Below are 57671 nucleotides of genomic sequence, written 5' to 3' on the forward strand. Positions count from 1 at the left end.
CTCGTTCAGCGTGTTCACCTTCAAGGCCGGCGAAGGCTTCACGTACCGCACCACGAAGGCGATCGTCCCGAGCGACACCTCCGCCCGGTCGTGCAGCCCCAGGGAGAAGACCTGGCCCTGGTTCGCCACCGAAGACGCCAGCTTCCCCGCCGCGCGCAGCGCATCCTTCGTCCGCACATCCCCCTGGTTGGTGACGAAGACGCCACCGCCCGCGGGCACGCGCAGCTCCACCTTGCCGCCCTCGCCCACCGCCAGCACGTGGCGCTTGCCCACCGCGGAATCGAAGACGTGGAAGAAGTTCTTCTTCGCCTCGCCGATGGTGACCGGCACCCCATCCTTGAAGTGCTGCACCTCGAGGATCTGATCGCCCCAGAGCATCGCCACCTGGAGCACCTTCGCCTCGGGCGTGGGCATCGCGTCCGGAGGCAACGGCTCCTGCAGGTGCGCCGCCGGCTGCGGCTTCTTCGCCTGCGGAGGCACTGGAGTCGCCGCCGGGGCCGTCGCCGGAGCCTTCGTCGGCAGAGGGACCGGCGTCGGCGTGGCCTTCAGCCGCAGCCCCGGAGGCGTCAGCGTGCGGCTCGACGGAGGCACGACGACTTCCGGAGCCGCGTGCATCGAAGGCACCGGCGCCGGCACCGGCGTGCGCTGCGTCACCGAACCCTGGAAGGCCGGTCCGCTCACCTGCGCACCCACCGGCACCTTGGGAGCAGGAGGCTCGGCCTCGCCAAAGAGCACCTCCACTCGAGAGGAGCCCACCGACAGCACATCTCCGGACGCCAGTGGCTTGGGCACCATCAACCGCTGCCCGCCGACCGCCGTTCCGGACTCGCTGCCGAGATCAATCGCGGTGACTCCGCCGTCCCTGTCCACCTTCAACATCACGTGAAGGTTGGAGACACTCGGGTCTGGAATCTTCACCGCCGCCTGTGCGCCCGAACCGACAATGATGCTCTCCGCGTCCGCGATGGTCTCCATCGTGGACCCGTCCGGTCCGGTGATACGCAACCTCAATCCGTTGTTCTTCGCCGCCGCCATGAGGATCGTTCCCTTCCCCTTCCACACCCAGAAAACGCGCGCCCCCTTCAGGCGCTAGAGGTTGTCCACCGACTTCTGCAACTCAGGGTTGAAGTTGTCCCGGACCTTGATGAGGCTTTGAAAGTCCGTCTTCTTCCGGTTGAGGACGTAGGAGCCTTCCGGCTTGGTGAGCTCGCCCTCCACCGTCACATCCGTGAAGTCGATGACGGTCTTCTTCCGATAGACCGTCTTGTCTTCCTCCTGGATGATCTTCACTTCGTCCTTCTCCTGAGCCACCGCAGGGCCCGCCCACAACGCCGCCGCCACCACCGCCGATGCCAGTCGCTTCATCTTCAGCCTCCGTTCACCCATCGGTTTCGACAGCGAGCCCTGGAAGAGGTTCCCGCAGGTTCTTGCAGGAGTCGATCCAAGCCCAATTCCCAGGATCGTAGGGAACTTGGCCCTCGCCTGCCACGTTGCCCGGCCCCCATCGGGAAAAATCTTCCCACTGCTTCCAGTCATTTGTCCCGTCCGAGGTGCTCAAGGTGCAGGCGAGGGAGCAGGCGCACCGGCCGGAGCCGTCTCGTTCGCGGGAGCTGCCTCCTCGGGCTCGGGCGCGTTGCCTTCCTGTTGCGCCGCGTCCTCCGACACCTTGTCCAGCAGCGAGTTGTCACCGCCCTGAGCCGGGGTGGCCGCCTTCTTCTCCTCGGCCGTGGGCTGGGGCGCGCCGTTCTTCTGCATCGCCTGGATGCCCTGCACCTTGGCCTCGATCATCTGCTTGTCCTGCGCCGAGGTGCTCTGCAATCCCTTGCAGCGTTCGAGGAAGCCGAGCGCCTTGTCCCAGCCAGCGCGGTCCGACGCATAGGCCCAGCCCGCGCCGCAGACGGCATCCGGTTGCTCCGGACGCAGGACGAGCACCTTCTCGTAGGCCTCACCCGCGACGATGCCCTTCTTCGGATCGCGGCCCTTCTGCCCATCGAGCGCGTAGGCGTAATAGAGGTGGCCCTCGTAGGCGGCGGGATCGAGCTCCACCGCCTTGGAGAAGGCCCGCTCGGCGCCCTGATAGTCCCGGTAGGACAGCGCCATGGCGCCGATGTTCAGGTAGCCCGGAGCGAACTTCTGATCGAGCGACACGGCCTTCTGGAACTGGGCCAGCGCGCGAGGACGATCGTTCAGCTTCAGGTAGATCATCCCCAGGTTGTTGTAGACGCCCGGATCGTTCTCCGCGAGCTTGCGAGCGTTGGCGCTCACCACCTCGGCCAACCGGTAGTTGCCCTGGTCGTAATAGATGAGGGCCAGGTTCTTGTAGGCCTCAGGGTTGTCCTTGCTGCGCGCGAGCACGCGACGCGCGGTGGCCTCGGCCTCGTCGAACCGGCCCGCCAGCCGGTAGGCCACGGTGAGGTTGTTGAGCAGCGCCACGTCATGCTCGTGGCCCGGAGCCTTCAACGCCTTCTCGTACAAGCTGATGGCGTCGTCGAACCGATCCTGCAGCCGGTACAGCCGGCCCAGGTTCAGCAGCGAGGGCTGGTGGTTCGCATCCACCGAGAGGACCTTCTCATAGGCCGCCTGGGCATCCGGGAGGCGGCCCTGGCGCTCGGCGATGAGGCCCAGGTTGAACTGGGCGTTGAGGCTCTGCGGAGCCCTCGCCACCACCTCCTCGAAGGCCTTGCGGGCCGCGTCGTAATCCCCGGCATCGAACGCCGCGAGCGCGGCCTGGAACCGCTCCTGCGCTCCGGAGTCCGTGGCCCCCGGCCCAGCGGCCGGCGTGGGCGACGCAGCCGGCGAGGCAGGCTGAGCCGCGACCTGCGTGGGCTGCTGCTTCGGCGCCGTCTCGGTGAGAGGCGTCGGCTTGATCTGCGAGCCCGTGGCACACGCGGTCGTGAAGGCGAGCGCGGCGGCTGCGAACGTGCGAGCGATCGTCATGGCGTTCTTCCCTGAGGATTCGATGGATGAAGTGCGCTTCACGGCCGGACCTCCCCCACCGTGGCGGCAGGCGAAGGCGTGGCCTGAGGAACAGCCCGCGGAGCCTGCTGTTGCTGCTGCGGCTCAGGCGTTGCCGGAGCGGGCGCCGGAGTGCCAGGAGCAGCAGGCTGGGCTCCCGCTGTGGCGGCGGCCGACATCCCCGGATCCTTGGCCACGTCCGAGGTGGCGAAGAACTCGCTGCCGCGGAAGGGCACCTGCCGCACCTGCGCGTAGGCTCCTGGACGGTACTTGTTCACCTGGTCCTGCGCCGCGAGCGTCCACTCGTTGTAGATGGACAGCTCGTAGGCCTTGTCGAGCGCCTTCTCCAGCGCCTCGGTGGACTTGTCCTCGAGCGGGAGCGCCAGATTCTCCAGCTCGCTGCGGTACATGGCGAGCTGATCCTCATCCAGCCCCTTGGGATCCGGAGACTCGAGGATGTTGCGAGCGAAGTCCGAGTACGCCAGCCCGATCCGCGTGAGCGCCGCGATACCCCACTCGCCCGAGCCGACGGCCAGCACCGCCGCGTACTCCTTCTCGAGCTTCTGCATCTCTCGCTGCTTGGCGGCCAGGTCGCGCCGGATGGTTGCCACGCGCGAGAAACGGATGTCCGTGTAGCGCTTCCACAGGAAGTCCAGCTCCAGGAACCGGGCGTGGGCGTAGGCATCCAGCAGGCTGACGTTCTTCTTGTCCTCCTCCGAGAGCCGGGCCCATCCGCGCACCATGTCGCCCTGGACGCGCTCCATCTCCTTGGCGTTCTTCAACTGCCGGTACGCCAGCAGCTCGTGGTACTTCGCCAGGTAGGCCTGGCCGGAGGCGATGCGCGAGTCCTGCCCGTACGTCGCCGCGAAGGAGGCAAACGCCCTCGCTGCCTCGGACCAGCGGGCATCCTTCTCGTGGACGAGCCCGATGTTGAAGGCGAGCTGCGGCACGTCCTTGCGATCCCGGAAGCGCGAGATGTACGCGCTGTAGGCGACGACAGCCTTCTGGGACTCGCCCACGCCCTCCCACCAGAGACCGGCGTTGAAGAGCGCGTCGGCCACCCAGCCCTCGGCCTCCGTCAGGAGCTGCTCACGCTCGGACCCGGGCTGCCCCTCCGGCTTCTTCGCCGGAGCCGCCGCAGTCTTCGCGCCCTTCTTCGCGACCTTGGCCTTCTTCGCGCCCGAGTCCTTCCCCGTGGCGGTGTCATAGGCGGCGACGAAGCCCTCATACGCCTCGGCGGCCTTCCGGAACTCGGCCATCTTCTCGTAGAAGCCCGCCAGCGTGAAGCGGACCTTCAGCGCGAAGGGGCTGTCCGGGTACTCCGCGAGGACACGTTCGCCGGCCTCGACGCCGCGATCCAGCTCCGCGGCCTCCTGGAAGATGATCATCGCGTAGGTGAGCGCCCGGTCCGCGTTCTCCGACTTGGGGAACTCGGTGACGAACTGCTGGAAGAGCTCGGCGGCCTTCTTCGGGTTCTTCTCCTGGCGGTAGACGACCTCATCCACGTACTTGTACTGGCTGCCCTCCACCACCTTGGCCACGCGCACAGCGAAGTCCGTGCCCGGCTTCGTCAGCTTCTTGTTGGACAGGAACTGACGAGACAGCTTGCTGAGTTCGAGCCACTCCTCGCGGCTCTCCAGCACGAACATCGTCAGGTCCGCCGCGTCCCGCGAGCGCCGCTCCTCCGGGTACTTGGCGATGATCTCGCCGAAGCGCCGCGCCGCGTCCACGAAGTGGTTCCGGTCATACAGGATGACGGCGGCCTGGTAGCGCAGGTCCACCTCGTCCGGATTGTCCGGGTAGAGCTTGTTGTAGACGTCGCAGGCGGCGACGAGGCGATCCTCGAAGCGGGTGAGCGGCTGCTCCTGCTGCTCCTTCGCGTTCTTCTTGACGATGCGCTTCTTCTCGACGTCGCCCTTGTACTTGTTCTCGTCGACCTTCTGGCCGTCCTTGAGGTTGCTCTGGGTGAGCTGGCCGCGCTCGATCTTCACCAGCTTGTCGTAGGCGAGCACCGCCGCGAACGAGGCGCTCTTGCGGTAGGACTCGTTGGAGACCTCCTTGGCCGAGTCCCGGTCCGGGATCTTGAACGCCACCACCGCGTCGTACTGAGCGGCAGCCGCCTCCCACTCCTCGAGCGTCCAGAGGATCTCCGCGTAGAAGAAGCGCAGGTTGAAGGCCGAGTCCGAGACGAACTCCGGATCCGCGCTGGACGCGAACGTGTCCACGTACTCCTTGTAGATGTCGCGGGCAAGCCGGTAGGTCTCCACCTGGCGCGTCTTCTGCGCCTCCTGGTGGTACTCGGTCACCATCACGCGCATGGCCTCTTCGGTGACGTTGAACGCGTTGCGCAGCACCGTCTTGCTGCCCGTGTTGGCCTGCCACCACGAGCCGCCCGGACGGTAAAGCTCCACCATCTTCTTCATCTCGGAGCGGACCTGCGTGCGCTGGCGCAGCCCCTCGTAGGCGCGGACGATGGCCTGCTGGTACTCGGGCGCGCCCGGGCCCATGGGCTTGTCGTCGATCAACCAGTGGAACATGAGGATCGCGCTGTCGAAGTGACCCGCGTCCGCCAGCCCCACCGCTGTCTTCGAGATCAGCCGCGACTGCCGCTTCGCAGGCGCCTTCTGCTTGAAGTAGGCAATCGCCTCCTTCGGCTGATCCAGCTGCACGTAGAAGACCGTCAGGTCGCTGAGCGCCTCCGTCTTGAGGTCGCCCAGCTCCTCGCCGCGGGTCTCCGCGAACTCCACCGCCTCCTGCAGCTTCTTGAGGCCAGCGTCGTACTCACCACTGTTGAAGTCGCACCAGGCCAGCTTGTAGATGGAGTAGGCGTAGATCTTCGGCACGCCCGTCTCGCGCGCCTTCTCGTAGTTCTTCCGCGCCGGGGCCAGCTTGTTGTTGTCGAAGTAGTAGTTGCCCAGCTGGATGTACGCGTCCGGCACGAACTGCGACTTCGGGAAGTCGCGGATCAGCTCCTCGTAGCGCTTCACCGCCTCGGGGCCGCGGTTGAGCTCCTGGAGGTTGTAGGCCTGCGAGAAGAGGACCTCATCCCGGAGCTCGTACTGCGGATAGTCGCGCAGGATGTCCTCGTAGAGGCTCATCGTCTCGGCGCGGTAGCGCTCGCTGTCGCGGTGATCCTCCTTGGGGGCATCGATCTTGTCGCCCCGGGCCACCGCCGCGTCGTACTTCTTCTCCTCGGCCAGGTACCGGTCCATCTCCAGCCGGTAGAGGTACTTGGACTTCTCCCAGTACAGCTCCGAGAGCCGGTAGAGCAGATCCGCCTTGCGCGAGGTACCGTCCTGGATCTTCGGGATCAGCCGCTTGAAGCCCTCGATGGCCTCGTCGCGCTTCTTGTCCGCCAGCGCGTCCTTCTTGCTGTCGGCGATGCGCGGCAGATCGGCGAACTTGGCGCTGGCGGGGCTCACCCGCGCCGGGCCATTGCGCCGCTCCTTCTCCTCGGGCTCGCCCGGGATGGCCGACGGCGCCTTGGCCGTGGCCTCCTTGGCCGTAGCCTCCTTGGAGGCGCCAGCCTTGGAACCCGCCTTGGCCTTTGCCGCCGCCGCTGGAGGCTTCTTCGCCGCCTTTCTAGGCGCCGCCGCCTCCCCCACCCCACTCGCGGTGAGCGCTACGCCCACCGCCAGCGCACCAAAACGAAGGAACGCCTTCATGCGAACTCCTGCCATCGAAGGGACGACCGAAGGTAGACGCGCACTCTTGGAATGAGAAGTGCTGCAACCGTGCCAAGACGACAGAATGCGCCCCAGAGGGCATTGGAGGGTTCAGCAGCTGAACACGAAAAAGGGGCGGCCACGGCGCGGAACAACGCGCGGACTCGCCCCCTTACTCCTGACTGCTCGAACGCCGATCAAGCCTACCGCGAGCCCAGCTCCTCACGATCCTCGTCGCGCCCCTGCTGGCTCCGCTGCTCCTGGCCAGGCTTCGCCGGACAGCCCCGCTTGAGCGTGTACTGGTAGTAGCCGATCTCGTCGATCCAGAACTCGCCCTGGAACTTCCAGTAGTTCCAGGCGGCGCCGGGCATGGCGGGCCGATAGAGCGACTGCCGCTTGAGCAGGGCCTTTTGATCCACGCCCGCCTGGAGCAGGTCCTTCTGATCGAGCGCAGTCTGCACGCGGATGATCTCGGCCTGGTCGGAGAAGGTGCGCAGGTTGTCGGAGGCCTCGCGGAGCCGACTCTTGGCCAGGGTGCCGCCCACCTGGAGCAGCGTGTTGCGGACATCCTCCAAGGAGGCCACCGTCTGCGTCGCCAGAGCGCTCCCCTTCCAGGACGACGAGCCGACGATGGCCCGCTTCTCCGAGTCCACGTTGGCCAGCACCCGCATCACCTCGCGGATGCGCTCGTTGTTGCGGATCCACAGGTACACCGGGCGAGGCAGCCGCCGGTTCTCCGAGGCGGACACCATGTTGAAGGTGGGGATCAAGTCCACGTCGTCGCCGGTGAAGGGCTGCAGCTGCTTCGCCATCGGCCCGTACACGTCGTCATACGCGGCCAGCGTCGTCTTCACCTCGTCGAAGAGGCAGCTGTAGTAGTAGACGGTCGCCTTGAGGATCCACGACTCGGGCTGGAAGGCGCCGGCGAACTGGGGCGCATGCAGTGCCTGGAGGCTGCCGAGCGCTCCGCCGAAGTCCTCGTTCTGGAAGCGGGAGAAGCCATTCTCGAAGAGGGCCTGATCCCAGTAGCGCGAGTAGCGCGGGACGGCCTCGTAGGCCTCGCTCGCTTCCTTATACTCCCCGCGCCCGTAGTGGAGGCGCCCGAGCCCCAGCATCGCCAGCTCGCGCGTCTCCTTGAACTCGAGCTGCCGCTCGGCCTTCTCGCCTTTCTGCTTCAAAACCGTCTGGAACGCGGCCAGGGCAGCCTTGTCCAGCGCATCCGCCTCGCCCGGGCGGCCCGGGAAGCGCGGATCAGCCAGCACGATGCCCAGCAGATACTGCGACTTGGCATAGACTCGGCTGTCGGGTGGCACCGCCTCCAGCAGCGAGCGCGCCTCCTCGAAGCGGCCACGGCGGTGGCTGATGGTGCCCACCAGGAAGTTGATGCGCGCGAGCACCTCGCGAGGCAGCGTCACCCACTGATCCCGCACCTCATCCGTGTAGGCCTGGTTGAGCAGGCTGGGGATCAGGTTCTGCTCATCCAACTGCTGCTGGATGTCGACAAGCCCCTCCACTCCCTTGAGGTACGAAGGGTGCTTCGGGCCGGCTTTGACGATGGCGGCATAGGTGACGAAGGCGGCCACTGGGAGGCCCTTCTTCGCGAAGGTCTGCGCCAGGTAGTACTCGGCCTTGCCCTTCGTCTCCGGATCCGAGGCCCGCTCGGAGGTCTCGAAGAAGAGCGGCGCGGCCGCGTCGAGATCACCCGCGTTGAAGGCGGAGAGCGCGCGGTTGTAGGCATTCACATCCTGGGCGGACGCCGCGAGCGGTGCCAGGACGACGGCGACGAGTGCGAGCAGTCGGGACATGACAGAGGTTTCCATCAGAAGAGGACCGAGAAGCCGGCGTAGAAGCTCACGTTGTTGAGGACGTCCGAGGAGGGCTCGGCCACCAGATCCCTCCCGAGGATGATGTCCTCGCGGTAGTTCTTCTTGGTCTTGGGGTCCACGCCGTCGAACTTCTGGAACTGGCAGCCACCGCTGAGGCCCAGGTTGGAGAACGGAGCATCACTGGCGCGCGCGGCCTCCATCGCCTCGAAGTCGGCCAGGTTGCAGCCGTCCACGCGATCCACCCGAGCGGTGTAGACGACGTCCTTCACCTCGAGGCGCACCGAGTACGAATCACCAAACTGGACGCGGAAGCCGCCGCCCACCGAGCCGAGGAACTTGGTCCCCGTGTAGCCGAAGCGCGCCGGGACGTCGTACGTCTGGCCATCCACCTCGTTGGCCACCTGCGGGCGGATCAGATGCCGCGTGCCGCCGAAGCCCGCGCCGCCGTTGATGATCAGGCTGAACTGCGCCAGGTGGTTGTCGTAGAAGGCGAATTTGCCGTAGAGCGGCGTCACCTCGACGCCGGCCTGCGCGCCCCACGTCAGCAGCAGCGACGAGGCCGCCTGAGCCTGCTCGCGAACCTTGTCGATCAGCTCCAGGTTGAAGTGGCTCTCGTTGGAGTGCCAGTTGTACTGGCCCGTCAGCTGGACGGCGAAGTTCTCCTGCAGGTGATACGTGTAGTTGAGCGCGCTGCCCGCGTGGTTGGTGAACCGGCCGTTCACCTGCACCGCCACCGGATAGAGCGCGAACTCATGCCGGCCCTCGTCCGCGAAGCGCTTCTTCTGGACGATGTGGACGGACACGTTCGGGTTGTAGAGCGGCGCGCCGTTCACCAGCCGCTGCTGCTCCGGCGTCGTCGTACTCAGCTCGTTGTCCACGTCCCCCATCGCCACGGGAGCATCCGAAGCGGGCTGCTGCGGAGCCGAGGCCTCGGCGGGAGGCGGAGCCTCATTCGAAGAAGGAGCCTGATTCTCGGACTCCTCTTCCTCCTCCTGCACCGGCTTGCGGGCCGCGGGAGTGGACTGCTCGGCGGGCACGGCCGAGCCCATCTCGTGCGGAGTCGTCGGCTGAGGCCGTGCCACCGGATCAGCCGGAGCAGCCACCGAGGGAGGAATGGAGCTCTCGGCTCCGGGCGCGGGCACCGTGGGCTTGGCTTGAGCCACCGCGGGCTCGGCACCAACAAGGGTCGACAGGAAGACCGCGAAGGACAGGATCGTTCGCATGGGTTCTAGAAGAGGAAGGTGTAGCCGATGTCGAACTGGACGAGATGAGTGAGGCCCGGGTGAGACGCGGGCGAGCCCGTTTCGCGGCCCGCCTCCCAGTCATCCCGAGACAGCTCCACGCGGTAGGCGTCGCGGAACACCCAGTCCCGCAGCTCGAACTTCACGCCGTGCCGCTCGAAGGCGAAGAACCGGAAGCCCACCGCGGCGCTCACCACCGGGGCCACCCGCGTCTCCTTCACCCAGAAGTTCTCGTTGGCCGTGGAGCGATCGAACGGATCCGAGCGGTCGTCGCAGATGCCCAGCCCCCGGTCCACCACCTGGCCGCACTGGATCAGCGACTGGCGCTTGAACGAGCCCACCCCGCCGCCGCCCCACAGGTAAGCCTGGAAGTGGGCGGGCACCTCGGCCATCAGCGACAGCTTCCCGTACACGGGCGCCCACCGCAGGCCGACGACACCGTGGGCGTTCATCCGCCACAGGTCCTCCAGCTCGTCGGTGATCTTCTTGTCGTCCCGGCCGAGGAAGCTCTCGGAGATGGAGCGCGCCAGGCCCGTCTGCCGGCTGAAGGAGTAGCCGGCGCGGCCCTCCACGGCGAAGGTGTCGAAGAGGTTGTAGGCCACACCGATGTCCAGCGTGTAGTGGGCCGTGAGGTACGTGAGCATGGAGACGCCCACGCTCGGAGAGAACTCGAGGTTGCCCGCGGGGCGGTAGAGCCGGTTGCGGACAACGGCTGGCTCCAGGAGTTGCTCCTGCCCGGCGGCGCTCAGGGCCGTCAGGGCCAGGATCATCGAGGAGAGCACGCGAAGTAAACGCACGGTCAACATAGGGTCCTGGTGCGGCCGTGGGGGCTGGCCGCGATGTAGCTGTGAGGATCAGCGCCCCCTTGGAAGCCGAGCGTCCCAGCGACGCGCGACCCCTTGTTGGCGCATCCAAGTGCACATCCGATGCCCGACGGGCAAGGTGCGCAGAACCCCCGACCGTGCATTTTTTTCACGGCTGAAGCCAGCACCGCTTGATGGATGACGTTTCGAGGCCCCTCCCCTCCAGGTTGTGGGCCTCCAGACTGCAAAAACGAGCGCCCCGCCCCCGAGCAACTGTTGGCTCGGGAACGGGGCGCTGGAGGGTGGGGATCACGGTGAAGCTCGATTCCCCCCTTACACCTGCTTACCTGGAGGCTACTTGCGGGCGGCGCCGCGCTTCACGTCGAGCCGCTGGGCGAAGTCCTTCCGCCAGTCCTTGGACAGGGCGACCTGCGGGTGCTTCGGCGTCTCGAGCTGGATCTGCATGGAGTTGTCACCGACCAGGAAGCCACCGGCGAACATGGTGCGCTCCTCCTTGCTCAGCGCGGCCAGCTCCGCGTCCGTCCCCAGGGTCAGGTTGAAGACCTGGCCCTCGGTGGGCATGCGCTCGATGGAGGTGATGGTGGTGGTTCCACCCTTCGCCTTGACCTGATCCTTCACCTTCAGCGCCACCGCAGGCACCACCTTGCCGGAGGCGGTGATGACCGGGTGCTGCTCGGTGAGGCGCACGTCGTGGCCCGCGCTGTCGCGCACGTGCACGAGCGGCTTGTCCTCGTTGCCGCGGGAGATGTCCATCACCGTCAGCGCCACGCCCTTGTCGTTGGCGATGACCTTGTCCCCCACCTTGAGCTGCTCGATCGCGCTGCTGCTGCCGTCCGCGCGCAGGATGCTCGTGCCCGCCGCCATGCAGCTGTTGCGGTAGAAGATCTTCTGGGTCACCAGCGCCTTCAGATCCGGGGTGGTGGCGGTGTAGCGGTTCTCGATCAGGCCGCCGCCGCAGTCGGCCTTGGCCTTGATCTGCATCCAGAGCGCGACGGGCTCGTTGAGGATCGTGTCCGTGGTGCAGTTGCCCGGACCGCTGGCCACGTTGGTGAAGTCCGCCAGGAACGAGAAGGCGGAGTAGCGCGAGCCGGTGACCAGGTTGTTCAGGAAGTCCGCCTCCACGTAGCAGACCTTGCCCGTGTTCACGAGCTGCAGGCGCAGCTTGGCCGACTCGAACTGGGTGATGCGGCAGTCGGTGGACTTCGCGCCCGCGTCATAGATGCCGTTGACCGGCAGGTAGATCCGCGACTGCGAGTAGGGCAGGCGCACCGGCCAGTACGCACCCGGATCCCGCGAGCCGTCCGCCTTGGCGCCGGCCAGGCCCGTGATCTGGCCAGTGGACGGGTAGGCCTGCAGCAGACCGTTGACGTAGCCCGAGATGGCGTAGTCGCAGTCGCTGCCACCGCGCTGCTGGCAGACCACGATGTCCGAGCCCGCGCCGCCCAGCAGCTGCGCCGGGTGGAATACGCTGATGCCCTGCGGGGCCGGCGTGGAGACCGTCTGCGCCTGCGTGTACGTGTACTGCTCGGCGCCCGTGCGGCTGTCCATGGCGATCATCAGCGACTCGAGGTTCAGGTGCCTGTCGCCACGCGCCGGAACGCTCGGGTAGATGAGGAGGTCGCCAACGAAGTTCGTGCCGCCGCTGTAGTCCTCACCCGCCGCGGAGTCGATGGGGATGTTGTCCGTCAGATCGCGGTTCGAGTCATAGGCAATGACATCGGTATAGACGTAGTCAGAGCCGCCCTCACAGGCCACCACCGGAGTGACTTCATAGGTAGTGCTGGAGCCGTCGCCCTTCTCGCCGCCCACATAGAGGAAGTGGGTGCACCACTGGCCCTGCTCCGTCGCCCCGGTCTGCTCGATACCCGAGGCCCGCCCGCCGGCCAGCGCCTTCTCCCGGGCCACGGTCAGCCGCGAGAAGAGGTTGGGAGAGTTCTTCGGAGTCTTTCCAGAAGCCCGGAGCCGGTTCTCCACGAAGCGGTACTGCGCCGGATCCGTCAGATCGATGCGCATCGAGTCCGCGGTCTGCAGGCCGCGAGCCTGGAACTTCTGGCGCATGTACAGCGCATCCGCGGCCAGTGCGGCCCGATCAGGGCTGGCAGCGGGCTCTCTCAAGCCGCTGGTCCACCCCGCGGATAGCAATGCAACAGTAGAGAGCGAGCCCACGGAGACAAAGGAACGCAACGCCTTCGACACCTTCTGGTTCTTCATTCTTTCTCCCTCTGGATGACCCATACACATCACTCGTGGTCGTCACGCCGAGATGAGACGGCCCTTCCGTGTCGCCATCCGCGGCGACACGGTCTCTGCCTGCACAAGAACTGTTGGAATTGGCCCCTGGGCCCGGCGCTCGGCGTGAGCGGCACGTGAGGGCAGCTTTTACCAAAGGCAAACCCGAAAGTCCAAGGTTTCTTCTATATTACGATAATGCTGGAATCCGGGACTTCTTCGGTTTTGCGAAGATTTGACTGGACCTGGGCTCACCACGCCACGGGGGCAATGCAATAGTAAAAGGTGGAGTCCCGGCAGCAGTTGTCCACGCACTGTCCACCGGCCCTCGAGCACCAATCGTCATAGACGCAGCCCTGATAGGGATCACAGCCGTAGGACTGCTGGCAGGGATCGTAGGGGCAAACGAGGTTCTCCTTGAACACGCACTGGCCAGCACCATTGCACTGGGCGACCTCGCAGACGTTCCCCGAGTCGCACCACTCACCATAGGGCTTGGGATTGTTGATGCACTGGCCGGCGGTGCAGGTCCCCGTGGACTGGTAGCACTGGCCAGGAGGAGCGCCGGCATTGCATGACGCGCCCTCGGCCTTCAGCGCGTAGTTGCACGTCGTCCCGGAGCAGGTGCCATTCGGCTCATGACACGGAGTGGGGGGCGTATTGCAGGCGCCGCAGGAGAGAGGCACCCCGTTGATGTTGAGTTGGAACCTGCCACAGGCCCAACCACTGCCATCCACCGTGACGCTGACCTCCTGGTTGACGGCCAGGTTGACCGTCACCGCGGAGGCGAGGCCGCTGCCGGGTGCATTGTCATTGCAGCCCAGCGTCGCGCTGGAGTTCCAGTCGGTGACCACCAGGACCGTGTCGTAGTTGGATCCATTGGTGGTGAACGTGAAGCTACCGTTGTACGGAGCGATCCAGTGGAAGCTGAAGTCCGAGGCGTTGCCGTAGCTATTGCAGCTGGGGGTGACTTCATTGCGCGCGCCACAGGTACTGCCCTGCCCCACCGCAGTTCCCGTGCGGAGCCGGAGATCGATGTAAGAGGTATTCACGAGCGCGGACCTGCTGACAGCCATTGCAGGCTCCGCTATCGGCACCTCCGGACCGCCGGTGGTGGGCTCACAAGCCCCCAACAGACAACCCGAGATCACGACAAAAACCGCTGCCACAAACGCTGACCCCGCTTGACGCATCACTCCTCCTGGGAAAGGGAAACTGTTTCCCAGTGTACAGACAGCGAGGAGTGCGTGCGGTGGCGCCGCGGCTCACTTTGCCCGGGCCAAACCGCGTCAGGCTGCCACGACGGCAGGCTCGCGCTTGAGCAGGAGGCTCGCCGCGAACGTCGCGAGGCTGAACAGCAGCACCAGCGACAGGCTCGCCACGCCAATGGCATCCCAGTGGATGATGGGCAGACCGCGCAGGGCCTGGACTGCGACGGCCAGCGTCAGGCCGAGGTAGGCCACACCCGAGGCTCGGACCAGCGCCAGCCGACGTGACTCGGAGCGCTCTCGCCGACGCGCCAGCAGCATGGCGATGACGGGCAGGACCTGCATGCCATGCAGCCCCAGGAAGTGCGCGGGCCGCATGTCACCCGCGGCGCTGCTCCAGCCCACGAGCGGCAGGCCCGGACCCCCATCCTTGCCTCCAATGGTGTGCGAGCCCGACTCCTTCGGCGCCTCGCCAGCCTTCATGCTCGCGATCTGCTCGGAATTGGGCGAGGTCATGAAGAAGCCCAGCCCCGCGCCCACCACTCCGACCAGCAGCCCCATGCGCAGGGCCGAGGCCAGGGAGAGATCCGTGAGCTTCGCTCGCAGCAACGCGACCGCCAGGACCACCATCGTCACCCACAGCACCGTGATGGTGATGCCCATGGTCGAGAAGATCGCCTGATCGAACGAGGTGGCGATGTTGAAGTGGCTGCGCACCCCACGCGCCGCCTGGAGCGTGATGGCCACCATCTCGATGACGCCACACGCCGACAGGACTGCCCCCACCGCACGCGAGAAGCGGCGCCGCTCGGAAAGAAAGCCGAGCAGATAGAGGATCGTGACGTCGTAGATGGCCAGCGAGACGTAGAACTTCGCCGGCTTCAACCAGACAGACTCGCCCAGCAACTGGCGCGGATCGAGCACCATGCCCATCGCCGAGAGCACGCTGCCCAGGATCATCACCACGGTACCTACCGCCAGGGCTGGAGACAGGCTCCAGGCGCGGCGCCACAGACTGCTCAACGAAGGACGGGAAGAGATCGCGGACATGGAAGGACTCCGAGTGGAGAGTGCGGGCGGGAATCAGTGGGCGGGTTCGGGAAGCGGAGCCACTGCGGGACGGAAGCGGCGCGAGAACAGCCGGACGGCCGTGTAGGCCAGGTAGCCCACGGGCCCGAGCATGAAGGTCAGCAGCAGGCACGGCACGACGAGCAGGTGCGGAATGCCTCGCCGCTGCGCATCGGCGAGCACCACCCGCCCCACCATGAAGTCGAAGGCCAGGTAGTGGATCCACCCGGCCAGCAGCATTCCCGGGCGCTGCAGCGCGGCGCCGATATGGGCCAGCGTGTCGAACTCGCGCAGCAGGCCCGGCAGGTGGGGCGCCACCAGCGACAGGTACAGCACGCCGATGCCCAGCGGTAGCGCATCGCTCTCCAGCAGCCACCGCGTCACGCGGGACCGAGGTGCCAGCACCATCGCCAGCCAGCCCAGCATCACCGGCGTACTCACGAACTTCAGGATCAGCTCTTCATTCATGGACCACCTCGGCAGGGACACGCGGCCACGTCGTGACCGCGACTCATGTTGACGATGTAAACACGATAAGTTGTCGGTGTCAACATAGCCGGACGAACGGAGAGGGTTCCCCTCGATCGCTGCCCTGCTCCGGGATCAGGCCTCCTGCGATGGCATGGGTGCGAAGCTCTGCTGACGACTGAGGAGCGACGCGGCATGTAGAATCAGAAGGTTCACCGAAGGAGAGGAACCAATGCAGGTATTCCGAGTCATCGTCGGCGTACTCGTGTTGTGCCTCCACGGATGCAGTCACGCGAATGGCCACACCTCTTCTGGTGCCGGGCAGGAGGAAGGCATCCGGACCAAAGGTGGCACTGCAAGCGCCCGGATCTGGGCCCTTATCGCCCAGGGCCAGTTCGCCGAGGCCCAGGTGCTCATCTCCGAAGGCACTGCCGGGGGACTGGTCAGCAAGGAACTCGCGTCGCGGATGTTGCAGCGGATTTCCGTGCTCACCACGAAGCTGGGCGAGATCCCCGCCCGCCTTCAACGCGTGCGTGATTTCCCCTCTCAGCTCAAGGACTTCACCCTCTTCGAGATCAAGACCATGTTGGACAAGAGAGACTTCAGCACTGCGTCCCAGGCCCAATTGCAGATGGCCCGGAAGCTCATTGAGGAAGAAGCCCGTCTCATGGAGAAATGAGCACCCCATGGCCCACCTGAGTCCTCAAGAACTCCTCTCGAAGCTGCAAACAGCCCGCACGACTGCCGAGAGCCATCCAGGCGCAACCCGTCATCTGACGATCCAGCGTGAGCTCGCGGAAGACTGCCCTGCCTTCACGCCCAACCTGCTCCAACTGGCCCGGATGCTTCGCCGCACCGATGAGCCGAACCAGGGTGTCGAAGAGATGCTCGCCGAAGTGCAGCACCTCCTGGAGCAGGCCGTTCATGCTTCTGGTCGGAGTGCCGACACGCTCATCGAGCTTGCCTACTTTCTGGACACCCATCGCAACGCTCCAGATGAAGCCCGCAAGCTTTTCGAAGAGGGAGCCGCCAAGGCTCTCTCGAGCCTCGAGGACGCCTGGGCCGGACTCATCCGCCTGCTCGAAATGAACGAGCAACTCCCTCAAGCTCTGGAACTGAGCACGCGCGCAGAGAAGCTCTTTCCTGAATCCGGCCGCGTCATGGGAGCCGTCTCGGATGCGCGCCAAGCCGCCGTCACTGCTGGGCTCCTCACTCCTGATACCCAGGAGCCTTGAGGATCACTTCAAATGCGAACGCCCCGCCTGGATCCTCGGAGGACCCAGCGCGGGGCGTCGGTACAGCGACTCGGCGGAGGACTACTTCTTGCCAGCCTTGTGCTGCTCGCGAAGCGCCAGCTTGATGGACGGCTTCACGTAGACGATGGCCTCGTTGTGGCCGGGGACGGCGCCCTTGATGAGCAGCAGGCCCTTCTCCTCGTCCACGTCCACCACGGTCAGGTTCTGCGTGGTGACCTGCTCCACGCCGTAGTGACCCGGCATCTTCTTGTTCGGGTAGGTGCGGCCCGGCGTCTTACGCTGACCGATGGCGCCCGGGTGACGCTGATACTCGTGCGTACCGTGCGTCTTCGTCTGCGAGCCCTTGAAGCTCCACCGGCGCATGACGCCCTGGAAGCCGCGGCCCTTGGTGGTGCCCGTCACGTCCACCAGTTGCCCCTTGGTGAACAGGCTGGCCTTCACCGCGTCGCCCACGTTGAACTGGGCGGCATCCTCCGGCGACACGCGGAACTCCTTCAGGTGCCGGCGCGCGGGGGCGTTGTTCTTCTTGAAGAAGCCCTTCTGCGCGTTGGTGAGAATCTTCTCGCGAATCTCACCGAAGCCCAGCGTCACCGCCGAATACTGATCCTTCTCCGGCGTCCGCTTGCCCACGACCTGGCAGCTGTTCACGTCGACCACGGTGACAGGGACGAGGTTGCCTTCCTCGTTGAACACCTGGGTCATTCCGATCTTCTTGCCAATCAGACCCTTCACGTCATCCTCACTGCGAGCGCCTGTGGCGCAGAAAACCCAATGAAATCCAATGCCTGGCCCATACCCGGGCATCAGGAAGCGGCGCAATCTAGCAAACACGGCCCTCCCGTCAAGCACCGAGAGTGGCGCCGGCCCTACTGGGCGCGATCGAGTCTCGGGTAGAACGGGGCGAGCTGCGCATCCGAAATGCGCTGCTGGTATACCTCTTCGCCGAGCAGGAACAACGCCTGATCCAGGTAGTCTTCCGCGGCCTGGATCTCCTCTTCCTTCTGGGCGATCGCCTGGTCGAGCTCGGCCATGCGCTCCTTGAAGGAGGCCTCACGCTCCTCGGCCTCGTCCTCCATCTCCAGCAGGCGCTTGTGCGCCAGGATGCCGGGCGCTCCGGGCTGGCCGGGCAGCGGCGTCAGCGCGTTGTTCAGATCGTCCTGGATGGCCTCGATGTCGCGCGCCTGCCGCATCATCTTCAGGCGGTTCTTCTTCAGGTTCTCGCGCGCGGTGGCGATCTCCATCGGATCCCGACGGGTCATCTCCATGTCGTGGATCTTCACTTCCTGCTTCTTCAGGCTGTCTTCGCCATAGCGGAGCTCGGCCTTCTTGGAGGAGAGCTGCTTGCGCATCTCCTTGACCTTGCCCTCGATGGCATCCACGGCCTTCTTGTACTTCTTCACCGTGACGTTGAGGCCCACGCGCTCCTGTTCCTGCTGGGCCTGGAAGTCCTGCCAGGACCCGTCCTCCTCGTTCATCTCCTGCTCGCATGCCGCCAGCTCGTCCCGGCGTGCCACCAGCGCCTCCTCGGCGCGGTAGACACGATCCATGGTGCGCGGGCAGTTGGGCTTGCCTGGCAACCGGTCCCGCGCCAGGTCTCCCAGCTGGAAGATGAGATCGTTGTAGCTCTCTGCCTTCGCCATGGGCGCATTTCTACGCCCAAGGCCAGGAGCCTGTCAGCAGGGTCAGCGCGGACAACTAGGAATCCGCGGGCGCCGCGGCGGCCGAGTCCTCGATCCCCAGCACGGGGAAGGCCCCTTCGGCCAGGGAGAGCAGCTCGCGGGAGCGATCCTGCTCCTCGGTGCGGTTGAGCTCGCAGACCCAGGCCGAGGACAGATCCGCGTGCTGGCGGGCCATCTCCGCCGTGGACTCGTAGCGGGCCGCGGCGGTACGGGCGAAAGCCCCTTCCCTGCGCAGCTCCAGCACCAGATCCGAGCCGACCTCCACATCCTCGGGCGGCACGGGCAGCGGCCCGCGCCCCAACGCGGCCAGGCGCGCCAGCAATCGAGAAGCATGGGCTCGGCAGAAGGCTGCCAACACCATCAGGCGTGCACGCGCCCGAGGATCTCCGACGCGCTCGGCCAGCGCCGTCATCCGCCGGGCCGAGACCACTTCGGCTTCCCATGCCGCCGCCAGTGCGGCCGCCAGGCGAGTATGCCTCGCTCCCATCTGCGTCCCCCTTCTCCCTACCTTCGACCTTTCGCGGGAAGTTAGGGATGGGATCGCGGGGATTCAACCGAGGCGCTCGACCAACCACCACGCTCCAGCGCCAAGGATGACGGTGGAGAGCACTCGCACCGTCCACAGGTTGACCTTGGGACGGCGCTGGATCAACCGCACGAGGGGCAGCAGGGCCACGACGATGGCGGCCTGGCCCAGCTCCACTCCGAGGTTGAAGCCGAGCAGGCCGGAGGCCACCTGTCCTCCCAGGCCGTAGGCGCTCAGCGCGCTGGCAAAGCCGAAGCCGTGCACCAATCCAAAGAGGAAGGTGATGACGGCCCGATGGCGATGCTCTCGACGGACCAGGTTCTCGGCCGCCACATAGATGATGGAGAGGGCGATGGCGGCCTCCACCCAGCGCGCCCGCTGCGCGTCCAGGAGGATGAAGCCCAGCGCCGTGGCGCCCAGCGTGAGCGAATGGGCCACCGTGAAGGATGTCACCATCCAGAGGATCTGCCGGAGGCGCCCGCCCACCAGCAGCAGGGCGATCAGGAAGGCCAGGTGATCGATCCCCTCGAAGATGTGCTTCATCCCCAGCTGGATCCATCCGCCAAGCCCCGGCCCTACGGCCTGTGCGGGAGAAGTGCCGCGCTCGGGAATGTCGAGGCTCGGATGGAGGCTGTCCGCGAAGAGCTGACCTCCCTCCCCTCCATAGGTACCGAGCACCACCCGATAGTTCGATGGAAGGATGGAGAGCACCGTGTACGTCTGCCGCAGCGGTCCGGGCGGACATTGAAAGGTGGCGGCCAGCTCCACGAACCCCTCCCGCACCTGGGCCGTGTGCTCCTTGCGAGCGCAGGGAGCTCCGCCCGCGGTGAGCGGCAGCGCGTCCCAGAACCCGACCTCCAACGCGGGGCGGCGGGCCTCCAGATCCGCCTGGGACACGGAGCCATCCCTATCCGCATCCGCGGGCAACAACAGGCTCAGCGTGCTCGCCGTCAGGGTCACCCGCGCGCGCACCTCGGGGCCCCCCGGCTGGGTGCGCTGCACCTGGGCATAGAGGATGTCCGCGTCGTGCGCACGGGCCTCGCCCACGGCCAGCATCAGGACGAGCACAGCCGCGAGTCGAGCCATCCGCATGCGGCGGACAGCCTGCTCCGAGCCCCCGGGCCCCGTCTACTCCTGGATGAACTCCAGGTGGATCTGCTGCCGGCCGCTCAAGCCCCCGTGGTGTGCTCCGCAACGCGGGCAGTAGAACGGCCCATCCCAGTCCCAGAGCGCCTTCACCTCGTCACTGCAGCAGACCAGGTGGATGGGGCGCAGATCCTCGGGCTCGTCCGGCATGCCCTCGGGCAGCGCCTCCGGCGCCATCGCGACGAAGGTGGGCCGCGGGTTCTGCCCCAGCGTCCGCGACACGTGCGAGAGCTGCTCGTAGCGGACATGGTTGGCCAGGCCCCTCGCGAGCGACTCGAGGTACGCCACGTGATCGCGTACCAGGAACTCGTCCGCGTCGGCCTGATGGCCGCAGTAGAAGCACGTCCACGAAGGCACCGGCACATAGCCCTCGTGCGGATTCTCGAACGGGAAGAGCGTCACCAGACGGCGGTGCAGCGCTCTCGAGTCGAACCGGCTGCGGCGCGTCTTGAAGATGCGGGAGCAGTGGGGACACTGCCGCCGGATGAAGCCGGCCGAGTCCTCAGGCAGCTCCACCTCGAGACACTGCGGCGAGCTCATGTCGACAACCGCCGCCCGCGCTGAACCACCGCCAGCGTCAGGGTCACCAGCGCGAAGATCAGCAGCAGATGAACCCAGTACCCTTCCGTCGAGCCGCTGATCATTCCCAGCGACCACAGCACGAAGAGGATGATGCTCATTGTCCAGAACACGCCGCCCGCCTCCTGCCCCACACCGCCGTAGGATGCTGGCCAAGCTAGGGAGGCACGAATGCCACGGCAAGTCCCCGCGCCGGGACTTCCGGTCCTTTCGACAGCCTCGCCGTGGGTAAAGCTCTTCCACATCCGGGCATTTCTACCGCCTCGTCTCCACCGCTCCGTGCGCCGCACGGGTTCTGATCTCTCCTGGATCTTAATGACAGAGAAACGCGAGTCCCGTTGCTGGCACGCCGGGTGCTTGAGCTGGCGGCAGGTGTAACGGGGCGCGGGGTCGGTGCGCTGGGGGAGACTGGGTATGAAGCGGTGGGTGGTGGCGGTGGCGGCGACAGGGATGTTGACGGGGGCGGCGATCCCCGGCTTCTTCCAGCTTCCCGATGGGGCGGTGGTGGACACTCCGGAGCTCGCGGCGCTGCGCGCGCAGCTGGCCGAGCGCGAGGCGAGGCTCAAGGAAGTCGAGACACGCCTGCATGCGTACGAGGACGAGGCCCACTACCAGGAGGCGCAGCGCCTGGGCGTGGCGGATGCGGTGAAGGCCTCGGGCCTGCCCACCCGGCAGCAGCGGCGCGTGGCGGTGGCCATCGTCCGCGAGGCCCAGCGCAACAACATGGACCCGCTGCTGGTGATCGCGCTGATCCGCTGCGAGAGCTCGTTCAACAACTACGCGGTGTCCGGCGTGGGCGCCATGGGGCTCATGCAGGTGATGCCGGACACCGGCAACTACCTGGCCGACAAGGCCGGCTACCGGCTGGGCCGCTCCACCAACCTCTTCGACGCGGAGACCAACATCGAGCTGGGCACCGCGTACCTGGCCAACCTCATCGAGCGCTTCGGCTCGCTGGAGCACGCCCTCGTCGCCTACAACGCCGGCCCGGGAATGGCGAAGAAGATCCTCTCCAAGCGCGAAGTCCGTAAGAAGTTCATGTCCGGCTACCCCGCCAAGGTGGTCCGCGAGTTCCGCAAACTGAAGGAACAGCAGGAACGCGAGCTCACCTTGCGTGCTCAGCAGCAGACGGATGGCAGCCGGGGCTGACCGCTGCGCAACAACCCGTCCGATGGGTGCAGGACACTCCACCCGATATTTTCCGGAGGGGGGCTGCAAATACTCCCGCTTTGCGCGAATTGTTCCCGCCGTTCAGGGCCACTCCCTGGAATTTCCAGGACTTTGGAGCACCCTGTTCGGCCCAGGAAATGCATTCAGGCACCGTGTCTGTCTGCTGACGACACGCTCACGATTCGGCAACAAGGGGAGAGAGGACATCATGGCGGGGCTGCAGATCCACCAGGAAGAGCTTGCAGGGCGAATCACCCTTCGGCTCGAGGGCACGCTGGACTGGCGCACCGCGGCGCAGTTGCGTCGCTCGCTGGAGGAGCTGGGCTCTCAGGAGGTGATGCTGGACTTCACCCACCTGCGCGAGTTCAAGGACACGGCGGTGGTGGTGCTGACAAAGGACCTGCCGGCGCACCACAAGGTGCAGTTCCGCGGGCTGGCCGGGCACCATGAGCGGATGTTCCGCTATTTCGGGGTGAGCACGGGCACGTCGCCGCGCGCCTACTACACTCCGGAAGAGATCCTCGCCTGATGTTTGCCCGTCCGGGCAGCGAGCGGGCCTGAAGGCCCCGCTGCCCGGCAAGGCACCCCGCCGAGGGGACGCCTCAGGTAGACTGCGCGGCAGATGAACCAACCTGCCCGCGCACTTGTCTCCGCCCCCACTGTTGCCTCCGCGCGCTCGGTCCTGGAGAGGATCGCCGCCCACCTCTCGCGTGTGGTGCAGGGCAAGGAGGCCCAAGCCCGCCTTACCGTCACCAGCCTCGTTGCCGGAGGCCACCTGCTGCTGGAGGACGTGCCCGGTGTCGGCAAGACGACACTGGCCGAGGCGCTGGCTCGCTCGTGCGGGCTGAGCTTCGCGCGCATCCAGTTCACCGCGGACCTGATGCCCGCGGACATCCTGGGCGCGCAGGTCTTCCACACCTCGAGCTCCACGTTCAGCTTCCGACAAGGTCCCATCTTCCGGCAGCTCGTGCTGGCCGACGAGCTCAACCGTGCCCCGCCGCGCACCCAGTCCGCGCTGCTGGAGGGCATGGCCCAGGGGCAGGTGTCGCTGGACGGGAGCACCCATCCCCTGCCCTCGCCCTTCACGGTGGTGGCCACGCAGAATCCGTTGGATCTCACCGGGACGTATCCGCTGCCGGACTCTCAGCTGGATCGCTTCCTCATGAGGCTGTCGCTGGGGCACCCGTCCCCCGAGGTGGAGGCACGGCTGCTCACCACGCGCGGCAGGACGCCTCCCGTGGAGGAGCTGGAGCCAGTGACAGGCCCCGAGGAGCTGATCGGCCTGCGCGCGCTCGCCGCGGATCTGAGGATGGATGACTCCGTGGCGGAGTACGTGGTGCGGCTGGCCAAGGCGACGCGCGAGCACGGGGACATCGAGCGCGGCGCTTCCACCCGCGCGGTGCTGGCGGTGGGCGCCGCGGCCCGAGCCCATGCCCTCTGGGAGGGGCGTGACTTCGTGACGCCGGGGGACGTGCGGGCGGTGCTGGTGCCGTGCCTGGCGCACCGCCTGATGCTTCGCAGCAACGTGCAGGGGGCAGCGGCCCGGGAGGAGGCTTCCCACCTGCTCGAGGAGATCTCCCGGAAGGTGGCGGCACCTCGGTGAAGGCGCGGCTCCAGGCCCTGTGGACGCGGCTGCGTGCCCTGCGTCCTCCGCGCACCTTGAAGGTGACGCGCACGGGACGGACTTATCTGGTGGTGACTTTCGGCGTCGGCCTGGGCGCGCTCAACACCGGCAACAACCTGCTCTACCTGGTGCTGGGCCTGCTGCTGGCCATGGTGGTGGTGTCCGGCGTGCTCTCCGAGCGCTGCCTGCGCCACTTGAGCGTGCGCCGCCTGGGTACCGAGTCCGCCTTCGCGGGCGAACCCTTCGCCTACCGCTGGGCCATCACCCGACACCAGGGCCACGCCTTCGCCCTCACCCTTGCCGAGGTGGATACGCCTCTCACCGGCGAAGGGCGCGTGGGCTACCTGCGCGCGGGCACCGAGCACGTCGTGCGTGCCGATCTCACCGCGCCCCGGCGAGGCCCGATGCGGCTGAACGGCGTGAGGGTGACCACCACCTGGCCGCTGGGCATCTTCGCCAAGACGCGCGTCTTCGATCTGGAAGGCACCCTGCTCGTCTACCCGCGGCGCGGCTACGCATGCCAGCTTCCGGACAACGCCCTGCAAGGGGCCTTCGGGGATGCGAGCACGCCCCGGCGCAACGACGGCACGGGAGACCTGGCCGGGCTGCGCGAGTTAGGCCCGATGGAGGACGCTCGCCGCGTGCACTGGCTCAAGAGCGCCTCCATGGGGAAGCTGATCAAGGTGGAGCGCGAGCGCGAGGAGCGCCGCACATACAACCTCACCGTCCCGCCCGGCCTCACGGGCGAAGCGCTGGATCGCCGCTGTGAGGAGGTGGCCGCCCTCTCCCACGATCTGCTCGAGGCGGGCAACGAAGTGGGGCTGGAGACACCGGGAGATCGCCTGCGCCCCGCGGTGGGCATCGTCCAGGAACGGCACATCCTCCGTGCCCTGGCCTGGGTGGGCTTCGAGGAGCAACGCGAGGACAAGGAGGCCGCGGCATGAGCGCGCCCTCCCGCCTGAGGCTCGCCCTGCGCGATCTGGGCGCTGGCGCGGCGTTCGGCTCCATGATCGTGTCCGGCCAGCTCCCGCTGTGGACGATTGCCCTCTTCGGCCTGGCGCTGGGGCTCGCGCTGCTGGGCTGGCGCGCGTTCGCGAAGCGCCCCCGCCTCACCGCGCTGCTACTCCTGGCAATGGCGGCCGTGCTGGGCCTCTCGGTGTATGCCGGACAGTTGGACCTGGTGGTGGCCGCATGCTCCTTCGCGGGCCTCATCGCCGGCCACCGGATGTTGTCCGCACCGGACTCCCGAACGGACGGCCAGGTGCACCTGGCGGGCCTGCTCATGGTGGCCGGTGGCGCGGCGCTCTCCGGCGAGCTGGTCTTCGCGGTGTTCCTGGTGGCCTTCTGCGCGTTCGCCAGCCTCTCCATGGGCCTCGGCGTCGTGGAGGCCGCCGTCCCCGAGGGCGAGCCCCTGCCCGTGCGCGCCGTGGTCCGCCCGCTCTCGGTGGGCCTGATCTTCGCCGTGTGCGGCGCGGCCGCCTTCTTCATCCTCTTCCCACGCCTCAACTGGAACATGGCCGCACGGCGGGCCTCGCCGGGCCTGGGCGCCACCACCGGCCTCTCGGACACGGTGCGTCTGGGCGGCGCGGGCACCCTCAAGAGCAACCCCCGCGTGGTGCTGCGCGCTCACATCACCCCGGATCCCAGCGTGGATCAGCTCGGCGCGTACTGGGTGGCTCGCACCTATGACACCTTCGATGGACAGGAGTGGACGAGCGTCGGCGACCAGAAGCGCTCGCGCCAGCGGGTGACACTGCGGCCCGGCGGAGAGCGCTCGCTCCATCAGCGCATCGAGCTGCTGCCCGCATATGGCGCTCGCACCCTGGTGGCGCTGGAGACGCCCACGCGCATGGGCAACGCCGTGGCGCACTCGGCGGGAGGCAGCCGACGCACCTCGCTGCAGGAGCTGGGGGGCGGCGAAGTTCGCTTCATGGACGCCGCCCTCGGCTACTCCTATGAGGCCACCAGCCTGCCTCCGGAGGAGGACTCCGCCACCAAGCTGACCGATGCCGAGCGCGGCCAGCTCCTGGCGCTGCCCGATCGGCTGGATCCCCGTGTGGCGGGGCTGGCCCAGCAGGTGATCGGCGGAGAGAAGGATCCGCTGGCCGCCGCGCAGAAGCTATCCGCCTGGCTGCAGCGCGAGTACGCGTACACGCTGGAGCTGTCGGGCGATGTGGAGGATCCCCTCGCGGACTTCCTCTTCGTGCGCAAAGCGGGCCACTGCGAGCACTTCGCCACCGCGCTCACCCTCATGCTGCGCACCCAGGGCTTCTCGGCACGGCTGGCCTCGGGCTTCTTCGGCGGCGAGCGCTCGGGCGAGGACTACATCCTGCGTGCCGGAGATGCCCACGCCTGGACGCACGTGCTGGTTCCGAACCGGGGCTTCATCACCGTGGACGCGACGCCCCCCGGCAACCGCGCGAGCCAGTCCGTGGCCGTGCTCCAGGTGCTCACCGGCCTGTACGAAGCCCTCGAGGCCACCTGGCGCTCCTCCGTCGTCGACTTCTCCCTCAAGGATCAGATGGACGTCGCGCAGCGCTTCATCCGCCCGCCGCGCGATCCGGCCCGAGGCCCCGCCCGGCTGCCACCGGCCCGCGTCTGGGGACTGGCGCTGCTGGCAGGCCTCGTCACCTACAGCGTGTGGCGCTTCCTCTCCGGACGGCTCTCCGCAACCCGGCCACACGCGGCCACGAAGCTGGTGGACATCGCGGAGCGCATGCTGCGCGAGGCCGGCGTCCGCTCCCACGAGGGCGAGACGCTGGAGGATCTCACCGCGCGCCTCGTCCGCGAGCACCACTCTCTGGCCGAGCCCCTGGCCCCCCTCACCCGCCGCTACCTGGAGGCCCGCTTCGGCCAGCGGCCCCTCGAGTCGGGAGAGGCCGAGCGCCTGCTCCAGCCCCTGCGCCGCTTCATCGAGGCCCGGCGCGCGGCGGCAGGCTCCCAGCGCAGCGCCTCCTGAGCCGCCTCGCCTGCCCTCCGGGCGTTCGAGCCCGTTGACTCGGGCAGACGACACAGGCCCACCCCGTTACAGGGTTGGAAAGCAGGGACGGACTCCCCATCTCATCCCCTGGGCTTGGAGGTATCGGCTGAGCGTTGCGCAACTTCTACAGACCGTCTGGACCGGGGTTCCTGGCAGCGGCCTGTAACCCTTTCCTTCTCCCGGCCTCCCTTCCAGCCGGGCTCCACGTCAACCCCCTGCTATTCCAGGGGATTTTCCATGAACGAGGGCTGGCACCGCGGTTGCTCCTGGCATGGAGCGTGCGGTCGTCAAGCGGTGCCAACCCACTCCATCGGCCTCAGGCCTCTCGTCGGGAGAAACCCATCATGCAGAACGCCCATGAGCAGTCGTCCAACTCCGGCTCCCTGGCCATGTATCTCTCGGAGATCAACCAGTACTCCCTGCTCTCCGTCGAGGAGGAGCAGGCCCTGGCGCGGAAGTTCATCAAGGGCGACCTGTCCGCGGGTCACCGCCTGGTCACCTCCAACCTGCGCTTCGTCGTCAAGGTCGCCTACGAGTACCGCTCCTACGGCATCAAGATGAGCGATCTCATCCAAGAGGGGAACATCGGCCTGATGAAGGCCGTGCAGAAGTTCGACCCGGACAAGGGCATTCGCCTCATCTCCTACGCGGTGTGGTGGATCCGCGCGTACATCCAGAACTACATCCTCAAGAGCTGGTCGCTGGTGAAGCTCGGGACGACGCAGGCCCAGCGCAAGCTGTTCTTCAGTCTGGCGCGCACCCGCCGCGAGCTGGAGAAGTTCGGCGCGGATGACGGCTCCGTGGTGAACGTGGACGACATCGCCAAGAAGCTGCACGTGAAGCCCGGCGAGGTGCGCGAGATGGAGCAGCGCATGGGCGGCCGCGATCTCTCCCTGGACGCGCCCATGGGCGAGGACGGCGGCAACAGCCACGTGGACTTCGTGGTGAGCGCCAGCGCTCCCCAGGATGACGAGTTCGCCGACAAGGAAGAGGCCGGCCTCATCAACACCCGTGTGCGCACCGCCCTCAACCGGCTGGATCCGCGCGAGCGCTTCATCATCGAGCAGCGCGTCATGAACGAGCGCCCCATGACGCTCAAGGAGCTGGGCGAGCACTTCGGCTTCTCTCGCGAGCGCGCCCGCCAGCTGGAGATCCGCGCCAAGGACAAGCTCAAGTCCGAGCTGGCCGCGCTCATGGCCGAGGTGGATCCCGACACGGCCGCCGTGGCCCAGTAAACGCCTGCCGGGCGAGGGGCCATCCTCCGGGTAGTTCCTCGCCCTACATGGCCAGCGGGTAGTTCTTCGGTTACAGGACTCTCCCGAAGCGTCCGAGCGAGTAGACTGGGGTTCCCCCCACCCTCTGCTCGGACCGTCGGGACCGCATGGCCTCACCTCAGAACGCCCAGGGAACAGCGCCGGAGCCTTCCGCGGATCCAGTGGTACGCGAGAAGGTGGAACAGGCACGGAACTTCACGTTCCAGCTCCTCAAGGGCATCAAACAGATCGGGATGTATCGCCACAACGAGGCGAAGTTTCCCGAGTTCCTCGGCCGTGCCCTGGAGGCCATCGAGGAATACACGGCCAAGCACGGCCCGCTCTCACTGAAAGTGGAACAGCAGAACTTCCTGCTGTTCGGTGAGCCGCTGTTCTCCGAGTCCACGCCGCTGCCCTACAAGTTCTTCCGCGACGGCATCCGCCAGCTGATCTTCCGGCCGGGGATGATGCTGCCGGAGCTGGTCACCTTCACGCTGATTGCGCTCTCGGAGCCGGAGCGCGGCGCGGACGACGTGCTGTCTCAGTTGTGGAAGGCGAACCTGGAGCACGTGGAGTACGTGGTGGTGGAGGGCTTCTCCATCGACGGCGCCTCGGACGAGGACGTGGCCGTCGAGGTGGACAAGGTGGTGGGCTACCTCTACGCCCGGCTGCGGACGAACTCGGATGACTTCCTGCGCTTCGCGCGCGTGTCCGCGGACGATCTGGACACGCAGATGGACGGCGTGGAGCAGATTCGCGGCGTGGTGGTGCAGGGCACGTACGCCACGGACACGCTGAAGGCCCGGCTGCAGAAGGAGATCGACGAGGAGGAGAACTCCCGCCTCTTCCCCAAGCTGGTGAGCGCCATCTTCCAGGTGGTGGAAGGCGGCGTGGAGGACGTGGCGCTGCTGGAGGAGATCTTCGTCCAACTGCTGGACGCCATGCTCATCCAGGACGACTACGGCACCATCAACCAGATGGTGCTCAAGCTGCGCGCCCTGTCCCAGCGCGAAGAAGCGGAGGGCAACCCCATCGCGCGGCTGCTCGCCTACTTCGTGCAGAAGATGGGAGACGAGCAGCGCCTGAATCGAATGGGCGAGGGGCTCAAGCACAGCAAGCCGAAGAACCCGGCCGACATCACCCGCTACCTGCAGGTGCTGGACGAGCCCGCGATCATTCCCCTGCTCACGGTGCTGGAGACGATCGAGGTGCAGGAGAACCGGGTGCTCTTGTGCGACGTGCTGGCGAGCTTCGCGAAGAACCGGCCGGACCCGTTCGTCATCCGCTTGCAGTCGGACCGGCCGCAGACCGTGCGCGACATGGTCTACATCCTGGAGAAGTGCCAGCACCCGGACCGGCTGAAGATGTTCGGGCAGGTGCTCAAGGGGAAGAACCTGGTGGTGAAGCTCGAGGTGATGAACATCATCGCCCTGAGCCACAGCGGCGAGGCCCGGAAGATGATGTCGGATCTGCTCCACGATCCGATCTCCCAGGTGCGCATCCAGGCGGCCAAGCTGCTGCCCGAGTTCGACAACGACAAGGCGTACCTGGACCTGCTGCGCGTCATCAAGGACTCGAGCAACTTCGAGAAGAAGACGCCGGACGAGCGCACGGCGTTCTACGCGGCGCTGGGCTCCACGGGCAGCCCCAACGCGCTGACGTGGCTGACACACCTGCTGTCGGTGAAGCCTTCGCTGCTGACGAAGAAGAAGGTGATGGACGACAAGCTGCTGGCCATCCAGGGGCTGGCGGCCGCGTGCAACGTGCACTCGTACAAGGTGCTGCAGGGCGTGGTGGAGGACAAGGCGCAGCCAACGGAGGTGCTCACCGCGGCGCGCAAGGCGATGTATCAGACCCGCAAGGCATTGTTCGGCGACGCAACCGCCACCGAGGAGGCGTGAGTCCATGGCCGAGAACCTGAAGATCACCCAGGCCCAGAACGAGAACATCGGCGAGTTCGGCCGAGGGCACTCGGAGAAACTGCAGACGCTGGCGCGCGGACTGGTGTCCGGGCTCTACATGCTGGTGCGCTCCGTGAAAATGTACGATCCGGACAACGCCGTGTTCGAGAAGCCGCTGGCGCAGCTCCAGGACGTCGTCAACCAGATCATCTCCAAGGAAGGGCGTCTGGATCTGGTGGGCGTGAAGGACTCCTTCTACCTGAACAACATGCTGGTGAAGGTGGACCTGAACTCGATCGAGAACCAGCGCTACCTGTTGTCCGAGATGCGCGCCAAGGACGTGGGCGGCTTCACGGTGTCCAAGCCCATCACCCTGCCGGAGCTGAAGAACTTCGTCTGGATCTTCAGCAAGGAGCAGACAGAGCAGGCGTCCGAAGAGGGCCTGGAGAACCGGAAGCTGCTGAACATGAAGGTGGCCCGCTTCTCGAAGCTGCGCGAGAAGCTGAACAAGGAAGCGGACCGGCTGGACAACCCGGACGATCAGAAGGTCGACCGGAAGAAGTACGCGATGACGGTGTACGCGCGCGCGGTCGTCTTCCTGCAGAAGTACCTGGAGTCCGTGCGAGCCGGAAAGCCGCTGAACTCGTCCAAGGCGCTGCGACTGGTACAGGACCTGGTGGACGTCTCGTACGACCAGAAGACACACTTCCTGGGCATGACGACCACGAAGCGCGAGGCCGAGTACCTGGTCTTCCATCAGGTGAACGTGTGCCTGATGAGCATCGTGTTCGGCGCGGAGCTGGGGCTGACCAAGCCGCAGCTGCGGGATCTGGGCTACATCGCGCTGTTCCACGACGCGGGGATGACGACGATCCCGGACGAGCTGGCGACGAAGCGCGGGGCGCTGACGGTGGACGAGAAGGCGCAGATCCAGAAGGCGCCGCTGATCTCCGTCCGCAACATCCTCATGGAGAAGGGCTTCTCGCGCTCGACGCTGCTGCGCGTGGTGACGACGTTCGAGCACAAGGCGGACTTCGGGACGGCGGTGCGGGATGCGCGCGGCAACATCCAGATGATCATCCCCAAGACGAACCTGGGTGTGTTCGCGAAGGTCATCGCCATCTGCGACGCGTTCGACGCGCTGACGAGCAAGCGGCCGTACCGGGATGCCTACGGGCCCGACGTGGCGCTGATGCTGATGTGGACGGAGATGCGCAACAAGTTCGACCCGGAGCTGCTCCAGGTCTTCATGCGGGTGATGGCGATCCAGCCGGTGAAGGTGCTCTCGAAGCGCCAGCAGAACGTGTCCCTGGCCGGCGTCTGAGAAGACCATGCCGGACAGGCCATCGACTCCAGAAGATCCCACACGGAAGACCCTGCCTCATGCGACGCCCGGAGCTCCCGAGCCGGGCCGCATCCGCCGGTTCCGGCTCACCGTCATGGAGGGAGCCCAGGCAGGCGTGACGTGGGAGTCCAGCGCGGATCGAGGCTCGGTGGGCTCACACCCGAGCAATGATCTCGTGCTGGAGGAGCCCACCGTCTCCGGCTTCCACTGTGAGCTGCAGGTGGGCTCCGAGGGCGTCACGCTGCGCGACCTCGGCAGCCTCAACGGGGCGGTGGTGGACGGGGTGCGCGTCAAGGAGGCGCTGCTGCGCGGGGGCAGCCTGCTGCGCCTGGGCGCCACCGTGCTCCGCTTCGACTTCAGCCCCGAGAGCAATCGGCTGCCCCTCTCGGAGAAGACGCGCTTTGGCTCACTGGCGGGCACCTCCGCCGCCATGCGCACCACCTTTGCCCTGCTGGAGCGCGCCTCCACCAGCGATGCCACCGTGCTGCTGGAGGGCGAGACAGGTACCGGAAAGAGCCAGGCCGCCCAGGCGCTCCACGAGGCCAGCCCGCGCAAGGATCAGCCTTTTCTCGTCGTGGACTGCACCGCCCTGCCCGCCCCGCTCCTGGAGAGCGAGCTGTTCGGCCACGAGAAGGGATCCTTCACCGGCGCCACCAACCGCCGCATCGGGGCCTTCGAGGAGGCGCAGGGCGGCACGGTCTTCCTGGACGAGGTGGGCGAGTTGCCCGCGGAGCTCCAGCCCAAGCTGCTGCGCGTGCTGGAGGCCCGCCAGGTGCGCCGCGTGGGCTCCAACATCTGGCGGCCCGTGGACGTGCGCATCATCGCCGCCACCCATCGCGATCTGCGGCGGCTGGTGAACACCGGCGCCTTCCGCACGGATCTCTTCTTCCGGCTCGCCGTGGTGCGCGTCGTCATGCCCTCGCTGCGCCAGCGGCCGGAGGATCTCCGCGAGGTGGCCCTGGCCGTGCTGGCCTCGCTGGGAGCCTCCGAGGAACGCCGCGAGGCGCTGCTCACCTCAGAGCTGCTCACCCGGCTGCAGCAGTGGGCGTGGCCGGGCAATGTGCGGGAGATGCGCAACTACCTCGAGCGCTGCCTCGTGTTCGATGAGGCGCCTCCCCTCTCCGACGAAGCGGGGTGGCTGCCCGCCAGTGATGGACCCGCTGTGGACGTGAACGTGCCCTTCACCGAGGCGAGACGGCAGGCGCTGGATGACTTCGAGCGCCGCTACCTCTCGACCCTGCTGGAGCGCCACGGAAGCCACCTGAGCCAGGCCGCAGCAGCAGCGGGCATCGATCGGGTGTACCTCTACCGATTGCTGCGCCGGCACGGACTCAAGCGCTAACCGAGGCCCTCGGCCTCCTCCAACCCCTGCCGCGCCGCTTCGGTGGCCCACACTCCCGGCCCAGGCCGGGTCCAGCGTGCAGGGTGGAGCAGCTCGGAGCCCTCCTCCTCGGCGGCATGCAGTTGGAGCGACACCGTCAATGCCTCACCGCGTGCCGCCTCCGCCAGCATCCGCTCCAGTTCTCGAGCCAGCGCGAGGAGCCGGGCCCGCTCCAGACGCTCCGCCTCGGCCCCCGCCGGCAGCCGAGCCGTAGCCAACAGCAGGCCAGCACCCTCGGCCTGGATCTCCAGCCCGCCTGATCGCATCGCGACAAGAGCGCGCTCCCACAGCACATCCAGCATCTCCAGCGCGGTGTCCTCCGCCTCGGGCGCCGCGGACAGCTCCAGGTAGAGCGCCGCGGCCCGCGCGGGTGCGCTCGCACGGGCCGGTGGACGCAGGGCTTCCGTCATCGCCTCCAACACCTCGCTGGCGGTCGCGAAGCGATTCTCGGGCTGCTTCGCCAGACAGCGCCGCACCACCGCATCCACCGCCGGAGACACGGGCACCAACGAGGTCAACGAGGGCACGGGCGCGATGAGGTGCTGCTCCATCAGCTCGGCCACCCCCTTGGCACGAAAGGGGGGCTGTCCACTGAGCAGTTCGTACAGCAGCACGCCCAGGGCATAGAGGTCCGTGCGCGCATCCACCGCCACCGCACGGATCTGCTCGGGAGCCAGCGCCACCGGAGTGCCCAGCACGCGGCCCGTACTGGTGTGGGGCGATCCGGCGCCGGGCTCGAGCGCCCGGGCGATGCCGAAGTCCACCAGCACCAACTGGGGAGCACCAGGGCTCTGGCGCACCAACACGTTGCGCGTGTTCAGATCCCTGTGGACGAGGCCCGCCGCATGGACGGTCTGGAGCGCCCCACAGAGTTGCTCGAGGAGCGGGAGCACCTCTGAGGCCTCCAGCCGGCCCCGCGAGTCCATCCACGCGGAGAGCGTGCCGCCCTCCACCCACTCCATGGCCAGCCAGGGGCGCCCGTCCTCCAGTTCACCTGACTGGCGCAACACCACCACGTGGGGATGCCTCACGCTCTCCAGGATCGCCGCCTCCTGGTGGAAGCGGCGCAGCACCGAGGGGAAGAAGCCATACTCGGCACGCAACACTTTGAGCGCCGCGGGCTCACCGCTGGTGGTGTGACGGGCCCGATAGAGGATGCTCGAGCCACCTTCCTCTGCCCGGCTCTCGATCCTCCATTCGCCGACCCAGGTCCCCCGTGCCAACTCTTCCCCTGATGAAAGGCTCATCCCGTGCACTCCTCGGTGCGGCGAGTGATGGCTTCGCTAGGGCACGTACGTCATGACGGGACGAGCCCAGGCCGCCGTTTCCTTGCCCATGCAGTTGTACAGGCCGTAAACACTGTCTTCCAGGCAGCGCCCCGTGCCCCCGGTCTTGGTGCTGGTGCACGAGCCCATGAGGTGGGCGGCGCAGTTCTCCGAGTTATTGGGAAGCGCACAGACCCGGCCTGGAAGATTCGCATCCCCCCCTGGAAAGGCTGGATCCGAGCAGGAATACATTTTCATGTAGACGGAGGTTCCACGAGGTATCCGAGGAACGGCCTCCACACACCTCCCGCCCGAAACCCGCCTGCACCATCCCTCGCCCTGACGGACATACTCGGCGGGGAGCGCCCCGTGTATGGTCAAGATGGTCTCCTGGGTGGTCGTGTTGTACTTCACCAAGAGCCCCGGCAGGATCGCACTGCTACCGAAGATGTTGCCGTAGAAGGCGCCCTCGCGGCGGGTAAACAGCTCCCCCTCGTTCATGAGCCGGGCCTTCGTTCCGATCGCTGTCTGGCCGTCCCACGAGTTGTCATCTGGTTGGGACGTCTGAGAAGAGAACGCAGTCATCACGCTGAACCGGCCCGAAGAGGGGCAGAGGAAGTCCACGGAGTTGCTGCCGCAGGAGGTCCCTCTCTCGGCGAGCTTCTCGGTCTGCGTGCATCCCCGTATACCTTCACAGGCCCGCAGGGCGCCACAGATGGAGCTCCCCAGGCTGGAACTCACGGTGAACGTAATGGGGGCGTTCGCCGAGCAGACCCCTACGGACACAGATCGCCAGCCACAATCGCTTCCCGTGGCCGAATCACACGGCTGGAAGCTCGGAATGGGCTGAGCCATCTGGACCGTCCCATTGTTCAACATCATCGAAGGCACGAACAGATCCGGATTCGTTCGCGCCCTGGGCTTCAGGACGGCAGGATTCGCCAAGCCCCCGCCTCGCAAGTTGATGCGGACCCGTGCCGCGGCTGGGTTGTTGCGAGCCAGAATGCAGGCGGACACCAACTCCAGGCATTCATCTTTGTTGGAGAGGACTGAGGGGGCTACGGATCCCCAGCTACTGCAGAGTCCCCCGCCGCCATACCAGGTCTCCGGAGGGATCCCCGGGACCGAGGATGTCCACTCCACTTTCTGATCCGGCGCCAGCGCGCAGGACACCAGGTACTTCATGAAGACGCGCGCCCATGGATCGTGCAGGGCATCGTGCAGCGCGGTGACCGTCGCGAAGCTCTGGGTGTTGAGCGGATTATCCACCAGTGCCTGGTTCGCGGTGGAATTCGCGGAGAGCGCATTGAAGATGAGATAGTCCGTCTTCAATCCGTTACCCCACCGTATCCACTGCGGCGCGATCTCCGGCTCCGCCGTGTCAGCCCTGCTTGCCATGGGTGCGACCAGGACCAGCACCATCAGGCACGCGCTCATCACCTCTCGAATCCAGCCTCTCCGCTCCATTGCGCATTCCCCCTTGTGGGTTTCCCGTACCAAAGCAAGACGGGTGCCAACCCATGGAGTAGCGCTAAACTCAGACACTCGCGGCGCGCGCCATCAACGCATCGAGCCTCGTGCGAAAGGCAGGCGTGCGGGTGACGAGCTGCTCGGCCTCCGCCAACAGGTGCTGGAGCGGCTCGTGAGCCCTGGCGCGGACGGCGCAGGCTCCGGCTTCGAGCAACACATCCACCAGCTCGAACGGGGCACAGCGCTCGCGAGCCTGGGCCAGCAGCGCGTCCCACTGCGCCTTGGCAAAGCAGCCTTCCGCCTCCTGAGCGAGCACCTGCCTCACCAGCGCTAGCAGCAGCTCGGGGGTGGAATCGGGAGGAGGAGCGGCGTGGGTCTCCACCCAGTCCACGTGCTGTCGAGCCTCAACCCCCTGCCCCTTCTCCAGGCACAGCCTCGCCATGAGCAACCTGTCCGCGCCCAACGAGGGCTCGGGGAAGAAGCGCTGCCCCAGCTCCAGCGCTCGGAGGGCCGCAGCCTCCGCCTCCGGCACCCGGCCGAGCATCAAAAGGAAGACGGCCAGGTTGAAGGTGCTGAAGCGCTCCACCTGCACATGCGCCAGCGCACGAGCCAGGGTCTGGGCCTGACGCAGATCCTCCACGGCCCGCGTCAAATCCAGCCGCGAGAGCCACAGCGCGAATCGGTTCATGTGGACGACAGCCAGATGCAGCGTGTCTCCGCATGATTGGCAATGCGAGAGGGCTCGGGAGAAGACGCTCTCTGCCTCCTCCAAACGCCCCAGATAGGCCAGCCCTACAGGCCACATGGTGAGGGATACGGAGAGCACCTCGGTGTCTCCCGAATGCTCGGCTCCGCGAGCGGCCTGCTCGAGCAGTGGCAGCGCCACGTCCCAGCGCCCGCGGCGGCCTTCCGTCCGCCCCCTCGCCAGAGCGAGCCTTCCGGCGAGGGGCTCCTGCTCCGCGAGCCCCTGCCCTACTTCCATGGCACGGCCCACGAGTGCGTCCGCGGCCTCCCAGTCCTCGAGCCAGTCGCGGGCGGTGGCCTGCTCCAGCAACAGCAGCGCGGCCTCGGCGCGCTCTCCCAGTTCCAGCGCCAGCTCCGCGGCTCGAGCCACATCCTCTCCCGCTTCCCGGTAGCGATGGGAGCGCAGACGCACCCTGCCCCTCGCAGCCAGCGCGCGGAGGCGGCGCGGCGCATCCTCGGCGGGCAGCAACTCCAGGGCGGCGGAGCAGGCCTGCTCCGCGTCCACGTCCCGGAAGGCCTTTCGCGCCCGCTCCGCCAGCTCCAACCAGGCCTCGCACGCCAGCTGAACCTCGCCCACGACGGTGGCGTGGCGGGCACGTTGGCGCAGCAGTGCGTCGCGCTGAGGTGTACCCCCGGTGGTCGCGAGAGCAGCCCGGTGCAACAGCACTCGCAGGTGGAGGGGCAGACCCGCCTCCAGGGACTCGCGCAGCACGGGATGAGAGAAGGAATACGCCCCCGAGCTCCCCTCGTGCAGAAGGCCCGCGCGGGCCAGCCGCCGCAGCCCTGCCCCCGCATCCAGCGAAGCGAGGGCCGCCAGTGAGGGCTCCTGCTCCAACAGGGGAAGTGCCTGTGCGAAGCGCTCCTCGGAGAGCCCCTCTCCCATCACGGCGCCCAGCCGCGCCAGGGACTGGAGGGAAGGAGGCAGCGCGGAGAGGCTCTGCTCGGCCAGGGGTTCGAGCAACACCGCCACGGAGCGCACGGGCCCGGCCTCCAGGGAGAGTTCCCAGGCCCCCCCCACAGTGCGGCGCACCGAGCCCGTGGCGTGGAGCGCTCGAACCAGCTCCACCAGGTAGCGCGGGATTCCGCCCGCCAGAGCCGCCAGTTGCTCGAGCAAGGCCTGCGGCACGTACTCCACCGGCGACAGCAGCGCCCGGAGCAGTTGCTGTGAATCCTCCGGTGTCAGCGGCTGAAGCACGCAGATTCCGTCAGGGCCCGAGCGCTCCACCAGGGCCGGGCGCAGCGCCACCAGTTCGGGGCCGGACGCCAAGCAGATCCACAGCGGCAGGGGCTCCTCGCCGCTCGTGGCCTGGACCACCGCATCGAGCGTCACCGTGTCCAGGTGCCCTGCGTCATCCAGGAGCAGGAGCAGGGGCCCACGGGAGGCACGCGCTCGCAGCGCACGAGCCACGAACTGGGCCAGGCGCTGGCGCCGCGCATCGGGTGGGAGGTGCCGTGCGGCTGTAAGTTCCTCCTCGGGCAAGGGCTCGGGAGCCAACGCCAACAAGGGCTTCAGCAACGGCTCCTGGCCTTGCGAGTACTCGGGCCTGGAGCCCAACCGCACCACCCGCGCTCCCGAGAGGAGAGAGAGCTGTCCTTCGAGCGCCTCGAGCACCCGGGTGCGGCCCGAGCCGGGGCCTCCCTCGAGCACCACCAGCCCCGGGCGGGAGCGGCGCAGCGACTCGACGGCCCGCGCCTCCAAGGCGGCGAGCAATGGCTCACGGCCCACGAGAGGAGGCGCGGGCTGGGCTGCCAAGCCCACTCCCATCCCCCGATCCTCGCGGAGCAGGTGGTAGCCACCCTCGCGCTCCGGGAGGATATCGGTTCCCAGCCAGGGAGAAGCCTCGGGGGAGACCCATGTGTGCTCTCCCGGGGGAACCCGGGCCCACAGCGCGCGCAGTTCCTCCAGCGCGGCGCCGGCCAGGCGGATCCCGCCCCGCCCCATGTGCACCTGCAGCTCGGCCAGGTGGAGCAGCCGTCGATCCCGGCCCCAACGCAGAGCGGCGCGAGCCGCGGCCTTGAGCCCCGCGACAGGAGAGAGGGCCTCTGGGAAGGCAGCCACGTACAGCTCGGGGTGCACCCGAGCCAGCACACCCCCTTCAGCGGAGAAGGCGGAGAGAGGCTCTGGGAGCGGGGCGCGAGCAGCCACGGCCAGCAGGGCCACTGCGCGCGCTCGGGACCTCGGTGCCGAGGAGCCTGACGAGAGAGGCGATTCGGCGGTCGGTACAGGCCCGGCGGCCTGGACGCGCCGCAGTTCCGCCAGCATCTGGCCGCCGTGAGCAAACCGATGCGTGGGCTCCTTGGCCAGACAGCGCAACAGGAAGGGCTCCCATGGCACGGCAGCGGGCTGGAACGAGGCCAGCCGAGGCGGCCGCAACGCGCTGTGGCCCTGGAGCACCTCCGCCCTGTCCCCCGTGAAGGGCGGACGGCCCGTGAGGAGCTCGAAGAAGATGACCCCCAACGCATACACGTCCCCGGTTGCCGAGACAGGCGCCGGACCCGCGCAGAGCTCTGGAGCCATGTACAGCAACGTGCCGGGCTGCTCTCCCGTGAGAGTCACCGGCTCTGGCTCAGGTGCCGCCAGCGTGGCATCCGCGTCACGGGCGAGCCCGAGATCGATCAACGCGGGAAGCCCCTGTCGCCGGAGGAAGATGTTCTCCGGCTTGAGATCGCGGTGGACGAGCCCCACCGCGTGGAGACGCGCCACGGCCTCGAGGATGGACACCAGCAGCCCGGCAGCCTCCCCAGGCGGCAGCGCCCCTGAGCCCGGAAGAGCGGCCATGAAGCGAGCGAGTGTCTCCCCTTGGAGCTGCTCGAGGGCCAGAAACGGACGCGCCTCGTGCACACCCTCCTCGAGCAGGAGCGGCGTGGTGGGCGGGCCGAGCCGCCGCAGGGCCTGGGCTTCCCGAGGGAAGCGCCGATCCCCCTGGGTGCGCGCGAGCTTGAGAGCCACCTGCTGGCCATCCCTCGCTCGAAGGGCCGCCACCACCTGGGAGAAGCCACCACGCCCCAGCAGCGAGAGGGCCTGGAACCCTGGAGGCAGCGACAGGAGCGGTTCTTCCTCTACGAGCGAGGGCGCGGGCTCTCCGTGAAGGGGGCACGCGGCAGCAGGCAGGAGTCGACGGTGGCAGCGCGGGCAACGCATGGCGGTGCGGGACTGTACACCGCGAGTGTTGCGCAACAGTCCACACTCGAACTGAGCGCTGTGGACGGGGAGGCAACGCCGCGCGCGAGCCTCGTTCCCCTCGAGCCAGCGGCCCCCCTGCGAAGCGCTCGAGAGAAGCCTCCGAAGCCGGGCTGGCACACGCGCTGCACAAAGAGGCGTGCCTCACTCACTCCCCTTCCAACCAGAGGAATCATGAAGAGCCCACTGTCCCCGCTGCGAGCTGTCCTGACGATGGCCACGTTGATGGCCGCGCCGCATGCGCTCGCGTTTGATGGGTCCCTCAACACGACAGGCAAGAGCACCGCCGTATTCGTGGTGACCAACTTCGCCTCGGCCACCGGGTTCGGCGCGCACATCTCCACCAGCAGCAGCACGGATGGCTACGGCGGCTCCGATGCGGAGTGCCACTTCATCGAATCCGCCGGAATGATCGACCTTCATTGCTACGACGGCTACCAGGACGCCACCAACACCCAGACCGATTTCTACCTGCCGCTGGGAGACAAGGCCCGCCTGAGCACGGTGACCATCACCGTGCGCGCCAGCGAGGTGCGGGTGGAGGCCTTGCGACTGGCGTCAGCCCCGGCCAGTGGCTCGCCCAAGCCCTATACCGTCGTGGGGCAGTTCCCGCTGCGGACAAGCAGCGGCTTCTTCCGCACCACTCCCATCTACTACCAGACCAACGGGGTGCTCGCGGCCTGGGCGGGGCGCCCCGGCTCGGGGTATCAGCTCTTCGCGGCGTATACCTACTGAGTTCCCCACTCACGGCGTCAGCCACGTCGTGAGCATGGCTCCACCCGCGAGCACCAGGCTCTCGACGGACAGCAGGCCACAGGCGGCGGGCAGTACCCACTGCTCCGCCGCCTCGGGCCGACGCCTCGCCACGGCCCAGCCGAGGACTCCTCCCACGCAGGCATAGAGCGAGAAATAGGGGGGCAGCAGGAAGGCCAGTCCCATGCCCAGAGGGGATGGGAGGAAACGGGCCAGGCGCTCGGGCAGCAACGCCTCGGCCAGGGCCAACGCCGCGCCTCCAACGAGCGCGAGGAGCACGCTCCATCGCGCGATGGGTGACAACTCCCACGAGCCCGTGCCGAGCATCTCCGCGAGCACGCGCGCCTGCACTCCGGAGGGTGCGGGGAACTGCCCTCCGAACTCCACCAGGCCCGACGTATCGGGGAGCAACAGACAGAAGGTGGGCACCAGCACCAGCACGCCGACGATGCAGCCCAGGAGCTGGGCGATGAGCTGCTGGCGCAATCCCGCGCCCAGCAACTGCGCCGTCTTGAGGTTGGCGAGCACATCCGCCCCCACCGCCGAGCTATTGAAGGAAAGGCTGGAATGCACGAGGTTGGCGGAGGGGCCTCCGCGCACGAGCAGCCCGCACGCCATCTGGTTCACGGCGGTGTCCGGAGGCGAACCCGTTTCCGCCAACACGCGGCACACCAGCGCGGTCAGCGCCAGGGAGACGCCCACGGCCAGGACCCCTTGGGGCCAGGGAATCCCGAACCCCTGCCACGCCTGCCACACCGAGGCGCCTGACAGGACAAGCAGCCCTCCCCAGAACCAGGCGCGAGGCACCAACTCTCTGGTGCCTTCAGGAGGAGACACCTCTTGTTGTCCCGAGCGGGCCAGCCTGGAGCGCAACAGCGAAAGCCCATAGGACAGCAGGCGGATCAGCGCAGCGCCCACCAACAGGAGCGTGCCCACCCATGCGGTGGGGCTGAGCGGCGCTCCGGGCTCCGCCGCCAGGGCTGGCACGAGCACCTGGTAGCACACCCCCGCGCCCAGCAGCATGGACAGCGCCACCCGTGGTCCCATCAGCGCTCCGGCGCCTACCATCAGCATCGAGCACGGCGGCACCCACTGCTCGAGCACACTCCAGCGCAGCTTGTCCCTCAGCGTCGCGACGAGGGCCACGGCCGAGGCCGCGCCGATCAGGGCACGGACCTGGGGCGCGGAGCCCTGCCCGGAGTGCACGGCCCGCAAGGCCGCAGCCGTTCCGACGCTGGAAGGAAAAGCGAGGCGCCCATCCGCCAGGAGGCGACGCTGCAACGCCAGTCCAAAGAAGATCCCCAGGAGCGAGGTGCACAGCGTCCAGGTGAGCAGGGTGCCACGCCCTGCGGGGTGCCCCTGGAGCAGCATCCAGGCGACTGCCATCGAGGGCAGGCTGCTCACGGTGGCATAGCCCGCTCCGGAGGCCGTGGTCTGGAGGACACATCCCTCGGGCAGCGAGAACTGCCTCCCGAGGAGCCCGGGGGCCAATCTGGCTAACAATCGCTGAAGGGGCAGTGCGATGAGCGCCGCGGTGGCCCCCACGGACACGGCCGCTCCCGCAACCAGGCCCAGGTAGAGATTGGACACGCCCAGGAGACAACCAAGCACCGCACCCCAGATCACGGCTCGTGGAGTGAGCTGCGGGACGGGATTCTGGGGCGCTGAGGGAACATCCTGCGCCAGTTCGGGGGGAACCGAGTCCTGGAGCGGAGCAGTCTCGGGAGCGGAGGCAATCGCCATGGGGACCTGAGCGAGCGCGAACGCTCACCCGCCTCCACGAGCCGACGCGGGCGAGGCGTTCACCTTCTCGAGGAAGCGGCGCGCGAACACCCAGGCATCTCCAGGGAAGCGCGCGGAGAGATAGTTCCCGTCCTCCACGACGAAGCCCGCCTCCGGGCGAGGCGTGCCGCTGAGCACCAGCGGTCCCCGATCGAACTGGGACGGAGCGCCGAGCAGGGAGCGCACTTCGTCCTCCAGATAGACGTCATAGGTCCGGTAGTGCTTGCCCACCCGCAGGAACGTCATGGCATACGCCCCCCACTCCATCAGCTTCGTGAGCGCCGTGGTGCGCCGCTCGTGCAGGACGCTGCGCCCGTCAGCGCCCTTGATGCGCGCGAGCGCCAGGACGCCATGGCAGATGGCACCCACCGGCCGCTTCGATGCCCAGAAGGCAGCGAGCTTTCCCTGCAGGACCGGACTCTCGAGATACGGGCGCATGCCTGGAGCATGGCCTCCTGGCAGCAGCAGCGCGTCATAGGCATCCGGCTCGATGTCCTGCCACCGCAGCGGTTGCTGGAACGCGGCATCCCGCTCCAACTCGCGGTATCGCTCGAGTGCCTCTGGGCTGACCCGCAGCCCTTTTGGGATCGGCCCTCCCAGCGTCACCGGATCCGCACGCGGTGCTCCCTGACCGGACTCGGAGGCGAACACCACGGTGTGCCCGGCCTGGGTGAGTGCATGCCATGGAATGGCAGTCTCCGTTGGATCGAAGTCATGGTCCGGCAACGGCGCGAGGATGCGGCGTCTGGAGGGCGAGGCTGCTGTCATGGGCGCGATGATCAGACCCGGCCTGCCTCGATGCAAACAAGAACCGATGCTTGCAAACCCACAGCACCGGATCGCACCTTGAGAGGTGGCGTCTCACTCGAAAGCGCCCCCCCGAACGAGGGGCAAGCGAGGTGGCAACGGAACGGATTCCCTTGCCCGGCAGCGCGAGCTGTACGCCCTACCCCTCGCGGACTTCACCCGAGCCCGGGACGCACTGGCCAGGGAATTCGCTTCAGAAGGCAGATCTCAGGACGCGCAAGCCACTCGAAAGCTCAAGCGCCCTGTCCTCGCCGCCTGGATCGTCAATCAGCTGGCCCACCAGCATCCGGAGCATCTCGAAGAACTGCTCGCCTCCGCGCGCACGCTCGAGAAGGCACAGCGTCGGGCCATGTCCGGGCTGGCGACGGAGACTCTCAAAGAGGCCAATCGATCCTTCCAACGCGCACTCGATGCGTTGATGAACGACGCCAACGCCTCGCTGGCTGGAGCGGGGCGGACTGCCGCGGGCGACCTCATCCGTCAGATCGACGAGACGCTGCGAACTGCCTCGCTGGGCACGGAGGAGGAACGCACCACCCTGCTCCAGGGCATGCTGACGCGACCGCTGCGCAGTTCCGGGGGCTTCGGAGCATTCTCCGCACTCCAGCTCGTGGGCCCGGTTCCGAAGCGCGCTCCCCACAGACCCGCGAAACAGCTACCGCCACCGCGGCATGCGAAGCGTGAAGAGCCAACGGAACCAACACCTGCGCTCACGAGTGGCAAGGTGCTGCATGGCCCCTGGGCACCGCGCGTCCGTGAGGATGAAGCGCCTCAGCGCACGCCATCGTCACCCAAGCGGCCGCTCCACCCGCCCCCGCCTCGCCCCTCCAGGCGCGAGCGTCGCGAAGAGGCCAAGGCTCAGGCCCGTCGAGACCGCGAAGTAGAACTCCGACAACTCCAGCGCGAGGCCCGGCAACAAGCACAACAAGCTGAACGAGACGATCGCAGCGCACGCCAGGATCTGGTACGAGCCAAGGCAGCGCTCAGGACCGCGGAGGCAAAAAGTCGCTATGCCCGGAGCGCACTCGATGCCACCGAGGAACGAGCCCAGCGCGCCCGAGAGGCGCTCGAAGAGGCGGAAGAGCAGGCACGCCTGACCCGCGAGGAACTCGAAGCGGCCGAGGAAGCCGAGCAGGTGCAAGCCCAGAAAGTCTCGCAGGCGGAGCAACGTGCCAGGTCCACGCAACAGGCGCTCACCCAGGCACGACGCCACCTTCAAGAGACCGAGTCACGCCATCGTCTCATCTGAGGAGACAGCACCCCGTCGGGCGCATGGTTTGCGAACCTGTCCGACAAGCATACAGGTTGGCTCCGGTCCCGCCCGGCAGGGCTCCTTCACTTCTTCTCGGCCAGCTGCTTCCACCATTCCTGGGAGACATTCAGGACGCCTTCGACACGTGCTCGCAGGTTGCGAAGCTGGACGTGCCCGGCGGTCACCGCCGAGACATCGCGCATCGTGGAGCGAAACTCCACCAACAGCTGTCGCGCCTGATCCTCGGTCTCGAACCGGCGCGTGGCCCAGTCGGCATCCCTGACGTCCCAGTAGGGCTGATAGGCGAGCTCCAGATCGATGTAGAGCTTCGCCCAACGCGCATGATCGGCGAGCTGCTCGATCAACCGGGCGTCGCCACCGGACGTCTTCAGAACCTCATCGACGTCAGCGAGCAGCTTCCCGATTCGCACGTGAAGTTCAGCGATGGCCATGTGAGAAAGCATCTCTACGGGCACGTGTGCCCGACAAGCCGTGGACGGGCCTTCTGTCCAATGAGATGCGAAAGCCGCTGGCTGGCCCCCCGGCGGCGACTTCCCGCCTCATCCCAGCCAGCGGCTCGAGGAGTGCTCGCCCACTCCTCAGTTGCCAGTGCCCGCGCCCTTGTCCGCCGTGACGGCCCGGCCTCCCGGACCGAGCAGCCCCTGCATGGAATCAAACAGATTGAGGTTCGAACCGCTGGGCAGGAACACGACCTTGTCCAGCCCACCCACCACCGCCGCCTGGGCCTGGGCCGCCACCGCCTTGACGAAGTTCTCTCCACCCCCGAGCGCCTCGACGCGCTGGCGGAACTGATCGGCCTCCACGGCAGCCAACCGCGCCTGCCGATCCACCTCGAGATCGTTCATGCGCTTCTGCCGCTCCAGCGACACCTCGCTCATCTTGCGCTCGCGCTCGAGCTCCGCCTCGGTGCGGATGCGGGACGCGCGGGCCTCGGCCTCGGCGCGGGCCAGAGCCTCCTCGCTCTCCACCCTCGCCTTCTCGAGTTGCGCCTCCGCCTCCACCTTCGCGTGGCTCAGCGTGGCCAGCTGGTGATTCTTGTTCTGCAGTTCGATGAGGGACTGGCGCTCGGCCTCCGCCTTCCGGTGGCTGGAGATGTCCGCCAGCTGCTTCTCCTCCTCGCTGCGGATGCGCTTGAGCTCCGCCATCGCCTGCGCCTCCTGCTTGGAGGCATCCAGTTGAATCTGGATGTTGGTGTCGATGGCCTCGCGCAGCTTGAGCGCCGTCTTGTCATCGACCGGGGCGATGTCCTTGATGTCGATGTCGATGATGCGCAGCTGGTTCTCGGAGAACAGCCGGTCCTTGCGCACCTTGCCCGCCTCATCCACTCCGAAGATGGTGCGGCGAATCAACACGCTGGCGTTCTTGTGGAACGTCTCGAAGTCGTTCTCCGCGGCCACCTGGCGGATGCGCGACGCGAGGTTCTCACACACGTAGCCGATGAAGTCGTTCACCCGGAAGATGGCCTTGTCCTTCTCCGAGTCCCCTTCCACGTCGAACTGCCACTTGTACGAGAGCTTGATGCGCAACCGGGCGTGATCCCGCGTGGCCACCTCGAACATGTCCGTGGCGAAGTCCGGCCCCAGGCGCAGCATGAGCACCTTGAGCTGCCGCGGCCGCTTGGGCGTGGCACCGGACAGATCCAGCACCGTCACGTCCTCGTACGGACGCAGCATCACCTTCGCCGGACCGAACTCCACCCGGGCATGGTTGGTCTCGAAGTCGTTGATGAGCACCGCGGTGTTGTCCTCGATGCGCAGGACGATGGCTCGCGTGCGATCGATGCGGTCCGCGGAGGCTGCTGCCGGGCGTGGTGCCTTCGCATCCTTCCCGTCCACCGCAGCCAGCTGGGGAGCCGCCGACGGAGGAGCCAATCCCAGCAGGGCCTCGGCGTCTGGGGAGAGCCGCTTCTCGTGCAGTTCCTGGTGGGCCTCGGGCATGAACTGGCACGGGCCCTGGACCAGCGACACCTTGCCGGAGCGCAGATCCCTCACGTAGAGGCCCTCGCCTTGACCCAGTGAGAGCGCGACGATCTCCTTGTGGATCAGCACCCGCTCGTTGGGCACATACGTCCGAGGCCCGCGGACGATCCACGTGTCACCCGCCTTGCGGGGCCGAAGCTCGCCACCTTCCTCAGGCTCGGAGAAGTCATCGAGCGCCTGGAGCTTGAGCCCCTGCATCTCGGAGAGCACGTGCTTGCGGCGGACATCACCCTCCAGGGCCTCGCCCGGCTCGAGGAAGAAGACATCCGGTCCGGAGATGATCTTGCGGCGGCCCTCCTGAATCTTCCCGGTGGCCCGATCCACTGGATTGAGCACGACGCAGTACTCGGTCTCCTTGAGCACACGAGCTTTCTCATCGGAGACGACGATCACCGACGCGTTCGGCACGTAGCGGCCAGGCCCGCGAACCAGCCACTCATCACCGGCCTCGCGGAGGCGCGGAGCTCCCGGAGAGCGCTCGTCGGTGAAGGCGTTGAGAGCGCGCAGCCGGAGCGCGTCATAGACGCCGAGCACGTACTCGGCAGCGATCTCACCCTCCATCTCCTCACCGGGATACAGAGGGAACACCTGGGGACCGACGCGGACCTCACGATCGCCGACGGCGATGCGAGCCTGGCCGAAGTCATCCAGCGAGACCTTGCCGTTCTCGCGCACCACGGGGTTGCGCACGACGCACCAACTGCCGGTGCCCAGCTCGATCATCCGGCTCTTGGTGACGAGGGTGAGGTGGGCCTCCAGCGTGAGGACCTTGGGGCCGATCTCCACGAGCACGACGCCACGGTTGGCGTCCTCGATATAGGCGTACTCGCGGTTCTTCAGGGAGATGCGCTGAATAGCTTCGCTGCTGTTGTTCGAGGGGGGCACGAGAGACCTGCTCGGTGAGAGTTCACCGTCCCTCGATGCGAGCCGCGTGCCTGCGCCGTTTCAGACGGGAAGCGTGCGAAATCGGAGGAATTCCCGTCCAGAATGGATCCCTCGGTTGCTCCAGAGTGGCGCGGGGTGCACCACCTTGGAGCGCTCGCTACCTCTTCGAAGGCACTCGAGGCTTGGAGTGGCGGCCTGCACGCTCCAAGGCCCGGCCGAAACGATCCGTCTCGAGTTGCACCATGCGCTCAACCCGCCGGGAGAACTTCACTCCAAAGCTCTCGGGAATGGCCATCGGGAACCCCAGCCCGCCCGCTTCGCTCCCACCCCACCGCAGGCGCTTCACATGAGGCAACAAGGCCTTTCTGATCCCCTGCATGGCCAACTGCAATGCCTGTATCGCGTCGATTCCCCAGGATTGCTGCACCAAGGGCTCCCCCAGTCCTTCAATGCTGAAGAGACAAGTGTAGTCCCCACTGGAGCGATCCTTCTTGGGCTTCCCAATGCGCACGTGAACCCGTGCCTTGCTCCCAACAACGGTCAGGACCCTCTCAGCAATGATGGCTCCACGAGCAGCAACCATTGAGTGCCTCCTCCCTCACGACTACTTCCCGTAGTGCCAGAAGCACCAACCCCGGCATGCCGTCTCCCCCACGAACTCGAGTCCCCAGCAACCAGCCTTGAGTTTGGGGTCCTTGATCGAGCGACAGAAGTTCCGCAGCACCTCACCTCCCGCAGCACAGCCATCCAGACATCTGCTCAGGTTCGGAGGCGGTCCTGCCTGCCGTTCATCAGGCACCTCTTCACGAAGCGGCATCGGCTCGAAACACCGTTCAGGGTGCAGTTCGCAGAAGTCTCGCAACGGCTCGCAGGCCGAAGGATTCCTAGCGCAATACTCGTCTTGCAGAAGCGCGTCAGCCCATCCAATCCTGGCTCGCGCCCCTGATGCACAGCCATTCAGGGCCCACGCGACCAGGAGCATCAACCATCCCCTGGAGACTCGTAAGCGCCCACCTGGTTGCATGAGAGTCGCCGTTCCCTGGAGCGCCACTTATGACAGCGAACTCGCGGCTACTCCACGGGCTCGCAGACCACCGTGGCCTCGAGCCGCTCGATGCTGCCACCCACGTAGATGGTGCCCGAGGTGGGCGTGGCGTCCCGATGCGTCCGCCCCGTAGCGACCCGCACGTGGCTCGTCTGTGTCAGCACGCCGTTGGTCGGATCGAACCCCTTCCACCCCCGGTCCGGCAGGTACACCTGCGCCCACGCATGCGAGGCCTCGGCCTGCGCCGTGTTTGCGTGCTTGGGGCCTGTCCAAATGTAGCCGCACGTGTAGCGCGCCGGCAGCCCCAGCAGCCGCGCCAGGCACATGAACAGGTTCGTGAAGTCCTGACACACGCCGCGCCGCATCGAGTACACCTCGAACGGCGACGTGTTCACGTGCGTCACACCCTGCGTGTACCGGTACTCCTTGAAGATGCTGTAGTTCAGATCCAGCAACGTATCGAGCAGATCGAAATCGTTGCGGCGCGCGAAGCTCATCGCGTACTCGAGCAACTCCTCCAGCTCGCTGTCCGGCAACGGCGGCGGCGGGAGGAACGGTTGAAGCATCACCTGCTGCGACGGCATCCACAGCACCGGGAACGTCGTGCGGATATGCGGCGTGCGGTGGCCCAGCGGATCCGTGTCGCGCAGCTCCACCCGCGAGCGCGCCTCGATCACCAGTTCCGTGTAAGGCGTGTCGATGAGCGCCTTGCGCACATAGTTGCCGAAGATGTCCTCGTACTCCTCCTGCATCACCCCCGGAGACATCCGCAGCTCATGCGAGAGCAGCGTCTGCAACCGATCGTGCACCGGCGTCAGCCGCAGCACGTGAGAACTCCGCTCCACGGGCCGCTCGTAGCGGTAGACCGTACGGTGCCTCACCTCCATCACCCGCACCGGAGCCACGGGAGGCCGGCTCAAACGGCTCCGAGCCGCCAGCTCCTCCGCCGTGCCACTGGGGTCCTGCCCCGGCTCACGCCTCAACTCGGGAGGCAGCACCTCCGCGCGGACGGCCCCCTGCCTCACCACCACCAGCGCACCCGGCGGAACCGCCTTCCAGTTCGCCTTCATCTCCGCCGTGCGAGACTCGATGGGCTGCGTGCTGAAGATGACGCCCTTGCGGCTCTTGGCGCCCCGCTTCGTGAAGTCCACCTCCACGTCTTCATCGCCGATGATCAGCCGATCGTAGGGAGGCGCCACCCGCCACAGCCAGGCTTCCTTCTCCTTCTCTCGGTCCGCGTAGACGCAGAGATCAAGCCCATCCGTGAAGACCACCGTGAGCGGCCCCTGGTCGTTCATCTCCGCCAACCAGGCGCGCAGCCGCTCCAGATCGATGTCTCCCAGCCGCTTCCAACCGTTGGACTGCACCCAGCCCAGCAGCGCGCAGAACACGCCCTCCGAATCGCTGGAGCCCACCGGCATGAACGCCGGCTCCGCGGGGATCTTCGCGGCCTGACGCAGCGTGCCACTGTGTCCGAACAGCCAATCCCGGCCGCCAAAGCTGCGGCAGAAGGGCTGGGTGTTGGCGTCCGTGATGGCGCCCCAACTCGCGGTGCGGATGTGCAGCAGGAGCAGCGAGGACTCGAGGTGCTCCCAGGCCTTCATGAGCTCGCTGCGGATGCTGCCTCCCGGAGGAGGCCGAGGCTCCTTGAGCACTGCCGCGGAGGGACCGCTGCCCGGGTAGTAGGCCACCCCCCAACCGTCGGGGGGCTTATGACCGGGAGCCAGGCACCGCAGATCCAGACTGGGCGCGAGCTCTCCCTCGAACGACATCGCAAGCAGGTTCGGCATGGACGCGGAACTCTACTGGGCCTGTGACTGCGAGCCCAGTGCTCTCGCGGCCCCGAAGAACTCCGCAGCCATCAGGTTGCACAGCGTCCCCGTCTCCTCGACCACCTGCGTGAGCAACTCGTGCACGGTGGCGCCCGGAGCCGTGAGCGCCGCCGGTTGCAGCTTCTCCAGCAGCCGCGCGCTGTGAGCCACCGTCTCCGCCCCAGGCAGCCCCTGCGTCCCTGGAGGGTGGAACTCCACCAGGTAGCGGTGCGCCGACTTCAGGCAGTACGCGAGCGAGCGCGGGAACTCCCGCTCGAAGAGCAGGAACGACGCCACCGCCGTGCCCGTGACGCGGCCCTGGTTGCGCTTCATGAAGGGCTCGAAGCCCGAGCACGCCCTCAGCAGCGACAGCCAGAGCGACGTCTCCACCACCTGGTGCCCGTTCGGCAACTGAGAGAAGGCATGGTGGTGCACGTCCAGCACACGCGCCGTCTGCCCCACTCGCTCCAGCAGTACGCCCAGCCAGATGAAGTCCAGCGGCGCGTCATGCAGCATGGTGCTGCGAAACAGGCCCAGCACCAGTTGCACCGAGCGGCGAATGGACCGGTAGAAGCCGTAGCGGTGGCGCAAGTACTCCTCCTTCGCCTCGTCGCTGCGCATCCACAGGTACAGCTCGTTGATGGCCTCCCAGCACTCGATGCTCACCACCTCGCGGATGGCGCGCGCGTTCTCACGGGCCGCCGCCACCGAGGCCTGGATGCTGGAGAAGTTGTCCTCGCCCCAGGACATGAAGCGCTGGACCCGCTCGCCCTCGTCCTCGTCGGCTGAGTGCACCTGCTCGGAGAAGCGGGTGAGCTCTCCGAAAACGGCCAACACCGGCCGCCAACACTGATCCGGAGGCAATCCCGCATCCAGGGCCAGCGTCCCCGTCACCTGGAGCACCCGGGCCGTGCTCTCCGCCCGCTCCAGGTAGCGCCCGAGCCAGAAACAGAGCTCCGCCACTCTCGCGATCATGCGACCTCCCGCTGCACCCAGGTGTCCTTCGAGCCACCTCCCTGGCTCGAGTTGACGACGTACGAGCCCTCGCGCAAAGCCACCCGACTCAAGCCCCCGGGCAGTACCCAGGGGCCCTGTGGACCGGTGAGGATGTAGGGCCGCAGATCCACGCGGCGCGGGGCCACCTTGCTCTTCGACGCATCCCACGTGGGGCAGGTCGACAACTCCACGCGGTGCTGCGCCACGTACTTCCGAGGCGACGCCAGGATACGCGTGCGGAACTCCTCGCGGGCCTCCGCCGTGGACTGAGGGCCCATCAGCATGCCGTAGCCGCCCGCCTCGTCCACCGCCTTCACCACCAATTGCTCCAGGTGATCCAGCACGTAGGAGCGATCCTCCGCTCGATTGCAGACGTAGGTCGGCACCTGCTCCAGGATGGGCTCCTCGGAGAGGTAGAAGCGGATCATGTCCGGCACGAAGGCGTAGACGGCCTTGTCGTCCGCCACGCCGTTGCCCGGAGCGTTGGCCAGCGCCACGTTGCCCGCCGCATACGCGCGCATCAGCCCGCGCACGCCCAGCAGGCTGTCCGGGCGGAAGGCCTCCGGATCCAGGAAGTCGTCATCGATGCGCCGATAGATGACGTGCACGCGGCGAGGCCCGCGCGTGGTGCGGACGAAGACCTTGTCCTGGTCCACGAAGAGGTCGGCCGGCTGCACGAGTTCCACGCCCATGGTGCGCGCCAGAAACGAGTGCTCGAAGTAGGCCGAGTTGTACGGGCCCGGCGTGAGCACGACGAGAGTGGATTGCTCCGGCGCCTCGGGCGAGCAGGCGCGCAGGGTCTCAGCCAGGCGCGCAGGGTAATGGTCCACCTGGCGGATCCGGCCCTGCTCGAAGATCTCGGGCATCACCCGCTTGGAGATGATGCGGTTCTCCATCACGTACGAGACGCCCGAGGGAGTGCGCAGGTTGTCCTCAAGCACCCGGAAGATGCCGCGCTCGTCCCGGATGAGATCGATGCCGCCCACGTGGATGCGCACACCACCCGGCGGGCGCACGTGGCGCAGCTGCGGCAGATACAGCTTCGTGCCGAGCACGATCTCTCGCAGCTCCGGCTTCTCCGCCAGGATGCGCTGATCGCCGTAGACGTCATCCAGGAAGAGCCCCAGCGCGCGCGTGCGCTGCTCCAACCCGCGCTCCAGGTGCGTCCAGTCCGCGCTCGAGACGACGCGGGGGATGAGGCAGAAGGGGAAGATCTTCTCGGTACCGCGAGAGTCTGAGTAAACAGAGAAGGTGACGCCTTGGTTCAGCAGCGCCCGCTCCGCCAGTGCTTGGATGCGGGCGAACTCCTCGGGGGTGCGGCCCGCGAGCAGGGCCGCCATGCGAAGGAAGTGGGAACGGGCGGTCCCGCTGGACTCGAACAACTCGTCAAAGGTACCGGACGCGACGGCATAGTCGTCGAACAGCCCCGATACGAGCATCCTTCTCATCAAGTTCCTCCACCTCGCTGCTGTGGAGAACATGATGACACGTCGCGTTGGTTTGGCGATACGGGGCGTATCAGCAAGCAGGCCTGCTACCTGTTCATCCGGTCAGTCTGCGCCGGTTCGCCTCCAGGATCTCCGCCGAGAGCTCGGGGTCGGCCGCCGCCACCGCTCGCGCCAGGATCACCGCCCCCACCACCTCGCTCATCATCTGGATGGCTCGCTCGCGGGGGACGCCCTCCCCCGCCTTGCGCTTGTCTGGCGCGGCCTTGGCCAGGTGAGCGGCAATGAGCCCGAAGACCTCCCCCACGCCCTTGGCGAAGCTCTCCTGGACCTCCTCAGGCTGCCGCCCGGTATCGGCCGCCAGCGCGGCCAGGGTACAGCCCTTGGCTGGGTCGTCCCGGTGCTCGAGCGAGAGGTAGTGCTCCAGGAATTCCTTCAGCGCCCGGTCCGGCGCCTGCTCGAGATCGCTCGCCAGCTTGGAGTTGGAGCGCTCGAAGGCTCCTGAGCACATCTCCGCCGCGAGCGCCTGCTTGGAGGGGAAGTGGTTGTAGAAGCCCCCGTGGGTGAAGCCCGCCTCCTTCATCAGGTCCGCGACACCTACCCCATCGAACCCCCGCTCCCGGAAGAGCCGGCCCGCCGCTTCGAGGATGTCCCGCCGGTTCTGGGCGGCCTGCTCCTTGGTGAGTTTCATCGCGCGCTCCTCCTGCCCTCGGCCCTCGGCCGGTTCTCTTGACAATTTAAATGACGTTCATCATTAAAGCACCGAAACCAACGATGTTGGTCGTCATCAATAGACAAAGGACCAGGGTCATGAGCAAGCATCAGGGCAAGGTAGCGGTCGTCACGGGAGGTAACTCGGGCATTGGCTTCGCCACGGCGCAGCGGCTGGCCAATGAGGGAGCCAAGGTGTTCATCACCGGCCGGCGGCAGGCGGAACTCGACGCGGCGGTGAAGAAGATCGGCAAGAACGTCACCGCCGTGCAGGCGGATGTGTCCAAGCTGGCGGATCTGGACCGCCTCTTCGCCACGGTGAAGCGGGAGGCCGACCACATCGACATCCTCTTCGCGAACGCGGGGACCGGAGAGTTCCGCCCGCTCGTCGACGTCACCGAGGAGCACTTCGACACGACCTTCGACACCAACGTGAAGGGTGTCCTGTTCACGGTGCAGAAGGCGCTGCCCCTGCTGCGCGAGGGCGGCTCGATCATCCTCAATGGCTCGAACGTCTCCATCAAGGGCAGCGACGTGCTCAGCGTGTACGCCGCCACCAAGGCCGCGGTGCGCTCCTTCGCGCGCTCCTGGATCCTCGAACTGAAGCCGCGGAAGATCCGCGTCAACGTCATCAGCCCGGGCCCCATCGACACTCCGGGACTCTCCAGCCTGGGCAGGAACCCCGAGGAGAAGTCGCAGTTCAAGTCGTACCTGCCGTCCGCCATCCCGCTGGGCCGGCTGGGCCAACCGGACGAGATCGCCAAGGTCGTCTCGTTCCTCGCCTCGGACGACAGCAGCTTCGTCACCGGCGCGGAGCTGTTCGCCGACGGCGGCTTGTCGCAGATCTGATCTCGCTCAGGCGTCTCGCAGGAGCGCCAGGGCGGACTCGAAGTCAGCGGGCAGGGGCGCCTCCAGCTTCAGCGCCTTGCCCGTCTTGGGGTGGGAGAACGCCAGCCGCCACGCGTGCAGCGCCTGACGACCGAGCGACTCCTGCGCCTCGGCCACCCTGCCCTTCGCCTTGCGTCCCGAGCCGTAGAGCGCGTCGCACAGTAGTGGGTGGCCGGACTCGGCCAGGTGCACGCGAATCTGGTGCGTCCGGCCCGTCAGCAGATCTACCTCCACCAGCGCCCCGCCCTCGAAGAGCTCGCGCGTCCGGAACACGGTGATGGCGGGCTTGCCCTCCTTCACCTTCCCCGTGAACTTCTGCCGGTGCACCGGGTGCCGCCCGTACAGCGTCTCGATGCGGCCCTCGGGCTTCGGGTGCCCGTGCACCAACGCCAGGTAGGTCTTCTCCACCGCCCGAGTCTTGAACGCCTTCTGCAGCGCCACGAGCGCTCGCTCGTTCTTCGCCACGACGAGGCACCCCGTGGTGTCCTTGTCCAACCGGTGGACGATCCCGGGCCGCAGCTCGCCGCCCACTCCGGCCAGATCCTTCACCCGGTGCAGCAGCGCGTTCACCAGAGTCCCGGACGCGTGCCCCGCTCCCGGGTGCACCACCATCCCCGCCGCCTTGTTCACGACGACGAGATCCCGATCCTCGTGCAGCACCTCCAGCGGCAGCTCTTCGGCCACCGGGACGGCCGCCACGGGCGCGGGGATTCGAAGCTCCAGCGACTCCCCTCCCCGCAAGCGCAGCGACGCCTTCACGGGCCGACCGTCGGCCAGCACATGGCCAGCTTCGATCAGCCCCTGGATCCGGGAACGGGTGAGATCGGGAAACGCGCGCGCCAGGTGTTGATCCAGCCGTTCGCCTCGAGCCTCGGGCGGAGCCTGGTGCTGGCGCGCTTCGGCGGCTACCAAATCTTCGACTTCACGTGCGCCTTCGAGCGCAACACGATGTCGTTGATGGCCCGCTCGAAGAAGTTCGTCCGAGTGAAGATCTCGGAACTCACGCGGCTCTTGTAGAGCTCGCGCCCCTCGTCCAGCTCCTCCTTGAGGATCTCGAAGAGGTTGTCCTGCTCGATGCCCTTGATGATCTTCTGCTCGTTGTAGAGCGAGATATCCGAGGCAATCGCGCGGGCGAGCCGCATCGCTTTGACCTTTTCTTCTTCTGTCATTGCACTTCTTTCATATGCACCGCAATGCGGGGAGTCAACATTCCTTCCACGTCATACCTGCCCCGCGATGTAGGTAGCTCACTTCTTCTTCGGGTCCGCGGCCAAGGCCAGATAACTCCTCGACACTCTGAGGGGATCCAGGCCCAGCTCGCGCGCGATGCTCATGAGGATGCCGCGCAGGTACACCGTGGCCGGGAGCGCGGTGTAGCGGTCCGCCTCGACGTTCTCCAGGTGCTTGGTGGAGATGCGCGTGCGCTCGGCCAGTTGGGGCAGTGAGAGGTTGCGGCTCTCGCGGACACGGCGCAGCAGCTCTCCGTTGAACTCGGTGTTGGGAGGCAGCTCCACGGGCTTGGGCCGTGGCTCGCGCGCCTTCGCCGCGACCTGGGCGAGCGCGGCCTCCGCCGTGGCGATGGCGGACTCCTGGGCGATCTGCTGGGCTTCCTCGAGGCTCATGCCCGCGGCAACCCCGGAGCGGGGGTTCCCCTTCCCTGCTTCTCCTGCTGGGGCGTGGGCGGGTACGGGCGTCGGCCGGGTGGCGCGACGGCCTCCAGGAGGCAGTGGAGGCGGTGTGATGGAAGGCCTTGTCGTGCGCCCGGAAGGTGAAGCGGGCGGAGTCTCCACCTTCGTGGCGGCGGCCCGGAGTTCCTCGCGCGTCGGCATGGGCGCGCGCATGCCGGAGACCTCTTCCTCCTCGTGATGGACGACCGCGGGCTTGGAAGGCTCGATGGAGGTTGGCGCTGGCGCAGGCTCCGGGGAGCGCACGGGTTCCGCGGCGGCCTGAGCAGGAGCGGCGCGAGGTGTCTCCGCGGCTTCAGCGACGGGTGTCGCGGGAGCAGGAGCCGACTCGGCAGGGGTTCCTGTCGCGGGCGCGGGGCTCGCTGTGCTTCGAGGAGGCGCTGTCGGCTCGGAAGGAGGCGGCTGCGGCTGAGCGACGGAGGCCTCCGGAGCCGGCGCCGAGGAAGGAGCTGCCGCGGATGGGGGCGTCTCTGGCTGCGGCTGAGAGGCGAACGGAGAGAGGAACGCGGTGCCCGCGGTCAGCGTCGGCGCGGGGACCAGGACCGGGACATACGAGATGGCGTAGCTGCGGAAGGCCGCGTGGATCTGGTCCGGCGTCACCCCACTCGGCACGACGATCTGTCCAGGAGGCACAGGCGTGCCCGCCGGCGCTGCGACAGGAGTCTCCGCCTCGGGGGCCTTCGCGGCCGGCGTGGAGGGAGGCTCGGCTGGCGCTGCGGTGGAAGCGGCCACCGGTGGGGAAGCTGTTGAAGGCGGAGCAGCCGAAGGTGCCGGTGCTTCCGCGGCGGCAGCGGCCACTGGAGGAGCGGCAGCCGGAGCCGAAGCCTCTGCACTCCGAGGCTCTGGAGCCGGCACCGAAGCCGCCGTGGCCGACGAAACCGAGAGCTCCGCGCTGGAGGTAGGCGCGGTGGAGGCAGGCGCGGGAACCGCGGCCGGAGCGCTTGGAGGCGCCGTGGCTGCGGTCTTGGGTGCGGAAGACTCCTGGGACGGGCTGGACTGGGCCGCTGCCGCCAATGCGGGAGCCAGGGTCACCACGGCACTCGAAGCGCCGCTGCTCACCCCGATCATGCGATCGTACTCGGCGCGAAGATCCGGCTCGGTGAGGATCTCCATCGCCTCGGTGAGGCGGGCCCTCAGCGCGTCGATCTGTCCCGGGTCCACCAGTGTGTACACCACCACGGAGTCGGGCGAGTACGTCTCGATGGCGCGTTCATAGGCTGCCCGGATCTCTGTCTCCGGCGCGGTGACGGGGATCTCGAGGAGCTCGTAATAGGTCTGCTGCTCGAAGGGCTTCATGGTGTGGAGGAACCGCCGCTGGCGTTACCGTCGAGGGTCAGGATACGTCCGGCGATGCGCTGGAGTCCCAGGGCAGCGGGCGAATCAGGCTTCTCCAGGAGGATGGGCCGCCGCTTGCGCACCGCTCGCCACGCCTCGTCGTCGTAGCGGATGGCCCCCAGATCATCCATCTCCAGGCCGAAGAACTTCTTCCACGCGGACACCACCGCGTTGCCCACGCTCATGTCGGCGTCGGTGCGAGCCTGGTTCACCACCAGTCGGATGCGGAAGGACTGGAGATCCCGCTCCAGTCGGGCTCCGGCGGCCGGATCGTGCTGGCGCACCTGGGCGATGAAGTCATGGGGCGTGCGCAGCGCTCCCTCGCGCGTGGTGAGGGCGCTCTCCACGAGATCCTCGATCCCGTACTGGGCCTCCACCTGCTGCAGCCGGCGGAAGAAGGCCGCCTTGACGAAGCGGTAGGCGTTCTCCACCGCCGTGGGTTCGGGCAGCACCACGAGCACGCCGTGATCGGCCACCAGGAAGAAATCCAGGGTGTTGAAGCTGGTCCCCGCGCCCAGATCCAGCAGCAGGTAGTCCACCGGCTGCGCCAGGAGCGAGCGCAGCAGCTTCTGCTTCTGGGCGTATTTGATGTTGGCCGCGTCCAGCACGTCCTGCGCGCCGGCGATCAGCGATAGCTGCGGCACGCCCGTGGGGATGATGATGTTCTCGATGGGCACCTTGTTGCTGCGGACGAAGTCCGAGAGCGTGGCACTCGGCTGCCCTATCCCGAGACAGGTGTGCAGGTTGGCACCGCCCAGGTCCGCGTCCACCAGCAGCACGCGCATGCCCGCCTGCGCCAGGGCCACACCCAGGTTGACCGAAACGAGGGTCTTTCCAATACCTCCCTTGCCGCCGCCCACGGCGATGACTCGGCGCGGGCGGGCGCGCTTGGAGAGCCCGGGAGGACCGGCGCTCGGCGTAGGAACAGGGGTGGTCGACGCGGTGGTGGAAGGAGCGGGCTTCAAGGCGCCCGCATCAAAACCCGTCCTGCCCTCCGCGTCGACTCCCTGGCCATTAGAGGAAGATCACCGTGCAGACACACGGCTCCGTGCCGTTACAGGTGTCGCCCGAGTTGGCCCCCTGGCATGTCAGCCCCGAGCAGCACCCCGTGGAGGACGAGCACGCCTGGCCGCTGGCCGAGCAGGTGGCGCCGGGCTGGCAGGTGCCCGTGGTCGCCCCGTTGGGCACCTCGCAGCGCAGGCCCTGGCAGCAGTCCGAGCCGGAAGTGCAGGCCCCGCTCTGGGGCTGACACAGCGCAGGCGGTTTGCACAGACCACCGGTGCAGATCCCCG

48 protein-coding genes (2 of these 48 cut by a window edge) are annotated in these 57671 nt (G+C 67.2%); 14 read left to right on the top strand and 34 right to left on the bottom strand.

Going from position 1 to position 57671, the window contains the following annotated elements; all coding sequences use genetic code 11:
• From KY501_RS28630 to KY501_RS28680, 11 genes are all read right to left on the bottom strand, one after another.
• On the bottom strand, positions 1–1035 hold the 5' portion of the coding sequence (locus tag KY501_RS28630; RefSeq protein ID WP_224366645.1) for a TonB family protein. The gene continues 957 nt to the left of window position 1, outside the view; 1035 of the gene's 1992 nt are visible here — the first part of the coding sequence; its start codon is at positions 1033–1035; the stop codon falls past the left edge of the window.
• Positions 1036–1089: 54 nt separating this feature from the next.
• Positions 1090–1365, bottom strand: a complete 276-nt coding sequence (locus tag KY501_RS28635; protein WP_224366646.1) for a hypothetical protein — start codon at positions 1363–1365, stop codon at positions 1090–1092.
• A gap of 189 nt (positions 1366–1554) precedes the next feature.
• Positions 1555–2937: a tetratricopeptide repeat protein gene (locus KY501_RS28640; protein WP_224366647.1), complete on the bottom strand. Its 1383-nt coding sequence runs from the start codon at positions 2935–2937 to the stop codon at positions 1555–1557.
• Positions 2938–2975: 38 nt separating this feature from the next.
• Complete coding sequence (locus KY501_RS28645; RefSeq protein WP_224366648.1) at positions 2976–6620, bottom strand: tetratricopeptide repeat protein; 3645 nt, start codon at positions 6618–6620, stop codon at positions 2976–2978.
• A gap of 203 nt (positions 6621–6823) precedes the next feature.
• The gene (locus KY501_RS28650) at positions 6824–8425 is read right to left on the bottom strand and encodes a tetratricopeptide repeat protein (protein WP_224366649.1); all 1602 of its coding nucleotides are present in this window, start codon (positions 8423–8425) and stop codon (positions 6824–6826) included.
• 14 nt (positions 8426–8439) lie between these two features.
• On the bottom strand, positions 8440–9669 hold the full coding sequence (locus tag KY501_RS28655) for a porin family protein (protein ID WP_224366650.1): 1230 nt from the start codon (positions 9667–9669) through the stop codon (positions 8440–8442).
• A 5-nt stretch (positions 9670–9674) separates the two neighbouring features.
• Positions 9675–10493, bottom strand: a complete 819-nt coding sequence (locus tag KY501_RS28660; RefSeq protein ID WP_224366651.1) for an outer membrane beta-barrel domain-containing protein — start codon at positions 10491–10493, stop codon at positions 9675–9677.
• 351 nt (positions 10494–10844) lie between these two features.
• Entirely contained in the window at positions 10845–12722 is a 1878-nt protein-coding gene (locus KY501_RS28665) for a Hint domain-containing protein (RefSeq protein WP_224366652.1), read from the bottom strand.
• Between the two features lie 269 nt (positions 12723–12991).
• Positions 12992–13792 (bottom strand): hypothetical protein, encoded by an 801-nt coding sequence (locus KY501_RS28670; protein ID WP_224366653.1) that lies wholly within the window; start codon positions 13790–13792, stop codon positions 12992–12994.
• Positions 13793–14029: 237 nt separating this feature from the next.
• Positions 14030–14998, bottom strand: a complete 969-nt coding sequence (locus KY501_RS28675) for a hypothetical protein (protein WP_224366654.1) — start codon at positions 14996–14998, stop codon at positions 14030–14032.
• A gap of 33 nt (positions 14999–15031) precedes the next feature.
• A complete protein-coding gene (locus KY501_RS28680) occupies positions 15032–15484 on the bottom strand; it encodes an ABA4-like family protein (RefSeq protein ID WP_224366655.1) in 453 nt (150 codons plus the stop codon).
• Positions 15485–15716: 232 nt separating this feature from the next.
• Here KY501_RS28680 and KY501_RS28685 point away from each other — a divergent pair, with 232 nt between their 5' ends.
• Both KY501_RS28685 and KY501_RS28690 read left to right on the top strand, forming a co-directional pair.
• Positions 15717–16163, top strand: coding sequence for a hypothetical protein (locus KY501_RS28685; RefSeq protein ID WP_224366656.1), 447 nt, complete (start codon positions 15717–15719; stop codon positions 16161–16163).
• Between the two features lie 7 nt (positions 16164–16170).
• Positions 16171–16719, top strand: coding sequence for a hypothetical protein (locus tag KY501_RS28690; protein ID WP_224366657.1), 549 nt, complete (start codon positions 16171–16173; stop codon positions 16717–16719).
• An 81-nt stretch (positions 16720–16800) separates the two neighbouring features.
• Here the strand turns inward: KY501_RS28690 and rplC are convergent, their stop codons facing one another.
• The 6 genes from rplC to KY501_RS28720 all read right to left on the bottom strand — a co-directional run bounded on the left by rplC (position 16801) and on the right by KY501_RS28720 (position 20783).
• On the bottom strand, positions 16801–17472 hold the full coding sequence (gene rplC, locus KY501_RS28695; RefSeq protein WP_224366658.1) for a 50S ribosomal protein L3: 672 nt from the start codon (positions 17470–17472) through the stop codon (positions 16801–16803).
• Between the two features lie 134 nt (positions 17473–17606).
• Positions 17607–18380, bottom strand: coding sequence for a hypothetical protein (locus KY501_RS28700; RefSeq protein WP_224366659.1), 774 nt, complete (start codon positions 18378–18380; stop codon positions 17607–17609).
• 55 nt (positions 18381–18435) lie between these two features.
• Positions 18436–18906 (bottom strand): hypothetical protein, encoded by a 471-nt coding sequence (locus KY501_RS28705; RefSeq protein ID WP_224366660.1) that lies wholly within the window; start codon positions 18904–18906, stop codon positions 18436–18438.
• Positions 18907–18969: 63 nt separating this feature from the next.
• Positions 18970–20037, bottom strand: coding sequence for a HupE/UreJ family protein (locus KY501_RS28710; protein WP_224366661.1), 1068 nt, complete (start codon positions 20035–20037; stop codon positions 18970–18972).
• A 36-nt stretch (positions 20038–20073) separates the two neighbouring features.
• Entirely contained in the window at positions 20074–20631 is a 558-nt protein-coding gene (locus tag KY501_RS28715; RefSeq protein ID WP_224366662.1) for a hypothetical protein, read from the bottom strand.
• Complete coding sequence (locus tag KY501_RS28720) at positions 20628–20783, bottom strand: lmo0937 family membrane protein (protein ID WP_224366663.1); 156 nt, start codon at positions 20781–20783, stop codon at positions 20628–20630. Before KY501_RS28720 ends, KY501_RS28715 begins: the two co-directional genes overlap by 4 nt.
• A gap of 301 nt (positions 20784–21084) precedes the next feature.
• Between KY501_RS28720 and KY501_RS28725 the strand changes: the two genes are divergently transcribed.
• The 9 genes from KY501_RS28725 (at position 21085) to KY501_RS28765 (ending at position 32285) form a co-directional block, all read left to right on the top strand.
• Positions 21085–21819, top strand: coding sequence for a lytic transglycosylase domain-containing protein (locus tag KY501_RS28725; RefSeq protein WP_224366664.1), 735 nt, complete (start codon positions 21085–21087; stop codon positions 21817–21819).
• Between the two features lie 229 nt (positions 21820–22048).
• A complete protein-coding gene (locus KY501_RS28730) occupies positions 22049–22369 on the top strand; it encodes an STAS domain-containing protein (protein WP_224366665.1) in 321 nt (106 codons plus the stop codon).
• Between the two features lie 93 nt (positions 22370–22462).
• Complete coding sequence (locus tag KY501_RS28735) at positions 22463–23443, top strand: AAA family ATPase (protein ID WP_224366666.1); 981 nt, start codon at positions 22463–22465, stop codon at positions 23441–23443.
• Positions 23440–24408 (top strand): DUF58 domain-containing protein, encoded by a 969-nt coding sequence (locus KY501_RS28740; protein WP_224366667.1) that lies wholly within the window; start codon positions 23440–23442, stop codon positions 24406–24408. The genes KY501_RS28735 and KY501_RS28740 overlap by 4 nt, the downstream gene beginning before the upstream one ends.
• Positions 24405–26423, top strand: a complete 2019-nt coding sequence (locus KY501_RS28745; RefSeq protein WP_224366668.1) for a transglutaminase TgpA family protein — start codon at positions 24405–24407, stop codon at positions 26421–26423. Before KY501_RS28740 ends, KY501_RS28745 begins: the two co-directional genes overlap by 4 nt.
• Positions 26424–26788: 365 nt before the next feature.
• Positions 26789–27679 carry an RNA polymerase factor sigma-32 gene (locus KY501_RS28750; RefSeq protein ID WP_224366669.1) on the top strand — a complete coding sequence of 297 codons (891 nt, stop codon included), beginning with the start codon at positions 26789–26791 and terminating at the stop codon, positions 27677–27679.
• Positions 27680–27825: 146 nt separating this feature from the next.
• Complete coding sequence (locus KY501_RS28755; protein ID WP_224366670.1) at positions 27826–29598, top strand: HEAT repeat domain-containing protein; 1773 nt, start codon at positions 27826–27828, stop codon at positions 29596–29598.
• 4 nt (positions 29599–29602) lie between these two features.
• Positions 29603–30922 (top strand): HD-GYP domain-containing protein, encoded by a 1320-nt coding sequence (locus tag KY501_RS28760; RefSeq protein WP_224366671.1) that lies wholly within the window; start codon positions 29603–29605, stop codon positions 30920–30922.
• Positions 30923–30929: 7 nt separating this feature from the next.
• Positions 30930–32285, top strand: coding sequence for a sigma 54-interacting transcriptional regulator (locus KY501_RS28765; protein WP_224366672.1), 1356 nt, complete (start codon positions 30930–30932; stop codon positions 32283–32285).
• Here KY501_RS28765 and KY501_RS28770 read toward each other — a convergent pair.
• From KY501_RS28770 to KY501_RS28780, 3 genes are all read right to left on the bottom strand, one after another.
• Positions 32282–33571 (bottom strand): serine/threonine-protein kinase, encoded by a 1290-nt coding sequence (locus tag KY501_RS28770; RefSeq protein ID WP_224366673.1) that lies wholly within the window; start codon positions 33569–33571, stop codon positions 32282–32284. The genes KY501_RS28765 and KY501_RS28770 overlap by 4 nt on opposite strands.
• A 36-nt stretch (positions 33572–33607) precedes the next feature.
• Positions 33608–35026 carry a hypothetical protein gene (locus tag KY501_RS28775; RefSeq protein ID WP_224366674.1) on the bottom strand — a complete coding sequence of 473 codons (1419 nt, stop codon included), beginning with the start codon at positions 35024–35026 and terminating at the stop codon, positions 33608–33610.
• Positions 35027–35126: 100 nt separating this feature from the next.
• Positions 35127–38945: a serine/threonine-protein kinase gene (locus KY501_RS28780; protein ID WP_224366675.1), complete on the bottom strand. Its 3819-nt coding sequence runs from the start codon at positions 38943–38945 to the stop codon at positions 35127–35129.
• A 213-nt stretch (positions 38946–39158) separates the two neighbouring features.
• Here KY501_RS28780 and KY501_RS28785 point away from each other — a divergent pair, with 213 nt between their 5' ends.
• Positions 39159–39719 carry a hypothetical protein gene (locus KY501_RS28785; protein ID WP_224366676.1) on the top strand — a complete coding sequence of 187 codons (561 nt, stop codon included), beginning with the start codon at positions 39159–39161 and terminating at the stop codon, positions 39717–39719.
• 9 nt (positions 39720–39728) lie between these two features.
• Here the strand turns inward: KY501_RS28785 and KY501_RS28790 are convergent, their stop codons facing one another.
• Positions 39729–41480: an OPT/YSL family transporter gene (locus KY501_RS28790; RefSeq protein WP_224366677.1), complete on the bottom strand. Its 1752-nt coding sequence runs from the start codon at positions 41478–41480 to the stop codon at positions 39729–39731.
• A 24-nt stretch (positions 41481–41504) separates the two neighbouring features.
• Complete coding sequence (locus KY501_RS28795) at positions 41505–42287, bottom strand: type 1 glutamine amidotransferase domain-containing protein (protein WP_224366678.1); 783 nt, start codon at positions 42285–42287, stop codon at positions 41505–41507.
• A gap of 388 nt (positions 42288–42675) precedes the next feature.
• On the opposite strand from KY501_RS28795, the gene KY501_RS28800 reads away from it, so the two are divergent.
• Positions 42676–43575 (top strand): hypothetical protein, encoded by a 900-nt coding sequence (locus KY501_RS28800; RefSeq protein ID WP_224366679.1) that lies wholly within the window; start codon positions 42676–42678, stop codon positions 43573–43575.
• Between the two features lie 86 nt (positions 43576–43661).
• On the opposite strand, the gene KY501_RS28805 is transcribed toward KY501_RS28800, so the two are convergent.
• The 7 genes from KY501_RS28805 to KY501_RS28830 form a co-directional block, all read right to left on the bottom strand.
• Positions 43662–44030 (bottom strand): hypothetical protein, encoded by a 369-nt coding sequence (locus KY501_RS28805; RefSeq protein ID WP_224366680.1) that lies wholly within the window; start codon positions 44028–44030, stop codon positions 43662–43664.
• A 147-nt stretch (positions 44031–44177) separates the two neighbouring features.
• Entirely contained in the window at positions 44178–46463 is a 2286-nt protein-coding gene (locus tag KY501_RS28810) for a hypothetical protein (protein ID WP_224366681.1), read from the bottom strand.
• 157 nt (positions 46464–46620) lie between these two features.
• Positions 46621–47046: a DUF6968 family protein gene (locus tag KY501_RS54340; RefSeq protein WP_373691650.1), complete on the bottom strand. Its 426-nt coding sequence runs from the start codon at positions 47044–47046 to the stop codon at positions 46621–46623.
• A gap of 488 nt (positions 47047–47534) precedes the next feature.
• A complete protein-coding gene (locus KY501_RS28815; RefSeq protein WP_224366682.1) occupies positions 47535–49298 on the bottom strand; it encodes a class II glutamine amidotransferase in 1764 nt (587 codons plus the stop codon).
• A gap of 12 nt (positions 49299–49310) precedes the next feature.
• Positions 49311–50294 carry an alpha-E domain-containing protein gene (locus tag KY501_RS28820; protein ID WP_224366683.1) on the bottom strand — a complete coding sequence of 328 codons (984 nt, stop codon included), beginning with the start codon at positions 50292–50294 and terminating at the stop codon, positions 49311–49313.
• Positions 50291–51763, bottom strand: coding sequence for a circularly permuted type 2 ATP-grasp protein (locus KY501_RS28825; RefSeq protein WP_224366684.1), 1473 nt, complete (start codon positions 51761–51763; stop codon positions 50291–50293). Before KY501_RS28825 ends, KY501_RS28820 begins: the two co-directional genes overlap by 4 nt.
• Positions 51764–51857: 94 nt before the next feature.
• On the bottom strand, positions 51858–52451 hold the full coding sequence (locus tag KY501_RS28830; RefSeq protein WP_224366685.1) for a TetR/AcrR family transcriptional regulator: 594 nt from the start codon (positions 52449–52451) through the stop codon (positions 51858–51860).
• A 119-nt stretch (positions 52452–52570) separates the two neighbouring features.
• On the opposite strand from KY501_RS28830, the gene KY501_RS28835 reads away from it, so the two are divergent.
• Positions 52571–53320: an SDR family NAD(P)-dependent oxidoreductase gene (locus KY501_RS28835; protein WP_224366686.1), complete on the top strand. Its 750-nt coding sequence runs from the start codon at positions 52571–52573 to the stop codon at positions 53318–53320.
• A 6-nt stretch (positions 53321–53326) separates the two neighbouring features.
• Here the strand turns inward: KY501_RS28835 and KY501_RS28840 are convergent, their stop codons facing one another.
• The 5 genes from KY501_RS28840 to KY501_RS28860 all read right to left on the bottom strand — a co-directional run.
• Positions 53327–54271, bottom strand: a complete 945-nt coding sequence (locus KY501_RS28840; protein WP_224366687.1) for an RluA family pseudouridine synthase — start codon at positions 54269–54271, stop codon at positions 53327–53329.
• A complete protein-coding gene (locus tag KY501_RS28845) occupies positions 54265–54528 on the bottom strand; it encodes a hypothetical protein (protein WP_224366688.1) in 264 nt (87 codons plus the stop codon). The genes KY501_RS28840 and KY501_RS28845 overlap by 7 nt, the downstream gene beginning before the upstream one ends.
• A 78-nt stretch (positions 54529–54606) precedes the next feature.
• A complete protein-coding gene (locus KY501_RS28850) occupies positions 54607–56340 on the bottom strand; it encodes a helix-turn-helix domain-containing protein (protein WP_224366689.1) in 1734 nt (577 codons plus the stop codon).
• Entirely contained in the window at positions 56337–57344 is a 1008-nt protein-coding gene (locus tag KY501_RS28855; protein ID WP_224366690.1) for a P-loop NTPase, read from the bottom strand. Before KY501_RS28855 ends, KY501_RS28850 begins: the two co-directional genes overlap by 4 nt.
• Positions 57345–57393: 49 nt before the next feature.
• Positions 57394–57671, bottom strand: the 3' end of a protein-coding gene (locus KY501_RS28860) for a hypothetical protein (protein WP_224366691.1). 1384 nt of this gene lie beyond the right edge of the window; only the last 278 of its 1662 coding nucleotides appear in the window; its start codon lies beyond the right edge, outside the window — the gene reads right to left on this strand; it ends in the stop codon at positions 57394–57396.

This window comes from Hyalangium versicolor (assembly GCF_020103695.1).
Taxonomy (GTDB): domain Bacteria; phylum Myxococcota; class Myxococcia; order Myxococcales; family Myxococcaceae; genus Hyalangium; species Hyalangium versicolor.

Coding starts and splice junctions, on each gene's coding strand:
- KY501_RS28640 (WP_224366647.1), bottom strand. CDS start 2,937: ATGACGATCGCTCGCACGTTCGCAGCCGCCGCGCTCGCCTTCACGACC.
- KY501_RS28650 (WP_224366649.1), bottom strand. CDS start 8,425: ATGTCCCGACTGCTCGCACTCGTCGCCGTCGTCCTGGCACCGCTCGCG.
- KY501_RS28750 (WP_224366669.1), top strand. CDS start 26,789: ATGCAGAACGCCCATGAGCAGTCGTCCAACTCCGGCTCCCTGGCCATG.
- KY501_RS28850 (WP_224366689.1), bottom strand. CDS start 56,340: ATGAAGCCCTTCGAGCAGCAGACCTATTACGAGCTCCTCGAGATCCCC.
- KY501_RS28815 (WP_224366682.1), bottom strand. CDS start 49,298: ATGCCGAACCTGCTTGCGATGTCGTTCGAGGGAGAGCTCGCGCCCAGT.
- KY501_RS28655 (WP_224366650.1), bottom strand. CDS start 9,669: ATGCGAACGATCCTGTCCTTCGCGGTCTTCCTGTCGACCCTTGTTGGT.
- KY501_RS28800 (WP_224366679.1), top strand. CDS start 42,676: ATGTCCGGGCTGGCGACGGAGACTCTCAAAGAGGCCAATCGATCCTTC.
- KY501_RS28835 (WP_224366686.1), top strand. CDS start 52,571: ATGAGCAAGCATCAGGGCAAGGTAGCGGTCGTCACGGGAGGTAACTCG.
- KY501_RS28675 (WP_224366654.1), bottom strand. CDS start 14,998: ATGTCCGCGATCTCTTCCCGTCCTTCGTTGAGCAGTCTGTGGCGCCGC.
- KY501_RS28665 (WP_224366652.1), bottom strand. CDS start 12,722: ATGAAGAACCAGAAGGTGTCGAAGGCGTTGCGTTCCTTTGTCTCCGTG.
- KY501_RS28645 (WP_224366648.1), bottom strand. CDS start 6,620: ATGAAGGCGTTCCTTCGTTTTGGTGCGCTGGCGGTGGGCGTAGCGCTC.
- KY501_RS28700 (WP_224366659.1), bottom strand. CDS start 18,380: ATGGCGAAGGCAGAGAGCTACAACGATCTCATCTTCCAGCTGGGAGAC.
- KY501_RS28785 (WP_224366676.1), top strand. CDS start 39,159: ATGAAGAGCCCACTGTCCCCGCTGCGAGCTGTCCTGACGATGGCCACG.
- KY501_RS28825 (WP_224366684.1), bottom strand. CDS start 51,763: ATGAGAAGGATGCTCGTATCGGGGCTGTTCGACGACTATGCCGTCGCG.
- KY501_RS28805 (WP_224366680.1), bottom strand. CDS start 44,030: ATGGCCATCGCTGAACTTCACGTGCGAATCGGGAAGCTGCTCGCTGAC.
- KY501_RS28635 (WP_224366646.1), bottom strand. CDS start 1,365: ATGAAGCGACTGGCATCGGCGGTGGTGGCGGCGGCGTTGTGGGCGGGC.
- KY501_RS28790 (WP_224366677.1), bottom strand. CDS start 41,480: ATGGCGATTGCCTCCGCTCCCGAGACTGCTCCGCTCCAGGACTCGGTT.
- KY501_RS28770 (WP_224366673.1), bottom strand. CDS start 33,571: ATGAGCCTTTCATCAGGGGAAGAGTTGGCACGGGGGACCTGGGTCGGC.
- KY501_RS28730 (WP_224366665.1), top strand. CDS start 22,049: ATGGCGGGGCTGCAGATCCACCAGGAAGAGCTTGCAGGGCGAATCACC.
- KY501_RS28680 (WP_224366655.1), bottom strand. CDS start 15,484: ATGAATGAAGAGCTGATCCTGAAGTTCGTGAGTACGCCGGTGATGCTG.
- KY501_RS28820 (WP_224366683.1), bottom strand. CDS start 50,294: ATGATCGCGAGAGTGGCGGAGCTCTGTTTCTGGCTCGGGCGCTACCTG.
- KY501_RS28760 (WP_224366671.1), top strand. CDS start 29,603: ATGGCCGAGAACCTGAAGATCACCCAGGCCCAGAACGAGAACATCGGC.
- KY501_RS28795 (WP_224366678.1), bottom strand. CDS start 42,287: ATGACAGCAGCCTCGCCCTCCAGACGCCGCATCCTCGCGCCGTTGCCG.
- KY501_RS28845 (WP_224366688.1), bottom strand. CDS start 54,528: ATGACAGAAGAAGAAAAGGTCAAAGCGATGCGGCTCGCCCGCGCGATT.
- KY501_RS54340 (WP_373691650.1), bottom strand. CDS start 47,046: ATGGTTGCTGCTCGTGGAGCCATCATTGCTGAGAGGGTCCTGACCGTT.
- KY501_RS28775 (WP_224366674.1), bottom strand. CDS start 35,026: ATGAGCGCGTGCCTGATGGTGCTGGTCCTGGTCGCACCCATGGCAAGC.
- KY501_RS28690 (WP_224366657.1), top strand. CDS start 16,171: ATGGCCCACCTGAGTCCTCAAGAACTCCTCTCGAAGCTGCAAACAGCC.
- KY501_RS28755 (WP_224366670.1), top strand. CDS start 27,826: ATGGCCTCACCTCAGAACGCCCAGGGAACAGCGCCGGAGCCTTCCGCG.
- KY501_RS28710 (WP_224366661.1), bottom strand. CDS start 20,037: ATGCGGATGGCTCGACTCGCGGCTGTGCTCGTCCTGATGCTGGCCGTG.
- KY501_RS28685 (WP_224366656.1), top strand. CDS start 15,717: ATGCAGGTATTCCGAGTCATCGTCGGCGTACTCGTGTTGTGCCTCCAC.
- KY501_RS28705 (WP_224366660.1), bottom strand. CDS start 18,906: ATGGGAGCGAGGCATACTCGCCTGGCGGCCGCACTGGCGGCGGCATGG.
- KY501_RS28735 (WP_224366666.1), top strand. CDS start 22,463: ATGAACCAACCTGCCCGCGCACTTGTCTCCGCCCCCACTGTTGCCTCC.
- KY501_RS28715 (WP_224366662.1), bottom strand. CDS start 20,631: ATGAGCTCGCCGCAGTGTCTCGAGGTGGAGCTGCCTGAGGACTCGGCC.
- KY501_RS28780 (WP_224366675.1), bottom strand. CDS start 38,945: ATGCGTTGCCCGCGCTGCCACCGTCGACTCCTGCCTGCTGCCGCGTGC.
- KY501_RS28765 (WP_224366672.1), top strand. CDS start 30,930: ATGCCGGACAGGCCATCGACTCCAGAAGATCCCACACGGAAGACCCTG.
- KY501_RS28830 (WP_224366685.1), bottom strand. CDS start 52,451: ATGAAACTCACCAAGGAGCAGGCCGCCCAGAACCGGCGGGACATCCTC.
- KY501_RS28745 (WP_224366668.1), top strand. CDS start 24,405: ATGAGCGCGCCCTCCCGCCTGAGGCTCGCCCTGCGCGATCTGGGCGCT.
- KY501_RS28725 (WP_224366664.1), top strand. CDS start 21,085: ATGAAGCGGTGGGTGGTGGCGGTGGCGGCGACAGGGATGTTGACGGGG.
- KY501_RS28660 (WP_224366651.1), bottom strand. CDS start 10,493: ATGTTGACCGTGCGTTTACTTCGCGTGCTCTCCTCGATGATCCTGGCC.